Annotated in this window: 54 protein-coding genes (2 of these 54 cut by a window edge); 36 read left to right on the top strand and 18 right to left on the bottom strand. The window is 44.0% G+C overall.

Going from position 1 to position 57,671, the window contains the following annotated elements; all coding sequences use genetic code 11:
• The 6 genes from IEV61_RS15635 to IEV61_RS15610 all read right to left on the bottom strand — a co-directional run.
• On the bottom strand, window positions 1–569 hold the 5' portion of the coding sequence (locus tag IEV61_RS15635; RefSeq protein ID WP_188417977.1) for a class I SAM-dependent methyltransferase. Its footprint begins 52 nt before the window's first position; only the first 569 of its 621 coding nucleotides appear in the window; its start codon is at window positions 567–569; the stop codon falls past the left edge of the window.
• 3 nt (window positions 570–572) lie between these two features.
• A complete protein-coding gene (locus IEV61_RS15630; RefSeq protein ID WP_229747169.1) occupies window positions 573–1,448 on the bottom strand; it encodes a UbiA prenyltransferase family protein in 876 nt (291 codons plus the stop codon).
• A gap of 107 nt (window positions 1,449–1,555) precedes the next feature.
• Window positions 1,556–2,830, bottom strand: a complete 1,275-nt coding sequence (locus IEV61_RS15625; protein ID WP_188417976.1) for a metallophosphoesterase — start codon at window positions 2,828–2,830, stop codon at window positions 1,556–1,558.
• Window positions 2,831–2,934: 104 nt separating this feature from the next.
• Window positions 2,935–4,437 carry a sigma 54-interacting transcriptional regulator gene (locus IEV61_RS15620; protein WP_188417975.1) on the bottom strand — a complete coding sequence of 501 codons (1,503 nt, stop codon included), beginning with the start codon at window positions 4,435–4,437 and terminating at the stop codon, window positions 2,935–2,937.
• Window positions 4,438–4,559: 122 nt separating this feature from the next.
• Entirely contained in the window at window positions 4,560–5,657 is a 1,098-nt protein-coding gene (locus IEV61_RS15615; RefSeq protein ID WP_188417974.1) for a vWA domain-containing protein, read from the bottom strand.
• 202 nt (window positions 5,658–5,859) lie between these two features.
• Window positions 5,860–6,717, bottom strand: a complete 858-nt coding sequence (locus tag IEV61_RS15610; RefSeq protein WP_188417973.1) for a carbohydrate kinase family protein — start codon at window positions 6,715–6,717, stop codon at window positions 5,860–5,862.
• A gap of 71 nt (window positions 6,718–6,788) precedes the next feature.
• On the opposite strand from IEV61_RS15610, the gene IEV61_RS15605 reads away from it, so the two are divergent.
• Both IEV61_RS15605 and IEV61_RS15600 read left to right on the top strand, forming a co-directional pair.
• Window positions 6,789–7,208 (top strand): YybH family protein, encoded by a 420-nt coding sequence (locus IEV61_RS15605; RefSeq protein WP_188417972.1) that lies wholly within the window; start codon window positions 6,789–6,791, stop codon window positions 7,206–7,208.
• Window positions 7,209–7,254: 46 nt separating this feature from the next.
• On the top strand, window positions 7,255–7,929 hold the full coding sequence (locus IEV61_RS15600) for an endonuclease III domain-containing protein (RefSeq protein ID WP_188417971.1): 675 nt from the start codon (window positions 7,255–7,257) through the stop codon (window positions 7,927–7,929).
• A gap of 232 nt (window positions 7,930–8,161) precedes the next feature.
• Here IEV61_RS15600 and IEV61_RS15595 read toward each other — a convergent pair whose 3' ends face one another.
• The 3 genes from IEV61_RS15595 to hemW form a co-directional block, all read right to left on the bottom strand.
• Window positions 8,162–9,043, bottom strand: a complete 882-nt coding sequence (locus tag IEV61_RS15595) for a cupin-like domain-containing protein (RefSeq protein ID WP_188417970.1) — start codon at window positions 9,041–9,043, stop codon at window positions 8,162–8,164.
• Window positions 9,044–9,192: 149 nt separating this feature from the next.
• Complete coding sequence (locus IEV61_RS15590) at window positions 9,193–9,735, bottom strand: fasciclin domain-containing protein (protein ID WP_188417969.1); 543 nt, start codon at window positions 9,733–9,735, stop codon at window positions 9,193–9,195.
• A gap of 127 nt (window positions 9,736–9,862) precedes the next feature.
• Window positions 9,863–10,993: a radical SAM family heme chaperone HemW gene (gene hemW / locus IEV61_RS15585; protein WP_188417968.1), complete on the bottom strand. Its 1,131-nt coding sequence runs from the start codon at window positions 10,991–10,993 to the stop codon at window positions 9,863–9,865.
• Between the two features lie 199 nt (window positions 10,994–11,192).
• Between hemW and IEV61_RS15580 the strand changes: the two genes are divergently transcribed.
• The 6 genes from IEV61_RS15580 to porN all read left to right on the top strand — a co-directional run bounded on the left by IEV61_RS15580 (window position 11,193) and on the right by porN (window position 17,883).
• A complete protein-coding gene (locus tag IEV61_RS15580) occupies window positions 11,193–12,137 on the top strand; it encodes a DUF4271 domain-containing protein (RefSeq protein WP_188417967.1) in 945 nt (314 codons plus the stop codon).
• 27 nt (window positions 12,138–12,164) lie between these two features.
• Window positions 12,165–12,923: a uroporphyrinogen-III synthase gene (locus IEV61_RS15575; RefSeq protein WP_188417966.1), complete on the top strand. Its 759-nt coding sequence runs from the start codon at window positions 12,165–12,167 to the stop codon at window positions 12,921–12,923.
• Window positions 12,924–13,155: 232 nt separating this feature from the next.
• A complete protein-coding gene (gene porK / locus IEV61_RS15570) occupies window positions 13,156–14,466 on the top strand; it encodes a T9SS ring complex lipoprotein PorK/GldK (protein ID WP_188417965.1) in 1,311 nt (436 codons plus the stop codon).
• 57 nt (window positions 14,467–14,523) lie between these two features.
• Window positions 14,524–15,324 carry a type IX secretion system motor protein PorL/GldL gene (porL, locus tag IEV61_RS15565; RefSeq protein ID WP_188417964.1) on the top strand — a complete coding sequence of 267 codons (801 nt, stop codon included), beginning with the start codon at window positions 14,524–14,526 and terminating at the stop codon, window positions 15,322–15,324.
• A 54-nt stretch (window positions 15,325–15,378) separates the two neighbouring features.
• Entirely contained in the window at window positions 15,379–16,914 is a 1,536-nt protein-coding gene (gene porM / locus IEV61_RS15560; protein ID WP_188417963.1) for a type IX secretion system motor protein PorM/GldM, read from the top strand.
• Window positions 16,915–16,923: 9 nt separating this feature from the next.
• Complete coding sequence (gene porN / locus IEV61_RS15555) at window positions 16,924–17,883, top strand: type IX secretion system ring subunit PorN/GldN (RefSeq protein ID WP_188417962.1); 960 nt, start codon at window positions 16,924–16,926, stop codon at window positions 17,881–17,883.
• Window positions 17,884–18,036: 153 nt separating this feature from the next.
• Here porN and mfd read toward each other — a convergent pair whose 3' ends face one another.
• Complete coding sequence (mfd, locus tag IEV61_RS15550; protein ID WP_188417961.1) at window positions 18,037–21,390, bottom strand: transcription-repair coupling factor; 3,354 nt, start codon at window positions 21,388–21,390, stop codon at window positions 18,037–18,039.
• A 203-nt stretch (window positions 21,391–21,593) separates the two neighbouring features.
• Between mfd and IEV61_RS15545 the strand changes: the two genes are divergently transcribed.
• From IEV61_RS15545 to IEV61_RS15520, 6 genes are all read left to right on the top strand, one after another.
• On the top strand, window positions 21,594–22,004 hold the full coding sequence (locus IEV61_RS15545) for a DUF4199 domain-containing protein (protein ID WP_188417960.1): 411 nt from the start codon (window positions 21,594–21,596) through the stop codon (window positions 22,002–22,004).
• Complete coding sequence (locus IEV61_RS15540) at window positions 21,994–22,311, top strand: DUF2752 domain-containing protein (RefSeq protein WP_229747168.1); 318 nt, start codon at window positions 21,994–21,996, stop codon at window positions 22,309–22,311. The genes IEV61_RS15545 and IEV61_RS15540 overlap by 11 nt, the downstream gene beginning before the upstream one ends.
• Window positions 22,301–22,660 carry a TM2 domain-containing protein gene (locus IEV61_RS15535; protein WP_188417959.1) on the top strand — a complete coding sequence of 120 codons (360 nt, stop codon included), beginning with the start codon at window positions 22,301–22,303 and terminating at the stop codon, window positions 22,658–22,660. Before IEV61_RS15540 ends, IEV61_RS15535 begins: the two co-directional genes overlap by 11 nt.
• 99 nt (window positions 22,661–22,759) lie before the next feature.
• Window positions 22,760–23,857 carry a Nif3-like dinuclear metal center hexameric protein gene (locus tag IEV61_RS15530; RefSeq protein ID WP_188417958.1) on the top strand — a complete coding sequence of 366 codons (1,098 nt, stop codon included), beginning with the start codon at window positions 22,760–22,762 and terminating at the stop codon, window positions 23,855–23,857.
• Complete coding sequence (locus IEV61_RS15525) at window positions 23,857–24,603, top strand: zinc ribbon domain-containing protein (protein ID WP_188417957.1); 747 nt, start codon at window positions 23,857–23,859, stop codon at window positions 24,601–24,603. Before IEV61_RS15530 ends, IEV61_RS15525 begins: the two co-directional genes overlap by 1 nt.
• Window positions 24,604–24,653: 50 nt before the next feature.
• The gene (locus IEV61_RS15520; protein ID WP_188417956.1) at window positions 24,654–26,135 is read left to right on the top strand and encodes a TTC39/IML2 family protein; all 1,482 of its coding nucleotides are present in this window, start codon (window positions 24,654–24,656) and stop codon (window positions 26,133–26,135) included.
• Between the two features lie 7 nt (window positions 26,136–26,142).
• Here IEV61_RS15520 and IEV61_RS15515 read toward each other — a convergent pair whose 3' ends face one another.
• The gene (locus IEV61_RS15515) at window positions 26,143–26,889 is read right to left on the bottom strand and encodes a class I SAM-dependent methyltransferase (RefSeq protein ID WP_188417955.1); all 747 of its coding nucleotides are present in this window, start codon (window positions 26,887–26,889) and stop codon (window positions 26,143–26,145) included.
• 108 nt (window positions 26,890–26,997) lie between these two features.
• Entirely contained in the window at window positions 26,998–30,189 is a 3,192-nt protein-coding gene (locus IEV61_RS15510; protein ID WP_188417954.1) for a S41 family peptidase, read from the bottom strand.
• 47 nt (window positions 30,190–30,236) lie between these two features.
• Here IEV61_RS15510 and IEV61_RS15505 point away from each other — a divergent pair, with 47 nt between their 5' ends.
• Both IEV61_RS15505 and IEV61_RS15500 read left to right on the top strand, forming a co-directional pair.
• On the top strand, window positions 30,237–31,529 hold the full coding sequence (locus tag IEV61_RS15505; protein WP_188417953.1) for a glycosyltransferase: 1,293 nt from the start codon (window positions 30,237–30,239) through the stop codon (window positions 31,527–31,529).
• Complete coding sequence (locus IEV61_RS15500) at window positions 31,522–32,274, top strand: glycosyltransferase family 2 protein (protein WP_188417952.1); 753 nt, start codon at window positions 31,522–31,524, stop codon at window positions 32,272–32,274. Before IEV61_RS15505 ends, IEV61_RS15500 begins: the two co-directional genes overlap by 8 nt.
• Before the next feature lie 252 nt (window positions 32,275–32,526).
• Here the strand turns inward: IEV61_RS15500 and IEV61_RS15495 are convergent, their stop codons facing one another.
• The 3 genes from IEV61_RS15495 to IEV61_RS15485 all read right to left on the bottom strand — a co-directional run bounded on the left by IEV61_RS15495 (window position 32,527) and on the right by IEV61_RS15485 (window position 34,854).
• Window positions 32,527–33,381: a UDP-2,3-diacylglucosamine diphosphatase gene (locus IEV61_RS15495; protein ID WP_188417951.1), complete on the bottom strand. Its 855-nt coding sequence runs from the start codon at window positions 33,379–33,381 to the stop codon at window positions 32,527–32,529.
• A gap of 262 nt (window positions 33,382–33,643) precedes the next feature.
• Window positions 33,644–34,168 (bottom strand): DinB family protein, encoded by a 525-nt coding sequence (locus tag IEV61_RS15490; protein ID WP_188417950.1) that lies wholly within the window; start codon window positions 34,166–34,168, stop codon window positions 33,644–33,646.
• Window positions 34,165–34,854, bottom strand: a complete 690-nt coding sequence (locus IEV61_RS15485) for a YjjG family noncanonical pyrimidine nucleotidase (protein WP_188417949.1) — start codon at window positions 34,852–34,854, stop codon at window positions 34,165–34,167. Before IEV61_RS15485 ends, IEV61_RS15490 begins: the two co-directional genes overlap by 4 nt.
• Window positions 34,855–35,012: 158 nt before the next feature.
• Here IEV61_RS15485 and IEV61_RS15480 point away from each other — a divergent pair, with 158 nt between their 5' ends.
• Window positions 35,013–35,285 carry a hypothetical protein gene (locus IEV61_RS15480; protein WP_188417948.1) on the top strand — a complete coding sequence of 91 codons (273 nt, stop codon included), beginning with the start codon at window positions 35,013–35,015 and terminating at the stop codon, window positions 35,283–35,285.
• A 28-nt stretch (window positions 35,286–35,313) separates the two neighbouring features.
• On the opposite strand, the gene upp is transcribed toward IEV61_RS15480, so the two are convergent.
• Both upp and IEV61_RS15470 read right to left on the bottom strand, forming a co-directional pair.
• Window positions 35,314–35,958 (bottom strand): uracil phosphoribosyltransferase, encoded by a 645-nt coding sequence (gene upp / locus IEV61_RS15475; RefSeq protein ID WP_188417947.1) that lies wholly within the window; start codon window positions 35,956–35,958, stop codon window positions 35,314–35,316.
• Window positions 35,959–35,970: 12 nt separating this feature from the next.
• Entirely contained in the window at window positions 35,971–36,531 is a 561-nt protein-coding gene (locus IEV61_RS15470; RefSeq protein ID WP_188417946.1) for a hypothetical protein, read from the bottom strand.
• A gap of 185 nt (window positions 36,532–36,716) precedes the next feature.
• Here IEV61_RS15470 and uvrB point away from each other — a divergent pair, with 185 nt between their 5' ends.
• From uvrB to IEV61_RS15385, 17 genes are all read left to right on the top strand, one after another.
• The gene (gene uvrB / locus IEV61_RS15465) at window positions 36,717–38,738 is read left to right on the top strand and encodes an excinuclease ABC subunit UvrB (RefSeq protein ID WP_188417945.1); all 2,022 of its coding nucleotides are present in this window, start codon (window positions 36,717–36,719) and stop codon (window positions 38,736–38,738) included.
• A 13-nt stretch (window positions 38,739–38,751) separates the two neighbouring features.
• The gene (locus IEV61_RS15460; protein ID WP_188417944.1) at window positions 38,752–39,516 is read left to right on the top strand and encodes a GDSL-type esterase/lipase family protein; all 765 of its coding nucleotides are present in this window, start codon (window positions 38,752–38,754) and stop codon (window positions 39,514–39,516) included.
• 85 nt (window positions 39,517–39,601) lie between these two features.
• On the top strand, window positions 39,602–39,853 hold the full coding sequence (locus IEV61_RS15455) for a DUF4834 family protein (RefSeq protein WP_188417943.1): 252 nt from the start codon (window positions 39,602–39,604) through the stop codon (window positions 39,851–39,853).
• A gap of 5 nt (window positions 39,854–39,858) precedes the next feature.
• Window positions 39,859–40,173, top strand: a complete 315-nt coding sequence (locus IEV61_RS15450; protein WP_188417942.1) for a hypothetical protein — start codon at window positions 39,859–39,861, stop codon at window positions 40,171–40,173.
• A 64-nt stretch (window positions 40,174–40,237) separates the two neighbouring features.
• Window positions 40,238–42,706: a YfhO family protein gene (locus IEV61_RS15445; protein WP_188417941.1), complete on the top strand. Its 2,469-nt coding sequence runs from the start codon at window positions 40,238–40,240 to the stop codon at window positions 42,704–42,706.
• A gap of 156 nt (window positions 42,707–42,862) precedes the next feature.
• Entirely contained in the window at window positions 42,863–43,861 is a 999-nt protein-coding gene (locus IEV61_RS15440) for a glycosyltransferase family protein (protein WP_188417940.1), read from the top strand.
• Between the two features lie 45 nt (window positions 43,862–43,906).
• Window positions 43,907–44,893 carry a DUF6427 family protein gene (locus IEV61_RS15435; RefSeq protein ID WP_188417939.1) on the top strand — a complete coding sequence of 329 codons (987 nt, stop codon included), beginning with the start codon at window positions 43,907–43,909 and terminating at the stop codon, window positions 44,891–44,893.
• Between the two features lie 45 nt (window positions 44,894–44,938).
• Window positions 44,939–45,631: a phosphoribosylformylglycinamidine synthase subunit PurQ gene (purQ, locus tag IEV61_RS15430; RefSeq protein WP_188417938.1), complete on the top strand. Its 693-nt coding sequence runs from the start codon at window positions 44,939–44,941 to the stop codon at window positions 45,629–45,631.
• A gap of 1 nt (window position 45,632) precedes the next feature.
• A complete protein-coding gene (locus IEV61_RS15425) occupies window positions 45,633–46,376 on the top strand; it encodes a type III pantothenate kinase (protein ID WP_188417937.1) in 744 nt (247 codons plus the stop codon).
• On the top strand, window positions 46,369–47,694 hold the full coding sequence (gene bamG, locus IEV61_RS15420) for a BamG family beta-barrel-assembly machinery protein (RefSeq protein WP_188417936.1): 1,326 nt from the start codon (window positions 46,369–46,371) through the stop codon (window positions 47,692–47,694). The genes IEV61_RS15425 and bamG overlap by 8 nt, the downstream gene beginning before the upstream one ends.
• A complete protein-coding gene (gene lptC / locus IEV61_RS15415; RefSeq protein ID WP_188417935.1) occupies window positions 47,687–48,268 on the top strand; it encodes an LPS export ABC transporter periplasmic protein LptC in 582 nt (193 codons plus the stop codon). The genes bamG and lptC overlap by 8 nt, the downstream gene beginning before the upstream one ends.
• An 88-nt stretch (window positions 48,269–48,356) precedes the next feature.
• Complete coding sequence (locus IEV61_RS15410) at window positions 48,357–50,462, top strand: SurA N-terminal domain-containing protein (RefSeq protein ID WP_229747167.1); 2,106 nt, start codon at window positions 48,357–48,359, stop codon at window positions 50,460–50,462.
• 68 nt (window positions 50,463–50,530) lie between these two features.
• Window positions 50,531–51,046 carry a DUF2480 family protein gene (locus IEV61_RS15405; protein ID WP_188417933.1) on the top strand — a complete coding sequence of 172 codons (516 nt, stop codon included), beginning with the start codon at window positions 50,531–50,533 and terminating at the stop codon, window positions 51,044–51,046.
• 150 nt (window positions 51,047–51,196) lie between these two features.
• Window positions 51,197–51,952, top strand: a complete 756-nt coding sequence (locus IEV61_RS15400) for a DUF3108 domain-containing protein (RefSeq protein ID WP_229747166.1) — start codon at window positions 51,197–51,199, stop codon at window positions 51,950–51,952.
• Between the two features lie 8 nt (window positions 51,953–51,960).
• Entirely contained in the window at window positions 51,961–52,524 is a 564-nt protein-coding gene (locus tag IEV61_RS15395; protein ID WP_188417932.1) for a DUF3109 family protein, read from the top strand.
• Between the two features lie 170 nt (window positions 52,525–52,694).
• On the top strand, window positions 52,695–53,579 hold the full coding sequence (gene rfbA, locus IEV61_RS15390; RefSeq protein ID WP_188417931.1) for a glucose-1-phosphate thymidylyltransferase RfbA: 885 nt from the start codon (window positions 52,695–52,697) through the stop codon (window positions 53,577–53,579).
• A 152-nt stretch (window positions 53,580–53,731) separates the two neighbouring features.
• On the top strand, window positions 53,732–54,016 hold the full coding sequence (locus tag IEV61_RS15385; protein ID WP_188417930.1) for a hypothetical protein: 285 nt from the start codon (window positions 53,732–53,734) through the stop codon (window positions 54,014–54,016).
• A gap of 573 nt (window positions 54,017–54,589) precedes the next feature.
• Here IEV61_RS15385 and dxs read toward each other — a convergent pair.
• The gene (gene dxs / locus IEV61_RS15380) at window positions 54,590–56,518 is read right to left on the bottom strand and encodes a 1-deoxy-D-xylulose-5-phosphate synthase (protein ID WP_188418095.1); all 1,929 of its coding nucleotides are present in this window, start codon (window positions 56,516–56,518) and stop codon (window positions 54,590–54,592) included.
• Window positions 56,519–56,719: 201 nt separating this feature from the next.
• Here dxs and IEV61_RS15375 point away from each other — a divergent pair, with 201 nt between their 5' ends.
• Both IEV61_RS15375 and IEV61_RS15370 read left to right on the top strand, forming a co-directional pair.
• The gene (locus IEV61_RS15375; RefSeq protein WP_188417929.1) at window positions 56,720–57,538 is read left to right on the top strand and encodes a porin family protein; all 819 of its coding nucleotides are present in this window, start codon (window positions 56,720–56,722) and stop codon (window positions 57,536–57,538) included.
• A 47-nt stretch (window positions 57,539–57,585) separates the two neighbouring features.
• On the top strand, window positions 57,586–57,671 hold the start of the coding sequence (locus IEV61_RS15370) for a hypothetical protein (protein ID WP_188417928.1). Its footprint extends 1,348 nt past the window's final position; 86 of the gene's 1,434 nt are visible here — the first part of the coding sequence; it begins with the start codon at window positions 57,586–57,588; its stop codon lies off the right edge, out of view.

The following is a 57,671-nucleotide window of genomic DNA, read 5'->3' as shown; positions in this document are numbered from 1 at the left end:
TGTGCGTGTAATTTATAGCCATGTTTCTCAAACTGCATTTTAACGTTTGGTAACTTGTTTACCTTAACGGCGCCGAACAGCCTGAAGAAGGTGTACATACTTTGAAGCATCAGTTTTTGCCATAGCGGTCCGGTTAATTGGAAATCGGTGTTTAACCAGAGTGCGCCGGGTTTAAGCCGTGCGTTAATTACCATAAAAACTTTGTTCAGTATATCCTGTGGAAAGTTGTCGAACAAAAACGCGGTAATCACCACATCAAACACATGGGTAACATTTGCTTCTTCAATTCCTGCGGTAATATAGTTAATATGGTTTTGACCTGTATTCCGTTTTCTCGATAAGGCCATCATCTTGGGCGATATTTCCACATAAGTTATCTTTAAGCCTGATGGATGCAGGAGCGTAAGGCTTTCCAAAATTTGACCTGTGCCTCCACCTATAATAAGAATGTTCGATTTTGGTGGTATGCGGTCTAAAAAGAATTCCTGCGCTTTAACTTGTGCCTGCCCGAATACCAGCTTTGATAAACGTTCGTAAAACCAGGCAGTACGGTCGTAATTGGCAGCCATTGGTTAAAATAGCTTAAATAAAACCAGAACTATATATTGCAGGATAAGTACACCGTCTAAATAAAAGAAGTAATAGTACTCATCACGTTTCCAGGTAGATTTGAATATGAGCCAGCCCGTGAGGACAGCTACAAAGGCAAGCGCAAAAAAATCGCTGGTTAGCCGGTAATTCCATAGCAGCAGTAGCAGCATAATGTGGCCGGCCAGCAGCAGCTGACAAAACCAGTAAGCCCGCTGCTCGCCAAAGGCCACAGGAATGGTTTTTAAACCGGCTATACGATCCTGAAACAGATCGCGGATATCAAATGGAACGGTAAGCGCAGCAATGAACAGGAAGCGTTTACTGAATATGATCCAGATGTTGCTTTCGGGAACTATGATGTGCAGACTGTCTTGTGCTTCAAAGATAGGTAGTAAAACGCAGCTTAACGTCCATACCAGTGTTATCAAAATAGGTTTTAAACCAGGCACATTGCGCAATCCTGATTTTTGCCCTTTTTTGGTGAACAATGGCAACCCGTAACCAAAAGATAAAGCGGCCAATCCAATGAGCAGCAGTTTTGAAGAATTGGCTAAAAGGAAAAAAAGAGGTATTAAAGATAGTAGCGCAGCAATGGTAATGGTTACCATGAGCCGGTGGTAACCGAAAAACCAGCGTATACGGCGATATGAAGATTTTTGCGGCTCTTTTGGCCTGATGATAAGGATGCAGAAATTATACAGCCCCAGGGTAGAGGCAAATAGTAATGCCAATACCGAAAATATGGGTTTTACACCAATAATATGAAAAGTTACCAGCCCCTGTGCTACGGCACAAAGTGCCATAAATACATTGCTGAAAAGCAAAGCATCAAAACCGGCCCTGATAAATTTCTTCATTGATTATACAATGATAAGCAAGGCTTTTGATTTTGAGTTGAATAGTGTGAATTTATGAAGAACTAAAGCATCATACCACCCCAAATGCTTAACAAGCAGTTAATTTTTTAACTTAACTTGGGGTCAGTTCCTGATTTTAGTTCAAAAATAGTGATCTCGGGTAGTATACCAACCCTACCGGGATAGCCTAAAAAGCCGTAACCTACGTTTACATACAATTGCTGCTGCTCTTGCCTGTATAAGCCAGCCCACTCTTTATATACAAACTGGATAGGGCTCCACTGAAAATGCTCGGTTTGCACGCCAAACTGCATGCCGTGGGTATGGCCCGAAAACATGGCATCTATTTGCGGGTAATGCGGCAAAACCTGTGCCCGCCAGTGTGAAGGATCGTGCGAAAGCAATAATTTAACAGGAAGGTCGTCGGTGTTTTTTACCGCTTCATCCATGCGGCCATATTTAGGGAAACGGCTCAATGCCCCCCAATTTTCAACCCCTAAAATACCTATTTCTTCGCCACCCACTTTAAGCCGGCGGTTGGTGTTCATTAATAAGTCCCAGCCCATATTTTTATGGGTGGCTTTCAAAGCGTCGAGGTTCTTTTTCTTAGAAGCCGCATCGGGCCACCAGGCGTAGTCGCCATAATCGTGATTACCTAATACCGAGTAGACGCCCAAAGGAGCTTTCACCTTAGCAAAAATATCCTGGTAGCCATTCATTTCGTTACTTAGGGTATTTACTAAGTCGCCGGTAAAAAATATCAGGTCGGGCTTTTCGGCCATCAGCATTTCTACACCACCTAATACAGCTTTCTTGTTGTAAAAGCTGCCCGAGTGAATATCAGAAAGCTGTCCAAGCTTTAATCCGTCGAAGGCTTTAGGGAGGTTAGCCAGATACAGGGTACGCCGCCTAATGCGGTAATCATAAACGCCGTTAATAATGCCATAGCTAAGTCCGGCCAAAGGCAAGGCGCCGGCAATTAGCCCGGCTTTAAGCAGGAATTCGGAACGGGAAATATCTGTAGGCTTGGTTTGGCTGGCCGGGTACTCGGGCTCAGGTTTATGGCGCTTACGTGCCCACCATAAAGCCAAGCGGCGTACATCATCTACCAAAATAAAGGGCAGGAAACATACTTTGCAAAAGAGCAGTAAAAAGAATAGCAGTAGAACTGCCCCTTTAAAACCAACGCTGAATTTAATATAAATACTGGCTATTAACCCAGCAGTTAGCAAGCCCGATACTACACAGTAAGCTAACAGGAAAAACTTGCCCTGTATAAAGCGCCACTTTTTTAAACCCTCGCGCAGGCCATTAATAATATAAAAATCGGCCAGTAAGAGGCCGATGCATATCAAAAATATAGTAGGGGCTTGTCCCTCCATAGTAATTATAGTAGCCCCTCCCCGGCCCTCCCCAGGAGGGAGGGGGTTTATACTTATTCTTCAAAAAGCCCTCCCTCCCGGGGAGGGTTGGGAGGGGCTTTTATTTAATATCTATCGTCGCCTAAATCCTCATCTTCATCCGGCTGCATGTTAAACAAGCTGTCGAACATGTCGGAGAAGGCAAAGCCATTATCCAGGAAGCCTTTATTCAATTGAGAGAACTCGGCCAAACCGTGTAGCACGAACTCCATCAGTAACAACTGCTGTGCTTCGCTTACGCCGGGGTGCAGTTGTTTAACCAATGCTTTTAAGCCGCTAACGGAGTTTAATACTTTTTTATACTCAGCCAATGGCAATTCGTCCAATACCGCTAAAGAATTACCAGCTGCAAACCAACCGGTTATCTCGCTGTATGGGTTAGCTTTCTTGCTTTTCTTAGCCTTTTCCGGGTCTGGGAAAAACTGCAGCATCATAGTTTTGATGGCTTTACCGATGAGGATATTAGCCACCTTTGCCGGGCCTTCCAGTTCTCCTTCGTAAACTAACTCAATTTTACCTGTAATGGCCGGGATTACTCCTAAGAAATCGGATATACGTACCGATGTGGTTTTCTCGCCATTGATCAACATCCTGCGCTCGGCATTGCTGATCAGGTTTTCGTATGCCGATATGGTTAAACGGGCAGATACACCTGATTTTTTATCGATATACTCCGAATTACGCGCTTCAAAAGCAATTTGCTCTACCATGTCTTTCACCAGGCTGTCGGCTTCTACATTTTTACGTTGCTCAGGTGTAAGCAAAGCTTCCTGCTGGGTTATTTGACGCGAAATTTCAACCGTACGAGGGTAGTGGGTTAAAATCTGGCTTTCGATACGGTCTTTCAGCGGTGTAACGATAGAACCACGGTTGGTGTAATCTTCAGGATTTGCCGTAAATACAAATTGAAGGTCTAAAGGCAAACGCAGTTTGAAACCACGAATCTGGATGTCTTTTTCTTGCAAAATGTTAAATAATGATACCTGTATACGGGCCTGTAAATCGGGTAATTCGTTAATAACGAATATACCACGGTGTGCACGTGGAATCAACCCAAAGTGGATCACACGCTCATCGCTATAAGTTAGTTTTAAGGTAGCTGCTTTGATAGGATCAACATCGCCAATTAAATCGGCTACGGTAACATCAGGGGTTGCCAGTTTTTCGGTATAACGTTCAGAACGGTGAACCCATGCAATAGGTGTATCGTCGCCCTTGGCTTCTACCTCACTATGGCCAAACCAGGATATTGGTGCCAATGGATCGTCAAATAACTCGGAACCGGCAATATAGGGTACATACTCGTCCAGTAAATTTACCATTAAGCGGGCTATACGTGTTTTAGCCTGACCACGCAACCCTAACAATAAGATGTTATGGCGCGACAGGATAGCGGTTTGCAGATCAGGAATTACCGTATCTTCAAAACCAATGATACCTTCAAAGCCACCTTCTTTTTTTTGAAGTTGCGCTATCAGGTTTTCTCTTAATTCTTCTTTAACCGAGCGACTGCGGTAATTGGTTTTTTTTAATTCGCCGAGTGTTTTTATATCTAATAAAGTGCTCATAGCCCCTCCCAACCCTCCCCGGGAGGGAGGGCATTGGTTTAATTTTTTAATATTAATATGTTGTCTTTGTATCAGTAATGCTCATCTAAAGCCCTCCCTCCCGGGGAGGGTTTGGGAGGGGCTTACCTTACCGTCTTTCTTCTATTCTTAATATAATCCTCAAATATGTATTCACCCAAACCGGTTAGCGAACTGTAAAATGCGCGACCACCGTTAGTTTCGGTAAACTTGCGCACAAACTGTTGCAGGTACGGGTCGCGGGCAATCATAAATGTGGTAATGGGTATTTTTAACCGTTTGCATTGGGCCGCCATATTTAGGGTTTTGTTTACCACTTTTCGATCTAAGCCAATACTGTTTTTATAATACTTGGTGCCTTCTTTTAAACAAGTTGGCTTACCATCGGTAATCATAAATATTTGCTTGTTGTGCGTTTTACGGCGACGAAGCAAATCGGTAGCCAGTTCTAAACCGGCGTAAGTGTTAGTATGGTAAGGGCCCACTTGTAAGTAAGGCAAATCTTGAAGCGTAATTGGCCATGCATCATTCCCAAATACCACAATGTCCAAAGTGTCTTTAGGGTATTTGGTGCGGATAAGTTCGGCCAGCGCCATGGCTACTTTTTTAGCGGGGGTAATGCGGTCTTCTCCATACAAGATCATGGAGTGCGAAATATCGATCATGAGAACGGTAGAGGTGAGGGTTTTGTAATCCATTTCCTCCACTTCCAAATCGCGCTCGGTCATCATAAAATCGCCGATGCCATGATTTACCTGGGCATTGTGGATAGATTGGGTCATGTCTATCTGATCCAAACTATCGCCAAACTCAAACTCCCGGCGCTCTGAGTTCTTTTCATCACCCTGGCCCGATTGCGGCGAGCGGTGGTTTCCCTTACCCGATTTCTTCAGTTTACCAAAGATCTCTTCAAGGGCCGATTGCCGGATGCTTTGCTCGGTTTTAGCCGTAATATCGAAATTCCCTTTTTCGTTATCCTCGGTTAAATAGCCTTTTTGCTTCAACTCGTCAATAAAATCACCCATGCCATAATCGTCATTGGTAATATTATATTGCTTGTCCAATTCGTTCAGCCACGATAAGGCTTCGCCTGCATCGCCCGCTGTATAATTGAGCAGTTCTAAAAATAATTTCAACAACTCCTCAAACCCGCCCTTCGGAACTTCATTGGGCGAGTATTTGGAAAACTCAAAACCACGCATGGTTATACCTTTCTTTTGAAATAAATTAACGGAAATTTATTGGTTAAAGTTTGTTGCCTAAACCGTAATTGAAGGAATTTATGGAATTAACAGAATGAAATGACAAAGAGAGAAGAAAGAGCTAAGAGACAAGAACCAAGAGAAGAGGTTTGTTTTATTACTGCCTGCTTATTGCTTGGCTCTTGGTTCTAATATCTTGCCTCTATTTTGCCATGGGCTCAGGATTAGCTCCCCTTTGGCTGGCTACGTAAGCACCAATTTTACACGCCCTTTCTAAAATAACACCTATGGGTAACTTGCTTAGTAAACCATTTACCAGCGTTGCCAAAAATGCATCGCCCGCGCCTACGGTATCTACCACTTGTACCTTGAAACCCGGATGCTCGTAAAATTTATCATCATGCCAAATTATGGCGCCATCTTCGCCACGGGTTACGCAGATGGTTTTGGTATGGTACTTTTTCTGGAACTCAATGATCTTGTCTTTTAACGATGTGCTGCTGCTTCGGATGAGCAGATCGGCCTCTTCCTCATTCATCTTGACAACGTTAGAAATTGCAGCCAGCGTTTCAATAATATCAGAGTTATAATGCGGATGGCGCAGGTTTACATCAAATACCCGCAAAGGTACTTTTACCTCGGTAAGCAGGTTGAGCAGTGTAGCACGGCTGGCTTGCTCGCGGCAGGCCAAACTGCCAAATACAATAGCGCTTGCTTGTTTGGCTTCTTCAATCAGGTCATCTTTTAATTTAATATTATCCCAAGAAACAGGTTTTGGAATAACGTAGGTGGCCTGCTGTTTTTCGTCAAGTTGAACGGTTACCTGGCAGGTAGGTAACGATCTGTCTGTTTGTATTAGCGACGATGCCAGTTTGTTCCCGGTTAAATAGGTCTGTAATTCGCGGCCAAGCGCATCGTTGCCTATGCGGCTAACCAATGATGCAGATACGCCTTGTTGTATTAATTGCCGGGCTACGTTGAGCGGGGCGCCGCCAACTTGCTTGCCATCGGCAAAGGTATCCCACAAAACTTCGCCATAGCATAACACCTGGTTGCTCATATTTTAACTTATCAGTATATGTTGCTGCAAAGCTAAAAGTTTTATGTGGCTAATTTGTGTACTTTTAAGTCATGAAGAAGTTAATAATTGCATTTTTCTTAATAATATGTGGCTTTCTTTGCAAAGCACAAGATAAAAAGGCCATTTTAAACCTTTTGGAAACGCAACGCCTGGCTTGGAACCATGGCGACCTTGAAGCTTACATGCAGGGTTACTGGCACTCCGATTCGTTATTGTTTGTAGGTAAAAGCGGCCCTAAGTATGGCTGGCAAACCACACTGGATAATTATAAGAAAGGTTACCCCGATAAAGCTGCCATGGGCCAACTGGGTTTTGATATTTTAAAAATTGAATTGCTGGACAAGACCAACGCTTTTGTTTTAGGCGCATGGCACCTGCAAAGGGATAAAGATGCGCCTGGCGGTTATTTTACACTTTTGCTGCGCAAGATTAAAGGCGAATGGAAAGTGGTGGCCGATCATTCATCATAATTGATAGACCGTTTAAACATTGGGTTTAATAAGCGGTTATAGATGAATGCAGGCATCAGCTAAAACGCCTTATGATATTAAAGAGATGCTTAGCCGCATTGCCCGCCTGATGGAGCAATACCCCAAGGCGGCTATGGTTCAATTATATAACGAAGGCTACACCTCCATGTTTGAGCAATTGCTGGCCTGTATCATTTCTATCCGCACGTTAGATGAAGTGTCCATACCGGTATCGCAGCGGTTGTTTGGTAAGGCCCGTACACCCGAACAAATATTAAAATTATCGCCACAAGAACTGGAAGGTTTGCTATACGGATCATCTTACAACGGACAAAAAGCCTTTACCATGTTGGGTATTGCCCAAACTGTAATTGAACAGTATGATGGTAACATACCTGCAAATTATGAACAACTAACCGCACTGAAAGGTGTAGGCCCTAAATGTGCCAATCTTACTTTAGGCATTGCCGCCAAGATACCTGCCGTTAGTGTTGATAGCCATGTGCACCGGGTAGTAAACCGCTGGGGCTACGTGCAAACCAAAACACCGGAGAAGAGCTTGCTGGCGCTTGAAAAGCAAGTGCCTAAAGATAGGTGGATAGACATTAACCGCTTGTTGATGCCCTTTGGCAAATATCATTGTACCGCCAATATGCCCAAATGCTCAACCTGCCCTGTTTTTGAATATTGCGAGCAAATTGGGGTGGAAAAGCACAGGTAGGGTCCGAAGTCCGAAGTCCGAAGTCCGAAGTCCGAAGTCCGAAGTCCGAAGTCCGAAGTCCGAAGTCCGAAGTAAATTGCTTAACAAGTTACGAAAAATAAAAACCACTTAGGTGAAAAGTAACTTCCTTTAACTCACAACTCACAACTCACAACTCACAACTCACAACTCACAACTCACAACTCACAACTCACAACTCACAACTCACAACTCACAACTCACAACTCACAACTCACTTCGGCTCGCCCGCTACTAACGCTTTGTTAGCCCGTTTAACCGCCAGCTCTTCTTTCCAATCCATGTAACGCTTTTTGTACCTCTTTTTCAGGATGCTATCAAAATTGCGCTGAATGGTGAGATTGTATAAGCTTTTGGCTTTAATACCCCATGATTTATCCCAGGCGCGCAGCGATATGGAGAATGAACCGTCAAGGTATTTCATCCAATGCCAAAAGCCTGTTGGCATAAACAGGGTTTCACCATGTTCTAAGATGGTCTCCTGTCCTTCAACACCGTCAAGGGCGGGGTACTTTGCAAAATCGGGATTTTCAATATCGTAATCTTCTAACGCATAAGTGGCAAAAGGAATGCAATAGAGGCGCTCGCTCCATTTTTGGTCGAATAGGATTACATGTTTGCGGCCATGAAAATGGGTGTGGAATATGTGCGCTAAATCTATATCGTAATGCAGAAACGTTACCGAACCTGCACCACCAAAAAACATGTTAGGGTACTTATCTAAAAAACCACCCATTAAATCGGTAGGCGATCGGTAATCTTCTAATAGGGCAGGAGCATGTTTAATGGGGTCGAAAAGGAAAATACGCAGATCGGTAGGTTCTTTTTGAATCAAATCAATATAATCGCCAAACTTCATCTCGGCTGCAGAAGCATTGATGGCTTTGCTCGGGTCGGCTTTTGAACTATCGTAAAGCGGCACAATTTGATCGCCCACTACTTCTTTTAAGTATTCAAAAGTCCATTTTTGTAAGGCAGGCCAAGTTTCGGTAGCCTTACGGATAACCAGCGGCTTGCGCGGCTTCAAATAATTATTGATGAAATCCTCTTTAGTAATTGTATCAACCCTATCAATCGGCGATAATTTTAAACCCATATTTTCACGACAAATTAACATACAAAACTAACCAATTTTAAACAGGGTGGCCAATAACTTTATTTCATAAGCAATTCTGTTTAAAAACAGCAAAGCCCGGCGCTCTTGGCAGCCGGGCTTTTATACTTAAGTTTAAAAATGTGCAGAGCTTAGTTAGGCATGAGCACGGTGTTCACCACATGGATAACCCCATTTTTTTGGAATACATCGGCAATAGTTACCCAAGATTTTCCGCCTTTTTCGTCAACCAGGTAAACCTTTTTACCATCTAACATGGCGGTTAAAGTGCCACCGCTAACGGTTTTTAATTCGGCTTTACCACCGCCTGCTTTAATTTTAGCTACCAGGTCGGCAGCGCTAACGCGGCCTGATACTACGTGGTAGGTTAAAATTTTGGTTAACATGGCTTTGTTCTCAGGTTTTAGCAACGTTGGAACAGTACCTTCGGGCAGTTTATTAAAAGCCTCATTAGTGGGAGCAAATACAGTAAACGGACCTGTCGATTTTAAAGTTTCTACCAGGCCTGCTTCTTTAACAGCAGCAACTAATGTGGTATGGTCTTTAGAGTTTACAGCATTGTCTACAATATCTTTGGTTGGGTACATTGGGGCACCACCCACCATTACGGTTTGTGCGTTAGTTGCGGTTGCCATAGCTACTAAAGCAAAAGCCGCGATAAATAATTTTTTCATGATAGTTAGTGTTATTTGGTAGCAATTACGGTAAACGCTTGTGCTTGGTTTTCACCATGAGCTAATAAAGCACAATTAGCGCTTTTGGGAGTACGAAAAGTGTAAATTGTTGTAAATGAGTAGATAACTATTCTTCTTCGAAAAAAAGTTCAGCGGCAATGTGATCGGCGTATAGTTTACCAGCTTGGGTAAGCGCGAGCGTTCGCCCTTGTTGGTCAAGCCAATTGCTGGTTAAAAACTGCCGGGCATTTTTGAGCATAATAGGAGAGGAGCCCGAAGCGATAACCTCCAATTTGTCTAAATTCAACCCCCAGATGGTGCGAATTGAGGTCATAATATATTCGTTTAACCGGTTGATGGTGCTCAGTTGCTCTACCTCGGCAGGGATTACATTTAATGCCAGTGCTTTTAAATACCGGGCATTGTTAGCCACGTTCCATTGCCTGGCCTGGCCGTTAAAGGCGTGTGCAGAGGGGCCAATACCTAAATAGGGTACCCCCATCCAATAATTAGAATTGTGGCGCGAATAGTGGCCGGGTTTGCCAAAATTTGAAATCTCATAATGGTCAAATCCCTGTTGCTGCATGCGCTCCATTAAACGGGTAAACTGCTCGGCGCTTTGCTGGTCGTTAACCGGTGGCGTTTGCTTTTTTTTAATGAAGGCCGCCAATGCCGTCCGCGGTTCAACCGTCATAGAGTAAGCCGAAATATGCGGTACTTCAAGATCGAACATCGTACTCATGTTATGCTCCCACTTTTCGTGCGTAAGTAGCGGATACCCGTAAATTAAATCGGTGGTAATGTTGTTAAAACCCGCATCCTGCACTCGTTTAACCGAAGTTTCGGCCTCGTTGCTGCGGTGCGCACGGTTCATCCATTGTAAATCTTCATCAAAAAAAGACTGGATACCAATGCTAAAGCGGTTAACCGGCGTTTGGCGCAGGTCTTGAACTTTCTGCGAGGTTAAATCGTCGGGGTTCGCTTCCAATGTAATTTCAGCATTACTGCTTATGGGGTGATGTTGCGCAATAGTATCGAGCAAAAAAGTGATTTCTCCGGCTTCGAGCAATGAGGGGGTACCGCCACCAAAGTAAATGGTTTCAATGTTAGCTCCGTTTAAATAATGTTTTTGCAGGGCTATTTCTTTAGCCAGCGCCTGTACAAGATCTGGCCGGTACTGCTGCGATGTACTGAAATGAAAATCGCAGTAATGGCAGGCTTGTTTGCAAAAAGGAATATGAATGTAAATGCCGGCCATGTTGATGCAAAGATACGGCTGATGATTCAATAATGAAATTGGCAAGCTTCGACGTACTGTCATATTGCCAACCCACAATAAGTCATGATTATAATTAGATTACCAAAATGTTATACTTATTTAATTCGGGTGGGTTTTATATCTTTGCATAGTGCTGCGTACTGTTATATTCATGCTTTTTTTATTTGGTTTAAGCTGTATGGAGGGGTATTCCCAAACCGCAGACTCTAACTCGTTTGTTCAGCCCGATTCGGTACCACGTCACCGCTACTATCAGCCGCCATCGGCCGCACAAACCGTGCTCGATTCTGTGGCCAATGCACTGGCTAACCGCCAATATTTCATCGGCGATTCATTAGCTAAAATTTACGTGAAAGCTCCCGACGCCCTCAGGCATAACCAGTTTTTAGACAGTATGTATAAAAGCCAGGTTTACCGCGAGTATGGCTTTTACAAGCAGCCGGGTAGGTTTAAAAGTTTAATGAGCGAAGGCAGCACCCGTCGCACGCGCGACCAATGGGTTATTGCCATCATCGCTATTTTGCTGGTATATATGGCTTTGCTTAACCGGGCCATGAGCAAGGATATTAAAAACGTACTGCAGTCATTTTATAATAACCGCATTCTCTCCCAAGTAAGTAAAGAAGAAAATCTCCTCAATTCATGGACTTTCCTGGGCTTGTTTGTGCTGTTCGGGTTTACCTTTGGCTTATTTTTATACCAGCTTACGGCATATTATGAGGTATTTTACAGTATAAGCGGGATACAGCTATTTGGCTCATTTGCTTTTCTGATTATTGCGTTATTTGCCGTTAAGCTGCTCATTTTAAAATTTTTAGGATTTGTTTTCAACGCTAACCGGTTGGTGGGGGAGTATATTTCTATTTTATACCTAACCTACTTTAATATCACATTTGTGTTTTTACCGGTATCGTTATGTTTTAGCTTGCTAGCCGCGCAATACATACCCTTTATTTTAGGCTTGGCATTGCTGCTTGTGGTGGTGATTTTTGTATGGCAATATTTGCGCAGTAGCGTAAATATTATTTCGAGCATAAGATTTCATAAATTTTATTTATTTACCTATCTTTGTGCCCTCGAAATTTGCCCCGTTTTAATACTAATTAAGGCGCTGAACAATTAGAAACTTAGGTAGTTAGAAAGATTTACTTTGGAAGATAGAAAGAAAAAGGTTAAGAGTATATTGGTTACTTTACCCAAACCTGAGAACGATAAAAATCCGTATGCTGAACTGGCTAAGAAGGCTAACCTGAAAATTGATTTTAGGTCTTTTATTCATGTGGAAGGTGTGCCTGCTAAAGACTTTCGTAAAGAAAGAATTAATCTTGCCGATTTTACCGCCGTGATCTTTACCAGCCGTAACTCTGCCGATCATTTTTTCCGTATTTGCGAAGAAATGCGTTTTGAGGTGCCTGTGGATATGAAGTATTTCTGCCTTTCAGAAACTATTGCTCTTTACCTTCAAAAGTATATTCAGTACCGTAAGCGCAAAATTTTCTTTGGCAAGCAAACCGCTGCCGACCTTGCTGAGGTTTTGAAAAAACACTCGAGCGAAAAATTCTTATACCCATGTTCTGACGTAGCCGCCGAAGAAACGCAGAAGTTTCTGACCGAAAACGGTTACAACTTTACGCCTGCAGTGCTTTTCCGCACTGTGTGCAGCGACCTGAGCGATTTGGCCGAGGTGTTTTACGATGTCATTGCTTTCTTCAGTCCATCGAGCATTCTGTCACTTTACCAAAACTTCCCCAACTTTCAGCAAAATAATACCCGCATTGCCGCTTTTGGTGCAACTACGCACAAAGCTGTTTTAGATGCAGGTTTAATTTTGGATATTCCGGCCCCTACACCAGGTGCACCATCAATGACTATGGCCATTGAGCAGTACATTAAACAAGCCAATAAGTAAATTTCTTTTTTGCGTTAATCCCGAAACAATAGCAGTATTTTTCACGTATAAAGCCTGTACTACTTGATAATTTATTGTTATTTAGTATTTTACGCTGGTGTACGCATAAACGCTATGCGTTGTAATTGCCACGAAAAATTTTATGCCATTGTGTAATAATATTTCGGGAAGATTACAGCGTGCAATATTATATTAGACGACGGAAAATTATGATAGAATTGATACAACAAGCATGAATACACGTTACTTTCTTTTGTTATTGTTAGTTGGAGGGATTTGGAGTGGTTGTAATACAAGCGACAGGGGCGAAGTGCTTGGCGTACGCAATAGGCCGTTCAGGGCAGAATTGCCCGCAGGCATGGTGTATATTCCCGGTGGCTCGTTCTTAATGGGTCAAACCGACCAGGACGTAACCTTTGCACAAATAGCACAAACCAAACAGGTTACGGTTTCTCCATTCTTTATGGATCAAACCGAAACCACAAATAGTCAGTATCATCAGTTTATTAATTGGGTGCGCGATTCTATTGCCATCACCAATTACCTTAACGATGATAAATACTACGTTAAACCGCGCGATCCTAATGCCACCAGTCGCAAGTACATCAATTGGGAATATGTAAAAAAGAACCCTATCTGGCGCAGTAACGGAAAGGGAAAAGCGCAAAGCGCCAATGCAGGTAAGCTTGATGGTATGTACTACCAGGGCGATGACCGTGTATTTGACCGTAACGAGGTTGACGTAAGCCAACTGAAGTACAATTACGCAGCCATGCAGTTACGCACCGCATCAGATCAGCGTTTTGATAAAACTAAAAAGCGGTCTGATTTTATCTACCGCGATACTGTGCCCGTTTATCCTGACACACTGGTTTGGTTGAACGATTTCTCGTATGCAGCTAACGAACCCATGGTAGAAGGTTACTTCTCACATCCGTCTTTTCAAAATTACCCGGTAGTGGGCGTTACCTGGCGTCAGGCACGTGCATACAGCATCTGGCGCTCACGTTATAACGATGCTTATAAAGATAAATTAAAACAGCCTCACCGTTTGCCTTACAGCTTACCTACCGAGGCCGAATTTGAATATGCCGCACGAGGTGGCCGTATTGGTACCGATTATCCATGGGGTGGTCCGTACATCAAAAATGCTAAAGGCTGCTTACTGGCTAACTTTAAACCTGGTCGTGGTAACTACACCGACGATGGCGGCGCTTACACCGTAAATGTGCGTTCGTACTTCCCTAACGATTATGGCTTGTTTAACATGGCCGGTAACGTATCGGAGTGGACGCTGTCTGCCTTTGATGAATCGGCTTCTACTTTCGTTCACGATATGTCGCCTACGTTTAATTACGATGCTAAAGCAACCGACCCGGAAGTACTTAAACGTAAAGTAGTGCGCGGCGGCTCGTGGAAAGATATTGGCTACTTTTTACAGAACTCTACCCGTGGTTATGAATTTCAGGACACCGCTAAATCATTTATCGGTTTCCGCCTGGTATCGCATTTCGTAGGACGCGATTTTCGCGACAAACGATAACAAACAATCAAACTCTCAAATAAACATAACATCTAACACTACAAAAACAAATTAATTATGGCTGGCAAGAAAAAATCAAAGTTCGGTATCGGTAACATTATCTCCATAGGTGCGAGTGTGGTTATTATCGGTTTGTTATTTAAAATTCAACATTTTCCTTATGCCTCGGTGCTGATTACCGTTGGTTTATTAACCGAAGCCTTTCTATTTCTTATATTAGGTTTACAACCTGAAACTACCGAGGTTGACTGGACTAAAGCTTACCCTGAACTGGCCGACGATTATGTAGGCGAACCGGTAAAAAGAGTAACTGCACCGGTACAAGCCAATACTGGCCACACTGCTGCTTTAGACAAAATGCTGGCTGATGCCAAAATAAGCCCCGAGCTTATCGGTAACCTGGGCGATGGTTTAAGAACCTTCAGCGATAAAGTATCTACCATTTCAAAAGTGGCTGATGCCGGTGCGGCAACTACCGAATTTGCCAACAAAGTAAAAGCCGCAGGCGCAAGCTACGATCACCTTAGCGTTTCTTTCGAAAAAGCTTCGGCTAACCTTAACGAAATGGCTAACTCTAACATCGATTCAAAAGCTTACCACGATCAGGTAAACAGCCTGGCTAAAAATTTATCGGCCTTAAACGCTGTTTACGAACTGGAATTACAAGATTCAAGTGCTCACTTAAAATCAATGAACAAGTTCTACCAGAACCTTTCATTAACCATGAATAACTTCAACGAGTCTTTAGAAGATTCTAAAGCGTTTAAAGAAGAAGTTGGCCGCTTAGCTAAAAACTTAGGTTCATTAAACGCAATTTATGGCAACATGTTAACTGCCATGAACCAACCACGTGCTTAATTAATTTAACTAATTAACTTTTTCACAATTAATTTAAATTAACTAAAAAGACACATGGCTGGAGGTAAAGAAACCCCAAGGCAGCGGATGATTGGCATCCTCTACCTGGTACTATTAGGTTTGGTGGCGCTAAACGTGCCCGATAACCTGTTAAATGCATTCAAGAATATAAGTAATAGTTTGGTGGCATCTAAATCGAACGTTCAAACCGGTATCGATAACACTTATGATGCTTTTGAAAAAACCAAACTTAAAGAGCAACCTGAAAGGGCAAAGCCTATTTACGATAAGGCTAAACAGGCAAGTACCATTGCTAAACAACTTGATGACTACATTGAGAGCTTAAAAGCAATACTTACCGAAAAAGCAGGCGGTATAGACGAAGCTACCGATGATTATAAAAAACGTGATGATCTTGATATTTCATCAGAAGTAATGATCAACGGTAAAAAAGCGGCAGAGCTTCGTGCTAAAATTGACGAAACACGCGAAAAGTTATTGGCCCTGCTCGATCCTAAAGAAAGAGCCGCTACCAAACTTTCCTTATCTGCAGATGCTCCAAAAAGCAAAACAGGTAATACAAGCTTAAGCTGGGAACAAGCGTATTTTGGTGATGGTATACCTATGGGTGCTGCCATGACCTCTTTGAACAAAGTACAGGCCGATGCCAAGAATGCCGAATCGGAAGTGGTTAAAAAGATCTTGGGTAAAGTAGACCAGGCGGTAGTTAACCTTGATAAGTTTGCAGCGGTTGCCGTGGCACCAAGTAGCTACATTATTGCAGGCCAGCCTTACAAAGCCGAAGTTTTCTTAACAGCTTCAGATTCTAAATCTAACCCGGAAATTATGGTAAACGGTTCGCGTTTACAGGTAGCCGAAGGCCGTGGTACTTACTCTACTGGTACCAGCGGCGAAGGTGTACGTACCTGGGTTGGTACCATCCGTGTAAGACAAAACGACGGTACTATGAAAGAATACAAAACTGCGCCTCAACAGTACCAGGTGGCTAAACCATCGGCTACGGTTGCTGCCGAAAAAATGAACGTATTGTACATTGGCGTATCTAATCCATTATCAGTATCGGCTCCGGGCATCCCTAAAGATAAGTTAAGGGTAAGCATGAGCGGTGGTTCTATCAGCGGTTCAAACGGTTCTTTTACCGCCCGTGTTAGTTCTCCGGGTACCGTTAACATCACTGTTTCGGGCGAGGCTTCTCCGGGTAAAACACAAACGCTGGGTTCTACGCAGTTCCGTGTTAAACGTATCCCCGATCCTAAAGCAGTATTTGGTGGTAAAAGCGGTGGCAGCAGTGCTACAGCAAATTTAAAGGCTCAAGATAGGTTATTTGCCAAGCTTGATAACTTTGAGTTTGATGCTAAGTTTAACGTAACCCGTTTTAGCCTGGTTGTTCAGCGCCCGCGTCAGGATCCTATTTTGGTATCTACCAGCGGTGGCGAATTATCTGGCCAAATGCGTGCTGCCATGGCTGCCATTACACCAGGTACTGTAGTTGCATTTACCAACATTATAGCTGTTGGTCCTGATGGTTCTCAAAGAGGACTTGATGATATTGTATTCAGAGCAAATTAATAAACACATATGAGACGGAAGATTTTTGTGGTGGGGCTATTGAGTTTAATTTGTTTGGGCACTTATGCTCAAAAAAGAGGTACAACGCGCAAGCGTACCACCACGGCAAACCGTAGAGCGGCTGCCGCGCAAAATAATGTGGCTAATACCACTTTTAATGCGCAACCGGTGGTTGATACAGCTAAAAAAGCCAAACCTTTTGAGCGTCCTATGGATGGCTACTTTAAAAAGGCCAACATATTAAGTGCCCGCGTAACTCCTTATGCTAACCTGCGCGAAGCTGACGTTATTTATGCCAAACGTGTTTGGCGCGAAATTGATTTGCGTGAAAAAATGAACCAGTACCTGGCCTCGCCAAAATCGCGTTTAATTGACGTGCTGATGGAAGCCGTAGAAGCTGGCGAGTTAACTGCATACGACCCTAATCCAAGTAAAGATGACCCAAGCGGTGACGGCTTTGCCGTGCCGCTAACGCCTGGTAAAGCAAAGGCCCGTTTAGCTGATAGTAGCGTGGTTGATAAATTTGACGCCAATGGCGATAAAATTGGTTCTTCCATGCAGGCTGGTGAGTTTAACCCAGACAGTGTAATCCGATTTCGTTTGAAGGAAGATTGGGTATTTGATAAGCAACGCTCGGTATTTGAGCCACGTATTATTGGTATTGCTCCTTTAATGAAACTTAAAGTGGCCGGCATTGATGCTGATTACCAGCCGGTATTTTGGGTATATTTCCCCGAAGCACGCCAGGTATTGGCCACGAAAGAAGCCGTAAGCCGTAATAACGATGCCACCGGCTTAAGTTTCGACGACGTGTTTATGAAGCGCTTGTTTGCCAGTGTGGTAGTTAAGGTTTCAAACCCTAAAGACGAGCGTATAAAGGATTACGCCCAAGGTATAGACAAGCTTTACGAATCTGAAAAGGTCAAAAAATCTTTGTTAGATTGGGAGCTGGGTTTATGGCAATATTAATACATCAATCATAGCAGTCCTATCAAGCTGTTCTATATTTTAACAAGAAGCCCCGACTTTACAGTTGGGGCTTTCTTGTTTTTATGAGTTAAAATAAAGGTTAAATAGTTTAAATGACCACAAAGCTAATTACCCTAAATACGCTTCAAATAATTAAGCTGGGACACCTACGCCGATTTCGCTTAAAATATCTACCGCCTGCACTACACTGGTTACACCCTCTACGCTAATACGCAAGGTATTCTTCACCTCTTTCATATTCACCCGGCGTGGGTTGTTCTTTACAAAGTTGAGCACCTGCATAAACGCCTGCGATTCGAAGTAGGCCGATTGCTGGTTGGTAATGAAATAACCACGCAATACGTTCTTCTTCAACGATATTTTTTCAAAACCTATCGCTTTGCCCAGCCATTGCAGGCGCAGCGTGTCGAACAAATCGTTCACCTGGCGCGGGATAGGGCCAAAGCGGTCTGTCAATTGTTTTTCAAAGGCTATGAGTTGGGTTTCGTTTTCCAGCTTGGAGAGCTCTGCATATAGGTTGTAACGCTCAGTTAAGCTGGTTACATACTCGTTAGGGATCAATATCTCCAAGTCGGTATCTATCTGCGTAAAACTGATGAACGGCCGTGGCTTTTCATCCTGAAAAACTTCTTTAAATTCTTCGTCCTTCAGCTCCTGTATGGCTTCGTCCAAAATCTTATGATACATCTCGAAACCTATCTCGGCAATAAAGCCGCTTTGTTCAGCACCTAACAGGTTACCACTACCACGGATGTCCAGATCGCGCATGGCTACGTTAAAGCCGCTGCCTAAATCGCTGAATTCTTCAATGGCGCTCAGTCTTTTGCGGGCTTCCGAAGTCAGGGTAGACAGCGGAGGACTCAGCAGATAACAAAATGCTTTTTTATTACTCCGGCCTACGCGTCCGCGCATTTGGTGCAAATCGCTCAGGCCAAACATGTGGGCGTGGTTAATAATGATGGTATTGGCATTCGGAATATCCAAACCAGCTTCGATAATGGTGGTAGCCACCAGTACATCGTACTCATGGTTCACAAACTTCAGCATTACATCTTCCAGGTCATCGCCTTCCAGCTGACCGTGGGCTATACCTATACGTGCTTTAGGCACCAGTTTTCGTATCATGCCGCCTAATTGCATCAGGTCGGCTACACGGTTATGGATGAAAAAGATCTGTCCACCGCGTTCAATCTCGTATTCTACAGCGTCTTTAATGAGCGTGTCGTTAAATACATGCAACTCGGTAACCACCGGCTGGCGGTTAGGCGGCGGGGTAGATATAATGGAAAGATCGCGCGCACCCATCAAGGAGAAATGCAGGGTACGGGGTATTGGGGTGGCGGTCAGCGTGAGGGTGTCTACATCAGCCCGCATAGCTTTCAGCTTTTCTTTAGTGGCTACGCCAAACTTTTGCTCCTCATCAATTATCATGAGGCCCAAGTCTTTAAACTTCACATCCTTGCTTACCAGGCGGTGCGTGCCAATGATGATATCCAGTTTACCCTCGGCCAGTTTGGCCAGGCTGTCTTTAATTTGTTTGTTGGTTTTAAAACGGTTAATGAAGTCAACATTACAAGGGAAGCCCTTTAATCGGTCGGTAAAGGTTTTGTAGTGCTGGGCTGCCAAAATGGTGGTAGGCACCAGTACGGCTACCTGCTTGCTATCGGCAACGGCTTTAAACGCTGCACGGATGGCCACCTCTGTTTTGCCAAAACCTACGTCGCCGCAAATGAGCCGGTCCATAGGGTGCGGGGCCTCCATGTCTTTCTTGAAGTCGTTGGTGGCCTTTTCCTGGTCGGGCGTATCTTCGTAAATGAAGCTGGCCTCTAGTTCGGTTTGTAAATAGCTGTCGGGCGAAAAAGCGTTACCCTCTTTAGTTTTACGGATAGCGTAAAGCTTGATCAGGTCGCGGGCGATGTCTTTAACTTTTTTTTTTGTAGTCTTTTTTAACCGCTCCCAGGTGTCGGTACCCAGTTTATTCATTTTAGGAACCGAACCCTCTTTGCCGCTAAATTTAGAGATGCGGTTAAGCGAGTTAATGTTCACATACAACAAATCGTTATCGGCATAAATAAGCCGAATCATTTCCTGTATTTTGCCGCTTACTTCTACTTTTTCCAAGCCGGCATACTTGCCAATACCGTGGTCGATATGGGTTACGTAATCGCCTGGTTTAAGCTCGCGTAGTTCTTTCAGTGTTATAGCCTGAGTGCGCTGGTAACCCTTACGCAGTTTGTATTTATAGTAGCGGTCAAATATTTGGTGGTCAGTGTAGCAGGCCAGTTTCTGTTCCCGGTCAATAAAACCTTCGCGAATGGAAACATTAACCGGCGTAAATTTTACCGTTTTATCAAGATCCTCAAAAATGGCATACAGGCGTTCTACCTGTTTTGGGCTATCAGTAAAGATCAGGTTCTCAATATGCTCAGCCTCGTTATTCTTGATGTTATGAATAAGCAGCTGAAAATCTTTGTTGAAAGAGGGCTGCGGACGGATATCAAAGTTAATGCTATGGTCGGCCGTGTAAAAAAACTGCTTGCCAAACTCAATTACTGCAAAATCGTGCAGTTGGTCGGCAATCATTTTCTCATCAGTAAAAGCATATTTAGGGTCTATCCAATCGGGGTTCTGGTTCTTTTCATCGGCCGATAGCGCTTTCCATAGCTGGGTTGCTTTTTTATTGCCCTCCTGAATAACATCAAGCGTAAACTGTACATCGCGTATCCAAACCTGGGTATCGCGTTCTACATACTCTAATATGGAGATGTTATTTTCAGTCAGAAACTTAGATTGTACGTTAGGCACAATGGTCACCGATTTAACCCTTTCGGCCGATAGCTGGCTCTCAATTTCGAACGTACGAATGGATTCTATATGGTCGCCAAAAAACTCTACGCGGTAAGGTAGATCATGCGAAAAAGAGAAAATATCAACAATACCCCCACGCACCGAAAACTGGCCGGGCGAGTAAACAAAATCTACCCGTTCAAAGTCATACTCTACTAAAAACTCGTTGATGAAATCAATGCTCAGTTTGTTGTTTACTGATATTTCGAGCGTGTTTTTTTCTAACGAGGAGCGGTCAATCACCTTTTCGGCAACGGCCTCAGGGTAGGTAACAATGATCTGTCCATACTCGGTAGAGTGGTTCAATTCATTCAATACCTCAGCGCGGGCCAGCACGTTGCTGCTATCGGGCTGGGTAAACTCAAACGCTTTGCGGTAACTCGATGGGAATAACAAAACCTCTTTACCGGTAAGGTTTTCAATATCGGCCTGAAAGTAGCTGGCCTCCTCGCGGTCGGGTAAAATAAAAAGCTGGTGCTTGTGCTGTAAAAAGTACAAAGCTACCGCAATGGCAGCATCGCTCGAACCAACTAGTCCGCGCAATTGCACCCTTGGGTTTTTGGAACTGTTCAATGCCTGAGCAAGCGTGGTTAAACGCTGATCGGCCTTATATCTTTCTAAAATATCGCGAATATTCAAAACAGTGCAAAGATAAGCAAAAAAGATGCCGTGAGGTGAGAGTAAAGAGTACAGTGTCAAGAATACAGACGATGGCAGGTCAATATGACTTATTCTGTACTCTTAACTCTGTATTCTTGATTCCGTTCTAAAACAAATCGACTGCAATATTCCTTTTACCCTATATAACGATACTAATTATACCAACTTAAACAAGAAATACAATGAAAAACGCACTTGCATCCGGAATAATCATAGGTATTTTAAGCGGCTTATGGCTGTTTATAATGCGTTGGGCCGGTTATACTACTTTTAACGATCAGGTTGCACCTATCGAATACGTTTCAATTATCATCCCAGTATTAGGCTTGTTTTTGGGGCTAAAAAGCTACCGCGACCACGACCTTGGCGGTAAAATGGGCTTCCTCGAAGGCTTAATTCAAAGCTTTAAAATATTACTGGTAGGCGGAGCCATAGCTGCTTTCGGCGGATTTATCTACGTGAATTACGTAGAGGTAGAACACAACACCCGCGATTTTTCGGGCCGTTTATTTGGTGCTTTGCTTATTGGTGTGTTATCTTCACTGGCTGCAACCTTGTTATTAATGAACAAGTCGAACCATAGTGTTGATTAAAATCTTAAAGAAAAATATTGAACTCATATTTTGGCTAACGGCATTGCTGTCGTTAGCCATTTTCAATCCTGCTTCCCAAATCCATTTTTCACTTTGTGTTTTTAAACTGTTGGGCGTTACGTGGTGCCCGGGTTGCGGAATAGGCCATGCCATCAGCTGGCTTTTACATGGAAATTTACATGCCTCTTTTAAAGCACACTGGTTGGGCCTACCGGCACTGGCCATTATTTTTTACAGGATTTATAGCCTCATCTTAATGCAAATGTTTACTTTTAGGGAACTTAACCTAAAAGACCATGGAGTTTAATTATTACGCCACGTTTTCGGGAATCACACCCGAAGAGATGGCCTACCTTCAACAAGCTACCGCCAACATGAGCGAGGCGCAACACCGCAATTTTTTAATGATCTATAGCGGCAAACGGAAATCTGCACAGGATATACTTATATTTACATTGCTGGGTTTTATTGGTATTGCAGGCATACAACGCTTTATTATAGGCCAGGTGGGCATGGGTATTATCTATTTTTTAACCGGTGGATTTTGTTTCATAGGCACTATTGTAGATCTGATTAACCACAAAGGCCTGGCCGATGATTATAATCGCCAAATGATTTACGAGAGTGTTAATATTGCTAAGATGAGCAGTATGTAAACCCCTCCTAATCCTCCCTGGTAGGTAGGACTTAAAATTTAATAATAATTTAAAGATATTCAAAAAGCCCTCCCTCTCGGGGAGGGTGGGGAGGGGTTGATGAAACTTAACGAACTAACTACTTACCTGGAAAGTATAGCACCGCTGGCTTACCAGGAAGATTACGATAATTCGGGCCTCATAGTAGGCAACGGCAACCAGGAAATTACCCAGGGGCTCATCTCTTTAGATTGTACCGAAGCTGTGGTTGATGAAGCTATCCGTACAGGGTGTCAGGTCATTATATCGCATCATCCTATCGTTTTTAAAGGTTTGAAAAAGTTTAACGGCAAAACCTATGTAGAACGCGTGGTAGAAAAAGCCATCAGGCACAATATTGCCCTGTATGCTATTCACACCAATTTAGATAGCGTAATGGATGGGGTAAACGCCCGCATTTGCCAGGTATTGGGATTGAAAAATCCGCGCATACTCTCTGCCAAAAACGGCATCCTTAAAAAGCTGGTTACCTACGTCCCTTTAAGCCATGCGGCTGCTGTGCGCGATGCCTTGTTTAAAGCTGGCGCCGGTAACATTGGCGATTACAGTGAATGCAGCTTTAACGCCGAAGGTATGGGTACTTTCAAGGCAGGGCAGGATACCAACCCCTATGTGGGACAGCCCGGCGAGCAGCACCACGAAGCCGAAACACGTATTGAAACCATTTATCCGGCTCACCTGGAAAGTAAGATATTGATGGCTTTGTTCCTCAATCACCCTTACGAGGAAGTGGCTTACGACTTATACACTTTAACCAACCAGTACCAGCAGGTAGGCGCGGGCATGATAGGGGAGTTAGAGATGCCCTTGAGCGAAACCGACTTTTTGGGAAGTGTTAAAGCTAACTTAAAAGCAGCGGTTATACGCCACACCCAACTTACAGGCAAACCTGTAAAAAAAGTGGCTGTTTGTGGTGGCTCAGGCGGCTTCTTGTTAAAGCAGGCTATAGCTGCTGGTGCCGATGTTTTTGTAACGGCCGATTACAAGTACCACGAGTTTTTTGATGCCGAAGATAAAATTGTAATTGCCGATGTGGGACATTTTGAAAGTGAGCAATTTACCCAGCACTTATTGTATGAAATAATACAGAAAAAATTTAGTAACTTTGCCGTCCGTTTAACAGAAATTAATACAAACCCCATAAAATATTTTATTTGATGGAACAAACCATAGAACAGAAGCTGAAAGCTTTATTTGACCTGCAAACAATTCACACTAAAATAGACAAAATTCGCCAGATAAGAGGAGAGTTGCCTATGGAAGTGGCTGATTTGGAGGATGATGTAGCCGGCCTCGAAACCCGCATCCAAAAAATAAAAAATGAACTGGATGATTTAGAGGATGATATTGTAACCCGCAAAAACCTGATCCGTGATGCACAGGCCAATATCAAAAAATACGAAACTCAGCTTAACGAGGTAAAAAACAACCGTGAGTATGATGCAATTTCGAAAGAAATTGAAATTCAGGGTTTAGATATCCAGGTGAGTGAGAAAAAGATACGTGAGTTTGGTTTTGAGATCTCTTCAAAAACCCAGATCTACGAAAAGGCACTTGCCGATTTAGAAGGTCGTAAAAATGACCTGGACGCCAAGAAAGCCGAGTTAGGTACTATTACCGCCGAAACTGAAAAAGAAGAAAGCGAATTGAATGCCCAGGCCGAAAAAGCTATCCCAACTATTGAAGAACGTTTGCTAATTGCTTACAACCGCTTGCGTAAAAACGCTAAGAACGGTTTGGCCGTAGTAACTATTCAGCGCGATTCTTGCTCTGGTTGCTTTAACCAAATTCCGCCTCAGCGCCAGTCAGACATCCGTCAGCGTAAAAAAATTATCGTTTGCGAGCACTGCGGCCGTATTTTGGTTGACGAGCAAATGGGTGTTGAAGAAGAGCAAACTGCATAATCAACTTTAATAAAAATGATATAAGGCGCCTAAAAGGCGCCTTTTTTGTAATGACAAAATATTTTCTTCCGTTAAGTATTCTTCTGCTCATTAGCTTTAAAGCCAGTGCTAATTTTGACGTGAACGCCAATTGTATACAGGCGTATAAAAATATCCTCAGCTTTAAGCTTTCGGCCGCACGCCAGCAAATTGACCGCGAAAAGGCCACCCATCCGCAAAATGGTTATGCCCTATTGCTCGATAATTATTACGATTACTTTTGGATGTTAAGCACCGAAAGTAAAAGTGATTACGACCGCCTTAAAGGAAACAAAGCCGATAGGTTAGATAAGCTGGAGGATGAAGATAAAGCATCGCCCTATTACAACTTTGCGCTGGCGCAGGTACAATTACAATGGGCCTTGCTCAACAGCCGCTTTGGCGATAATACCACCGCAGGTTTTGCCATTAATAGAGCCTACCGTTTGTTAAACGATAACCAGAAAAAGTTCCCCGCGTTTTTGCCCGATGATATTCCTTTAGGGGTAGTGACCGTAGCTTTAGGCGCCTTGCCCGATGGCACGCTGAAAAGTGTATTAAACGTTTTTGGTATTAAGGGCAATATTAGTAACGGTATAAATTTGTTGCAAAGCGTAACCGCCCGTTTGCCGCAATCTGCCTATGCCATGTATTACGACGAGGCGGTATTTTATACCACCTACCTGCAAGCCGATGTGGTTAACGACCCGCAGGCTTATACCAAGATGCAGCAATATACTGCCCGTATGGATAACGGTAGCTTGCTCAAAAGCTATATACAAGGTTATATAGCGCTACGTACAGGGCACAGCACCGAGGCTATAAAATATTTTGATAAACGCCCCGAAGGTAATGAATACCAACCTTACCCATACCTCGATTACCTCACCGGCCTTGCCAAAATGAATATTTTGGATAATACGGCCAACAATTATTTTAACAAGTTTTTGCAAACCAATAAAGGGGTAAACTTTATTAAAGATACTTACCTGCACCTGGCCTGGGATGCCCTGCTGGATGGAAACATTAAGCGGTATGAAGCCTTTGCCCAATTAGCCAAAACCAAAGGGTACATTTATAACGAAAAAGATAAGCGCGCATTAACCGAAATTGCTGATCCGCAATATAACCCAAACCTGCTGCGTGCCCGCCTTTGGTTTGACGGAGGCTTGTATGAAAAGGCCCTGGCGTTATTGAAAGATAAAAACGCTGATAATTACTCCACCGTACACGACAAAGCCGAGTACTATTACCGCCTTGGCCGGGTATATGATGCCTTGCAGCGAGATAGTAACGCTTTGGTTACCTATCAGCAGGCTATTAACACAGGCAAAGGTACCTCGTATTATTTTGCGCCCATGTCGGCCTTAAAGATGGGTAACTTGTATGAGCAGCGTAAAGATAGCAACCATGCGATCAGTTATTATAATATGGCCATTGGCTTTAAAAACCATCAGCAGGAAAACAGCATCGAGCAAAAAGCTAAAGAAGGTTTAAAGCGTTTAAAGCAGTAAAGCTACATTACTTTGTTGCCTGCAAAACAATGTAAGGCGATAGTGCCTTACTTTCCATCGGCACCGCTTTAGTAAACACTTTACCGGCAAACCATAAGGCTTTTAAGAAACCTCTGGTAAAGCCGCTTTGCTGTTTCATGTTTTCCAGCCAGAGCGAAAAATGACCGTAGTAATAAGCTTCAACCTGTTGTAAGCCCAGTTCTTTACAATAAGCGGCAAGCTGTGCGGGGTTCATGCTGTCGATATTGTGCTTATTATAATTATCCATATCATAGGTGCGCTGCACCCAGCCGTTAAGGCCTGTAAAATTGGGTAGTGTAATAAAGAGCGTGCCGCCAGGTTTTAAAAATTGCAGGTGGCGGGCAATAATATCTTTGGTATCCTGAAAGTGCTCTATCAATCCGCAAGATAATACAAGGTCGTATTGCTGCAGTGGCTCATGTTTAAATAGGTCGCCCTCTATAACTTTTACATCGCCGGTGGTAAGCTGGTTAGCGGCTAATACCTCGGTTAGTACGGGTTGGTGCACATAAAAGTCGAACAGGGTGGTGTCCAGCCCGAAATACTTCTTTAAAAAAATGGCATAATAGCCCGGGAAGCCACCTAATTCAATAGCTGTTTTAATATTCTTATTGGCCAGCAGCTTTTTAAACAACTGGTGAAAAGTGTAATTAACCGGTACAGCAAAAGCCAGGTCGGTTTTAGATTCCCAGTAATTAGCCCAAAATTTTCGGTCGGTGAGTTCGTTGCTCATTAGCTTGCAAAGAAAATAAAAATAAAATAAAGCCCCTCCTAAATACTCCCCGGGAGGGAGGACTTTTTTAATCTTCATACAAGCCTCCCTCCCGGGGAGGGGTGGGGCTTATTTCAATTGCTTCATAATTTCCTGTATGGCTTTATCCAGTTGTGGGTCTTGGTTGTTCACCCGGTCAGTAAAGCTGGTTTTGATATAGATGTCGGGTTTCACACCTTCTTTTTCAATGTCTTTACCATCTAAGGTATAACAGCCCCAGGCTGGTATGCGGTAGCTCGAGCCATCTACCAGGCCTTTAGCGCTCGTGAAAATGATCCAGCGGTAAGTTTCGGTGCCAATAATTTTGCCTAAGCCTAAAGCTTTAAAGCCTTGGGCGGTCATTTCGCCATCGCTCAGGGTTTGCTCGTTTACCAACAAAATAATAGGTTTAGCCGCCGGTGCAAAGTTAGGTTGCGGCGTACGCTCGCCTCCGCGGTATTGCCATTGCAGGTAAGGTCGCTGCGATAGAAATTTCAATACATCATCGTGTACGTTGCCGCCCGTATTATATCGTAAATCAAGAATGAGGGCATCTTTCTTATACGCATCATCCACCATATCTTCCAGGAAGGTTTCTAACGCACCTGTCGACATGTCTTTCATGTGTGCGTAAGCAATGCGGTTCTTGCTTTTTTGGGTTACTTCTTTGCGATTATTATCTATCCATTCATCGTACAAATTGGTTTTGAAACGGGCCGCAGCTTCGGGATGGATTTTTACTGTAACTACCGTACCCTGGCGGTCGAAAGTTAGTTCTATCTCTTCATCCAGCGAGGGTTTGGTAAAGTAATAGTTACGGTCCTGTTTCTCATCAACGGTTACACCGTTTACGGCTTTGAGCCTGTCGCCGGCTTTTAAGTTAACTCCGGTACGGTCGGCATTGCTCATATTAAGTACTCGTACTACGCGGTACGGGTCGTTATCGTCAAACACAATACCGGTTTCCATCGTTCGGTAGCGCAGGTTGGTACGCTCTTCCATACCCGAGGTATTGAAGCCCATATGCGACGAATTTAATTCGCCCAGCATATCTTCTAGCAGTAAACGCAGGTCGGCACGGTTGTTTAGGTAAGGCAGGTAGGTGGCGTAAACATCATGTATCTTGTTCCAATCGGCGCCATGAAAATTGCCGTCGTAATAGTTTTCTTCCAAGCCGGCCCAAGCCTCGTCAAACATCTGCTTAAACTCACTTTCGAGGTTGCGGTTAAAACGGTAGCTTAATTCAACCTTATCTATCTTATTCTGGTCTAAATTTAACTTATACAAGTTACCGTTGCTGCCCAGCAGATAATACTTATCGCCGCCGTTTAAAATATCGTAACCAAAAATATCGGCACCGGCCAGTTTTTCGGTTTTAGCACTCTCAAAGTTTTCGAGGGTGGTACGGTAAACGGCGGGTTTGCCTTCATTTTGGGCAGAGAGGTAATAAACCAAGGTTTTATCGCCTTTTTGTATCACATAGGGCGAATTTTGGCTACTAAAATCAGGACTGATGCGTTCCAGCCTTTTCATAATGTCGCTGGTGTTGATCACCATAACGGCAGGAGCCTTCGGTACAGGTTGTTCAGATATTGGCTTTTTGGCCGCACCTTTCTTTGATTTGCCTTTATCCGTCACCGCAGGTGCATCCGGCTTTTTCTCTTCCTTAAACAGGTCACGAAATTTATCCAAACGGAAAGCCTCATCAAACTTTTGCAGCGGCATGCGGTAAATATGCGCATCCTTTGAGCCATACGGGTATTCGGGCTGCGTGCGCGACGAGGTAAAGTATAGATACTTGCCATCGGGCGACCAGTAAGGTTCTGACTCGGTGACACCGGTGTTGGTTAAGTTAATGGTTTTGCCGCCTTGCACATCGTAAACAAAAATATCCTGCTCAAAGTTGCGGTGCGCCGTGTAAGCCACATACTCGCTATTAGGCGAAAAGTGAGGTTGCGAATTTTGAAATCCCCAGATCTCATCTTTGGCAATGGTCTTGCTGGCCAATGATTTTAAATCGATGATACGTACTTCATCACGGCCGCTCAGGTACACACCCTGGGTACGGGCTTTGTTCATGCTGAGTAAACGGTTGCTGCGTTTATCGGCAGTGAGTTGCTTGGGTTTCGCAGTGCCATCGGCAGGGATTGTGTACCAGTTGGTGTAACCGCCTAAAGTTTGGGTGTAAATTACGGTGCGGTTATTGGCCAAAAACTTAGCCTCGGTAACACGTTCGCCGCTGTTGCGCTCAATTTTGCGAACAAACTTACCATCGGCATCGCTTACAAATAATTCGCCGCGCGATACCATGACCAATTTCTTACCATCGGCAGAAAGATCGGCCGATTCTATTTTGCCGGCAATGTCAAACTCTTGGTCTTTGGGCAGTACATTGTTGCGTGCCAGTCCAAAACTTAGCTTTTGCGTTTGCTTGGTAGCTACATCGTAAACGTGCAGCTGGTAGTCTTTTTCAAATACCACCTTGCGGCCATCGGCACTTACAAAAGGGCGCTTAATAGAGGTGGGGAATTGCGTTAGTGCGGTTTTTTTACCGTTGACGAAGGTATAGAGATTGTATTCGCCGTTGGCTTCGTCAGAAATGAAGTAGATATTACCCTTGCTGTCTATGGTTGCGCCGTAATCCTTGCCAATCCACTTAGTGTACTGTTTGTAGGCTTTGGTTTTGGGGTTGTACGATTGTATGTCGGGGTTGTAATCGCCTTTGTAGTGCTTACGCTGCGGAAAACGGTAACTTTCCCAGGTGTTGCCAAAAAACAGTTCGCCGGTTTGCGGGTGTGGTACCACGCCGTGTATGGTGTTAAAATAATTATCAAACACGCGTACAGGGGTGCCGCCGGTACGTGGAACATTGTAAGCTGCAAAGCTATTATACCGGCCCGAAGTGAAATAAATAGATTTGCTGTCCCAACTCCAACTGTCAACCTCGTCGCCCGACTCGTGGTAGGTAAGCTGTTTGATTTCACCACCAGCCATGGGCATTACATAAACATCGCTGTTGCCAAACTGGTTAGACGAAAACGCCAGCCATTGCCCATCAGGAGATACCCGCGGATTGGTTTCATTACCTTGCATGGCCGTTAAGCGCATGGCCGACTGTCCTTTGAGATCAGCTTTCCACAGGTCGCCTTCGTAGCTAAAAATCACTGTGTTGCCATCTGGCGTTAAGGTAGGATAGGCGGTAAAGTAGCTGGCCGGTTGTTGAGCATACAACCAGCATGGAAGGGCAGAGAGTAAAAAAAATGCAGCGTAAATTTTTTTCATATGATGGTTTTAACAGATTGCTGTGCTATAAAATGTATTTTTGAAACATGCTAAATGTAGTGCACATAAACACTTATGATGGTAACGGCGGTGCCGGCAGGGCTTGCCTGCGGCTAAACAACGCATTGCTTGCCGAAAATATTAATTCCAAAGTAATTGTGCACTATAAGTTTGGCAAAAACCCGTCGGTGTTAACGTTTAACAGTACGGCAATTCAAAAAGCCTATACGGCAGCTACCATTGTGGTAGAGCGTTTGCTGGCCAAACGTTTACTCAAACCCATGAAACGCACACCGTTTTCGTTTACATGGTTTGGCCGGTCGGTAATTCATCACCCCGATGTAAAGGCGGCCGACGTGATACACCTGCACTGGGTAAACCATAGCTTTTTAAATCCTGCTCATTTGGCCGAGTTAGCCAAGTTGAATAAACCTATTGTGTGGACCTTTCATGACAGCAATGCCTTTACTGGCGGCTGTCATGTACGTTATACCTGCGATCATTTTTTGCGCCAGTGCGGCCATTGCCCACTATTGAAGAAAGCCGATGCCGACGATGCTTCACACAAAATATGGGCACAAAAACACGAGGCTTACCAGCAGTTGAAGTTTAATATAGTAGCTCCCAGCAGTTGGATGCTGAGCTCCGTGCTGATGAGTAGTTTGATGCAGGATAAGCCTGCCTTACAGGTACCTAACACCCTTGAAACTGATATTTTTAAACCAACTGATAAAGCACAAGCTAAAAAGCAATTAGGTTTGCCCGAAGATAAATTCATTTTCCTGACCGGCTTTATGCCATCGCGTAAGGATATGCACAAGGGAACAAGCTATTTGCTGGAAAGCTTAGAGCTCTTGAAAGAAAGATTAGGCGTAAACGCGCAACAGGTAGAACTGGTGGTTTTTGGTAACCGCAACGCGAAGGATGTGCCCGATTTTTCTTTCAAAACCAGTTTTTTAGGTACTATTAATGATGATGCTAAACTGGCCATGTGCTATGCCGCTGCCGATGCTTTTTTGATTCCATCGCTCGAAGATAATTTGCCTTATACCGTAATGGAAAGTCTCTCTTGCGGTACGCCTGTGGTGGCCTTTACCACTGGTGGCATACCCGATATGGTGCAGCACCTGCAAAACGGTTACCTGGCCGAATACCGTTCTGCTAAAAGCTTTGCCGATGGTATGGAGTGGGCCATTAACCACGAAAATGCTACCGCCTTGCAACAGCAGGCCCGCCAAACGGTGATGGATAAATTTGCCGAGCCTGTAATTGCCCAAAAGCATATACAATTATATAACCAGTTAGTGGAAAAAGCGCAGCCGGGAGGGGTCAATGTTTAAGCCCAAGTTGAGTGTAATTACCATAGTGTACAATAACGTGCGCCATATTGAGCGTACCATGTTATCGGTCATCAATCAAACTTACAGCAACATTGAGTACATTTTAGTTGATGGATTTTCTACCGATGGTACGCTGGAGATTGTGCAGCAATACACTAGCCAGATAGAAACCCTTATTAGCGAAAAGGATAAAGGCATTTACGATGCCATGAACAAAGGGCTGGCTGCAGCCACCGGCGATTACGTGATCTTTATGAACTCAGGCGATGAGTTTTATGCACCCGATACCGTAGCGCAGGTTTTTTCCACAGTCGCTGATGCCGACATTTACTATGGCGAAACCGAAATGATTGATGAGGTAGGTAACAGCTTAGGGCAGCGCCGCCATAAAGCACCCACACAGTTTACCTGGCGCCATTTTAAATATGGCATGAGTGTTAGCCACCAGGCCATTTACATTAAGCGCTCGCTAACGCAGCCTTATGACACGCAGTATGAACTAAGCGCCGATATTGACTGGATATTGCACGCCGCCAAAAAGGCTGAAAAGATCGTGAACGTGCACAGGTATGTTGCCAAATATTTGGTGGGAGGCATGTCTAAACAAAGGCATCAGCAAAGTTTGAAAGAGCGCTTTGCCATTATGCGCAAGCATTACGGGTTGTTACCTACGGTGTTTAACCATGCGGTTATTGCTTTTAATTTGGGTTGGTACTGGTTGTTAAATAGGCGGACTAACGATTAAATACACAAGAATCTTCATTGCGATGTACAAAGCAATCTCAGTATAAGCTTGTGCATTTTGAACTTTGTTTAGTGCTGTTAAAGTTACTTCGTCTCGCTCTTGGCCGCGAGAGGCCCATTACTTTTTGTCTTGATACAAAAAGTAACAAAAAAATCAAGCCATCGCAATCCCTGCCTTTGCCCACAAGGCCAGCTCCCGGCCGGGTGCGCTGGCAGCCCTGCGCTTTCTGGGAGTTGCTTTAGGCATGAAATTTTAATGCGTTTCCACTTTAAATTTCTCTAACAGTACTTTTATGTCCAGGCTATTATTCAAATCTTCGGTGTCTGCTTTATCTTCTTCGTCGGGTTCGCTGGCAAAGTCGGCGGGGTTATATTTGAAGATGCTCCAGTTGCCTTTGTGGTATTCAAGAGCGGTGAGGCTTTCTACCCAATCGCCAGAGTTAAGGTAGAGTACCGAGCCGGGGGCATCGGTAGCCTTAATGGTGCGGATATCGGCGTGGTGGATGTGGCCGCAAATTACATAGTCGTACTGCTTATCTACCGCTAAATCGGCCGCGGTTTGTTCAAAGTGGTTAATGAATTTTACCGCATCTTTAAACTTGCCTTTTATCTTTTGCGAGAAACTCATTTTTTGCCTGCCCAGTGTCGTAAGGAACCAGTTAACCATACTGTTCAGGATAATTAATGTATCGTAACCTACGGCACCTAATTTGGCCAGCCATTTAGAGTGCTGCATGGTAACATCGAATACATCGCCGTGAAAAATCCAGGCTTTTTTATCATCAACGTCTAAAACCAGTTTATTAAGGAGTTGAAATTTGCCCAGGTTAAAATCGGCAAACTTGCGCAGCATTTCGTCGTGGTTGCCGGTAAGATAATAAACCGGAATGCCTTCGGTCACAAATTTGAGCAGTCGGCGCACCACCTTCATGTGCGATTCGGGCCAGTACGATTTGCTGAATTGCCAGATGTCGATAATATCGCCGTTAAGAATTACTTGTTTGGGGCGGATGCTTTTGAGGTAGCGTAGCAGCTCCTTAGCCTGGCAGCCATAAGTGCCCAGGTGCACATCAGAGATCACTACAATATTAACGTCGCGTTTGGCCATTACGGGTTTTTAAACGTAAAGCGTTATCAGGGCACCTGCGGGCAGGTACGTCAAAATAAAGGTTAACTCAACGTAGTTGCAGGGTTTATTCGTCTTCATCATCTTCCTTTACACTCAGCTCGTAAGGGCTTAGGTAAAAGGCGGCGAGTAACAAAAGTAAACCAGTAACTATCAGGTATGGAAACTCGATATTCATAATAACAGGATAAAAGTCAGGTATTTAAATTACTTCACTGTTAAGACTCTGTTAAATGTACGATAGTTACTTATGTGGAAAACTTTTTTGAATGTTGCTTAACTGCTTTAAATGATGGCGGGTATGCATACGGATAAATTTGATCCATTGCGCAGCCGTAAGCATGCCCAGGCCGGGATGTGCTACTTTGCTATCTTCGGGTGCATGCCCTGCCAGGTGTGCAATTTCGTCTACCCGTTTGCGTAGTTTTATAATAAGATTACGCGCATCCTCTTTAGATATTTTCTTGGTAATAGCGTCCAGAGCTGCAGGTGCTTTCCGTTTACCGGGTGGAAACTGCCCCAGTAAAAACACGATCATTCCTTTCAGGTTTAGCCCCTTACTAGTAATAACCCCTGTTTTTCGGCAGCACTTTTCGGCCGCTATAGACGAACCCAGGTTAGCCTGCATAATATGCGAATACACCTCGGCATAACTCCAGCCACCTATCGGCGGTGTTTCGGTAAACTGCTCGTCGGGTATCTCATCCAACCATTGGCGATACTCATCGAGCGCGGAATTGATCTTTTGGTGTTCTTCGGCTATATTCATAACAAGCGTGTTAATTCGTCCAAACTATGTACTTGCACCGGCACATCATTCGGTTTGGGTGCATGAAGTGGGTTGAAATAGATAGCATCCATACCAAAATTTAATGCGCCATAAATATCGGCTTCCAGGCTGTCGCCTATCATGATGCTTTCTTCTTTGGTGGCCCCGGCCAGTTTGAGGGCGTGGTCAAATATACCTTGACGTGGTTTGTTAACCCCTACTTCTTCCGAAATGATGATATGCTGAAAGTATTTGAGCAGTCCCGAACCGGCAAGCTTCACATCCTGCGATTCGCGGAACCCGTTCGAGATCAGGTGCAGCGTATATTTATTTTGCAGGTAGGTCAGTGTTTCGTGCGCATGCGGGAAAAGATTGGTTTTAGTAGGACACAGCTTTACATAGGCATCTTCAAAGGCTACCGGCATAGCGTCGGGCGGCAGGCCTAAATCGGTAAAGGTTTTGCTGAAGCGGGTTTGGCGTAGCGTTTCCTTGTCAATTTTACCCAGGTGATAATCGGCCCATAGGGCATGGTTGTTACGGGTGTAAGTAGCAATAAATTCTGCAGCCGATGATAGTCCTAAAGTTTCTAAGTTGTGCAATACGAACAACTCGTGTAAAGCTTCTTCGGCATTGCGGTCAAAATCCCAAATGGTATGGTCGAGGTCGAAGAAGATATGTTTTTTCATTTCAGGAGGTATGGTGTTCGCTTTCGGAGTTAATGATACAAAAATTGTTATTTCGGCTCACACTCAGAAATAATTATTCATCGGCAAAATAGCGAACCCAATTTTAGTAAACCCTTATTCCGCTTAAACGTTTCACATGATACATATCATCCATCATTATGAAACTATTTCAAAACGCAATAACCAAACTTACAGGAGCTAAAGCCATTGGTGCCGAAGCTATTGGTGCAAGGGTCATAGGTGCATCGGCAGTTGGTGCCTCGGTGCTGGGTGCTTTTGCATTGGGTGCCATAGCAGTTGGCGCTATCGCTATAGGCGTAGTAGCCATAGGCCGGGTGGGTATCAAACGTATAGTTATTAAAGAGCTGAAAGGGGGTACACTTACGGTAGATAAGTTATTGGTAAAGCAAAAGGGAGAAGCGCAAGTTTAATCACCCTTCCCGGTTTAACAATCGAGGACTATACCTTCTCTCCAAACGCTAAATCGCCTGCATCGCCCAAGCCGGGTACAATGTAAGATTTGGTGGTCATTTCTTCATCAACGGCGCCAATCCATAAACTGGCCATCGGCAGGTTGGCGCGTACATGCTCTACACCCTCGGTGCTGGCAATTACGGCGGCTATGTGCAAGGCTTTCAGCTGGTACTGGCCCATTAGTTCTTTACATACTTGCACCAGGCTTTGCCCGGTGGCCAGCATAGGGTCGCATATGATGAGCGTTTTGCCGTCCAGGTCGGGTGTGGAAATGTGTTCTAACTGAATTATGAAAGTGCCGTTCTTTTTTACCTTACGGTAAGCCGTTACAAAAGCCGATGGCGCTTGGTCAAACACGTTCATGAATCCCTGGTGAAACGGAAGTCCGGCCCGCAGTATGGTGCATAATACCGGCTGTTCAGCCATTATATTTACCTGTGCTACGCCTAAAGGTGTTTGCACCTCTACCGCTTCGTAATTTAGGCCTTTGCTTATTTCATAGGCCAGCACTTCGCCAATGCGTTCCAAATTACGCCTGAAACGCATACGGTCGAGCTGTAATTGAGCATCGCGCAGCTCAGCCAGGTACTGGTTGCATACGGTGTTGGTTTCGTTTAAGATGAAAAGCATATGGATAGTGAGTTAGTTCGATAAATAATTTCCGTCAAAGTCCCAATGGTATTTTCTGTATTCAAAATCAGTTACAAATATACCTTCATCGGTAATTCTGAAATCCTGTTTGCTATCTAATGTTAAAAATATATCCGCGCCTCCCTGACTCCATACAATTTGGCCATTAGGACTTACTCGCGATACTTCCATTTCACCATGTATTATATAATCGCTTTTATACTTAAATATTTGAAAACAAGTCGCCATGTCGGCTTGAGTGTTCCAATGCAATGTTAACTCCGGAATAGATAAGCAAAATAATGTGTCGCAACAGCACATCACTAATCTGTCTTCATCATAAACAAAAGAAGTTTCACTAACACGCGTACCGCCTCCTGTTGCACCAACCAACACCTTCTTCAATAATGTATCATACTCGTAAACTTCGATAGCAATCATTGAGGTGGGGCGGTACTCCGTATCAAAGAAGTAAACGGTATCATATTGCTCTGCATTGTCAGTTGACCATGGTTTATAAGTCGAATTATCTTTTAGCTTTACATGGTAAGTTTGTGTGTTGAAACTATGCATTCAATTGGCTTATTGTCTTTGTAAATATAGAATAATCGACTACGTTTTAATCATAGTTATGTATTCATTTTAAGAATGGCAAACTATAATTATATTAAAAACGTTTTTATCATATTTATGGCAATGCTATCAAATTTAGTATTTTTCATTAAAGGGGTTGCTGTTTTTTCGTATCTTTATACTACATGGATTTTAAGATCAATTCTAATTATATACCATCCGGCGATCAGCCTGAAGCCATTAAACAGTTAGTTACCGGCTTAGAAAGTGAGCAATACCAAACGCTGCTGGGTGTAACCGGCTCGGGTAAAACTTTTACCATTGCCAATGTTATTGAACAAACGCAGCGCCCTACTTTAATATTAAGCCATAACAAAACCTTGGCGGCGCAGCTTTATGGCGAGTTCAAGCAGTTCTTCCCCGAAAATGCGGTGAACTACTTTGTGTCATACTACGATTATTACCAGCCGGAGGCGTTTATTCCCTCCTCAAATACTTATATAGAAAAAGATCTGCAGATCAACGAGGAGATAGAGAAGCTGCGTTTGCGTACTACCTCGGCATTAATGTCGGGCCGCAGAGATGTAATTGTGGTGTCGTCTATTTCCTGCATTTATGGTATGGGTAACCCTGAAGATTTTACCAACTCCATTTTCAAGTTTGCCGTTGGTACCCGCATTAGTCGTAATGCCTTTTTGCACCGACTGGTCGAAATTTTGTATGCCCGCACTACGGCCGATTTTAAACGTGGTACTTTCCGTGTGAAAGGCGATACGGTGGATATTTATCCGGCGTATCTCGATTATGCTTACCGTATCTCTTTTTATGGCGATGATATTGAGGAACTAAGCAGTTTTGACCCGCAAACCGGTAAAACGGTGGAGAAAATGCCAAGCATGGTGTTGTTTCCGGCTACGCTGTATGTGGCACCGCGCGACAGGTTTACCAACAGCATTTGGGCCATTCAGGAAGAACTGGAAATGCGCAAGCAGCAGTTTATCGACGAAAAACGTTTCCTGGAAGCCAAGCGCCTCGAAGAACGAGTGAACTACGATTTGGAAATGATGCGCGAACTGGGTTACTGCTCGGGTATCGAAAACTATTCTCGCTTTTTTGACGGCCGTAAGCCGGGTATGCGCCCCTTTTGTTTGCTGGATTATTTTCAGGATGATTACCTCATGGTGATCGACGAAAGTCACGTGACCGTGCCACAAGTGCGGGCTATGTATGGCGGTGATAGATCGCGCAAGATCTCGCTGGTAGAATATGGTTTCCGCTTGCCTGCGGCGATGGATAACCGTCCGTTAAACTTTGAAGAATTTGAACGGCTGGCCCCGCAAACCATTTATGTGAGCGCCACCCCCGGCGATTTTGAATTGGAAAAATCGGGTGGGGTAGTGGTAGAGCAGGTAATACGCCCTACGGGATTGTTAGACCCGCTGATTGAAATTCGCCCTATTATTAACCAGGTGGATGATTTGCTGGATGAGGTAGACAAGACCATTAAAATGGGCGACCGCATTTTGGTAACCACGCTCACCAAGCGCATGAGCGAGGAGTTGGCCAAATACATGGACCGCCTGGGCATCAAATGCCGCTACATTCACTCGGAAGTAAAAACTTTAGAACGGGTTGAGATTTTACGTGGCCTGCGTTTAGGTGAGTTTGATGTATTGATAGGAATCAACTTATTGCGCGAAGGTTTGGATTTACCGGAGGTATCGCTGGTAGCTATTTTAGATGCTGACAAAGAAGGTTTCCTGCGTTCGGAACGCTCGCTGATACAAACCATTGGCCGCGCCGCCCGTAACGACAGGGGCCGGGTAATTATGTATGCCGATACCATTACCGAAAGTATGCGCGTAACCATGGAAGAAACCGACCGTCGCCGTGAAAAACAGATCGCTTATAATCTGGAGCATGGTATTACGCCAAAAACGGTAGGCAAATCGCGTGAGGCTATTTTAGAGCAAACCTCTGTTATGGACTTCAAAGGGGGGACACAAAAGGCTTACGTAGAAGATGCAGAAATTACCCTGGCTGCCGACCCTATTGTGCAATACATGACCAAGCCGGAACTAAAGAAATCTATTGAAAATACCAAGAAAGAAATGATGGCTGCAGCAAAAGACATGGACTTCCTCGCAGCCGCCAAGTTGCGTGACGAAATGTTTGCCCTCGAAAAAATGATGACCGAAAAGTTTTAATATTGCAGGTGCTATGAATAAATTATTGGCTTACCCTGCAATAGTGCTCTTACTGCTTTTAAGCTCTTTTGGTTTTGATAAGCAGGAGAATATCAACATTGTGTTTATTGGCGACAGCATTACTCATGGCACTATGGCTAAAGACCAGTCGCCGGTTATTTACGCGGGCAATTACTTGAATGAGAAGCAGCTGTTTAAAAAAATTCAGGTTGCTAACCAGGGTGTAAGCGGCTTTACCACGGTCGATTTTTTACCGGCTACCCATAAGGCTTACCCTAAAGTAAAAGCCGCTGCCAATGAATTTTATAGTGATAGTACAGCTCAGCTGGTTTTCTCAATAATGCTGGGTACTAATGATAGCGCGATTAAAGGCCCCACAGGTTCGCCGGTTAGTGCGGCAAATTACCGCGCCAACTTAACCACCATTGCTGATAGCTTGCTCGCCGCCTACCCCTCCAGCAAAATTGTGCTCAATTACCCCATTTGGTATAGCAACAACACGCACAACAGCGGTGCTGCTTATATGGAAGAAGGGCAGTTGAGGCTAAAATCTTACTGGCCCGAAATCGATGCCGTGGTGAAAGCATTTAAAAGGAGCCACCCGCGTCATGTTTTCAAAGGCGACCGAAAAGCATATCAGTATTTTGAAGAACATTATAAGACGGACCTCAAGCCCGAGAAAGGCTTAGACGGTGTTTTTTATCTGCACCCTAATAAGCCTGGAGATATGGCTTTGGGCACATATTGGGCAAAGGCCATCAGCAAGGCTATTAAGTGATTTTACACCCTGCTAACAAGGGCAATTATCATAACCAAACATTTTATCCGTTATAAACTTATATTTGTAGTCAAATTTTCATCAAATGTTATTAATACGTTTTCTGATCATCACCGTTTGTGTACTATGGCTTATACGCACTTTGGCGCGTATATTTTTGCCTATGCTTTTTCAGAGCATGGTAAACAAAGCTACGCAGCAGCACAACCAACCATACCAGCAGCAACCACCAAGGCAAGCCGAGGGTAAGGTAAAAGTTGATTTTGTACCCCCCGGCCCCAAAAATACCATCCCAGATAATGAAGGTGATTTTGTTGACTACGAGGAAGTAAAATAAGTGCTATGAAACCGCCCGAAAATTTATTCAGAGATCGTAATTACAGCCAGCAATCGCTGGTATCGTTAATTACCGCCAACTATATCGTTTTTGCCATAGCTGTGCAGGCCTCAGTAAATTGCCAGCGTGTGCATTGGTTTTTATGGATAGTACTGGCAGGTTTGGCCGTTTATAATTATTTCACCATTAAGCGCAACATCGATGAGTTTAGCGAAAAAAGAACGCAGATCATCTACGGATTAAGCATGTTGGGCTTAGCCCTACTCTATTATTTGCTGGGCGTTGTGGGCTTGCATTGCAACTTGGGTAAACCCGTGTAAACTAATCGTTTCTATTATCGCTCATTTTTATATTTTTGGGGAATAATTTTTTCCCTACAGATAAATGAGTAACTGGTTTAAGCGCAATGGCATTCACTTTGCCATCTTCGGATTTTTTTTAGCGATTTGTTTCGTTTATTTCTCCCCTGTATTTCAAGGTAAAGCGCTCTTCCAAAGCGATGTGCTGCAGGCCCAGGGTATGCAGAAAGAAATTATGGACGTAAAGGAGCAAACCGGTAAAGCCCCTTTATGGACCAATAGCATGTTTGGCGGTATGCCCGCTTATCAAATTTGGGTGCCTTACCCTAACAATATCACTACTTACGTTATTTCGGCTTTAAAAGCTGTTTTTCCTAACCCGGTAGATACGGTACTATTGTACCTGATGGGTGCTTACTTCCTGTTTTGCGTATTAAAATTAAACCCCTGGCTGGCCGCAGCTGGCGCTATTGCCTACTCATTTTCATCCTATAACTTTATTATTATTGATGCAGGGCACGCCAACCAGGCGTTGGCTATCGCGTTTTTTGCACCTATTGTGGCCAGCATCCTGCTAACGCTCAGGGGAAAATACCTGCTGGGGTCGGCCTTAACGGCGCTGTTCCTCGCTATGGAGATCAGGTGCAATCACATCCAAATGACTTATTACCTCATGCTGGCCATCTTTATTTTGGTGGGTATTGAGTTATACCATGCCATTAAAGCTAAAAATTTATCCGCGTTTTTAAAACCGGTAGGTTACCTGGCGCTTTCAACATTGCTGGCGGTTGCTGTTAATGCAGCCATGCTATGGACAAGTTATGAGTATGGTAACGAGTCTATCCGTGGTAAATCAAACTTAACTCAGCACACCACGCAGCCCTCAAATGGTTTGGATAAAGAATACGCTTACCAGTATAGCCAGGGTGTAGCCGAGTGCTTAACCTTTTTGGTGCCCAACATTTACGGTGGTAACAGCAGCGGTCCAAAAGACGCTGATTCTAAAGTGGTAAAACTATTAAGTGAAAAGGTAGACCCAACCCAGGCAGCCGGCGTAGCGCAGCAGTTCCCTTTGTATTGGGGCGATAAGCCTATCATTGGTGGGCCGTGGTATTTTGGTGCTGCTATTTGCTTCCTGTTTGTCTTAGGCTTACTCATTGTAAAAAGCCGCTTAAAATGGTGGTTACTGGGTGCTACGTTACTGAGTATCTTCTTATCGTTTGGCCGCAATCTGCCTTTTTTGTCAGATCTGTTCTTTCATTACTTCCCGCTGTACAACAAGTTCCGTACGGTAGAATCTATATTGGTGGTTGCCGCCTTATGTTTCCCGGTACTGGGTTTTATGGCTATCCAGGAAATCATCACCGCCACCGATAAAGCGTTTGTACTAAGCCGCGTTAAAATTGCTTTCTACATCACCGGCGGTTTAACCCTGCTGATGATTGTATTGCCTGATGCCTTGTTGAGCTTTAAAGCCGATAATCACCAGGAATTTGTAGGTCAGTTAACGCAAATGACCGGCGGCGATAACTCTTTTGCCAACGCCATTGCCAACGCCCTGGTGCAAGACCGTGTTTCTATTGCACGTGCCGATGCTATCCGTTCGTTCATATTTATTGCCCTTGCCTTCGGCTTGCTTTGGGCGCTTATCAAGCAAAAGATCAACGTTACCGTAGCCTCTTTAGCGTTCTTGCTTATAACCCTGGTAGATATGTGGGGTGTTGATAAACGTTACCTTAAAGATGAAAACTTTGTGGCCAAAGAAGATCTGAAAGGCCAGTTCAGGGAGCGCGAGGTTGATACCTTTATCAAACGCGATACCGACCCTGATTTCCGCGTATTGGATATGACCGGTAATCCGTTCACCAACGCCTATACTTCATACTTCCACAAAAGCATTGGTGGTTACCATGCGGCAAAGTTGAAGCGCTATCAGGAATTGATCGAGAACCAGTTTACCAAGAGCATGAACCAGGATGTGCTTGATATGCTGAACACCAAGTATATTATCACTACCGACGAAAAAAATCAAAGCGCAAAAATGTCGGCCAATGTTACAGCCTGCGGCCATGCCTGGTTTGTAAAGAGTATAAAGTATGCGAAGAACGCCGATGAGGAAATGCTGGCGATCAGCAGTTTCGATCCAAAGAACGAAGCCATTGTTGATGAGAGTTACAAAAACCTGATCGATAACAAACCCCGTTCTATTGACCAGGCTGCTACCATTAAGCTGGTAAGCTACAATCCTGATCATTTAGTTTATGAAAGTGGTTCGCAATCTAACCAAACGGCTGTGTTTTCGGAGATTTACTATGATAAAGGCTGGAAGATGCTGATCGACGGTGTGGAAAAACCATATTTCCGTGCCGACTATGTATTGCGTGCTGCGGAAATACCGGTAGGTAACCATAAAATCGAATTTGTTTTCCATCCAACTTCGTACTACACCGGCGAAGGTATATCCTTAGCCAGTTCAATATTACTGGTGTTAGTACTGGGTGGTGCAGTGTATGCCGAAAATAAAAAAGGTACAACGCTCCAAAAGAAAGCGTAAGCGCTGCTTGTAATTGAATATTTGAAGGGATAAAGCTCACGGCTTATCCCTTTTTGTTTAACGCTCATTTTCGAGCACAACTAATTATTTATGGGCGGCTAAGTGCATTAATGCAAAACCCGTTTATATTTGCAAGGCAACTTCTGCTCAAATCAAATGAAAATACTATTTGGCATACAGGGAACGGGTAATGGCCATATAAGCCGCGCCCGCGAAATTGTACCGCTTTTGCAGCAATACGGCGAGCTTGATTTGCTGGTGAGCGGTACCGAGGCCGAAGTAGCACTTTCACAACCCCTGAAGCACCAGTTTCATGGCTTTAGCTTTGTGTTTGGTAAAAGGGGAGGAGTAGATAAATGGGCTACTTACAAGCGCATGAACTTATGGCAGCTCTGGCGCGATGTGCACAATTTGCCCCTGAGCCAATACGACCTCATCATTAATGATTTTGAGCCCGTAAGTGCCTGGGCCTGCAGGGTGCAAAAAATACCATCGGTATCCTTGAGTCACCAATGTTCCTTTGTGTCGCCCAATACGCCGCGGCCTAAGCGGTGGAATTACGCCGAGTGGTTGTTTAAATATTATTCGCCTACCACCCATCATGTGGGTTTCCACTTTGACAGGTATGACGATTTTATACATACCCCCGTTATCCGCAGCGAAATACGTAGTTTGCAGCCTACCAATGCCGGCCACTATACCGTGTATTTACCTGCCTATGATGATAAAACCCTGGTTAAGTATTTAAGTCAGACTACTAATGTGCCCTGGCATATATTTTCTAAAAGGCAAAAAACACCTTATCAAACCGGTAACATACATATTTATCCCATAGATAACCTGCGTTTTAACGAAAGCATGGCATCTTGCGAGGGCCTGCTCACCGGCGGAGGTTTTGAAGGCCCCGCCGAGGCCATGTATCTGCAAAAAAAGGTAATGATGGTACCCATGACGGGTCAGTACGAGCAGCAATGTAACGCCCTTGCAGCATCAAAATTGGGAGTGCCGGTAATCAATGCCATTAATGCACATGCTATACTCCACATCAACAACTGGATAGAAAGCAATCACCGGGTAAAGGTAGATTTCCCGGACGAAACCGCGCAGATCGTAGAAAAGTTGGTAAAGCAATATACCCGTCCGCAGGCTGTTTAACCTTAAACATTTTCTGTAATATTGCCCCCTGAAACCAAGGCAAGCATGATCGACATTTTCCGGAGGTTTAATCCGCTGAATATTATATGGCTGGCTGTCCTGTTATTTATATTACGGGCAGGCTATGTACTATTTGCACCTTCGGCTATTCCGCTGCAATTAACCGAGCCTTTCGTGAGCCTGTTGTTCCCTGCACTCAATGTAGGCGCCCTTTCGCCCGAGATGAGCGTATTTTTGGCAGGGGTAGTAGTGCTGTTGCAAGCAGTGTTGATCAATTACCTCATCAATCATTATAATTTATTAGGGCGGCCCAGCTTTTTGCCCGCTTTAATGTATGTGGTGCTTTCGGGCTTGTTTACCCAATTTTTGGTATTGAGTGCACCTTTGCTGTGTAACTTCATTATTATCTGGCTGCTGTTTAAACTCTTTGAACTCTATAAAACCGAAGATTCTAAATCTTTAGCATTTGATGCCGGTATGCTGGTAGCCACCGGTTCGCTCATTTACCTGCCATGCACCTATTTAATTTTGGCGGTTTGGGTAGCGTTTATTATTCTACGCCCTTTCGACTGGCGCGAGTGGGCGGCCAGCTTAATTGGTTATATTACCGTATTCTTTTTTATCGGCGTAATTTATTATCTGAACGACAGGCTTCCTTACCTGCACCAGATATGGCTGCCCTTAGGCTCTAATTTTGCCATGCCACAGGTATTGGATAAATACGATTTCTTGCTGCTAATTCCTGTGTTCATCATTCTGCTGCTGGGTACCTTTAAACTCCAGGAAAACTTCTTTAAAAGTTACGTGCTTATTCGTAAGGCATTTCAGTTGTTATTTTTTATCGTGTTAATTGCTGCTGCGTCTTTTTACGTGCGGCCGCAATTTGGGTTGAGTCATTTTCTATTGTGCGCAGTGCCTGTTGCTATATTTTTTGCTTACTACTTTTTGTACGCGGCCAAGCGCTGGATGTACGAAACACTGTTTTTTTTGCTCATAGCCAGCATAATTTACTTCCAGTTTAACAATTTTTAACTTTTACATTCGTTCAGGTTCAACCTGTTATATTAGCTTTGTATCATGAAATTTGGTGTAGTTATATTCCCCGGTTCTAATTGCGACGAAGATATCATCTACGTTCTTGAAAAAATTATGGGTCAGGAGGTGGTTCGCCTCTGGCATAAAGACCATGATTTAAAAGGTGTTGATATGGTAATTCTTCCGGGTGGTTTCTCTTTTGGTGATTATTTGCGCTCGGGTGCTATTGCCCGTTTCTCGCCTATTATGCAGGAGGTTATTCAGTTTGCAGCCAAAGGCGGATACGTGATGGGTATCTGTAACGGTTTCCAGATACTGGCCGAAGCCGGTTTGGTTCCGGGAGCCTTATTGCACAACAAACAGCGTAAGTTTATTTGCCGTAACACCTACCTGGTACCACAAACGCAAAACTCACTGCTTACTTCGCAAATTGACGAGCAAAAGGTATTAAAGATCCCTATAGCCCATGGTGAGGGTAACTACTTTGCCGATGCCGATACCCTGCAATCATTAAAAGATAACGACCAGATTTTGTTCCGTTATAGCGACGAGGCCGGTAACATTACCGACGAAGCTAACCCTAACGGATCGTTAGAGAACATTGCCGGTGTATGTAACATTAAGCGCAATGTATTTGCCATGATGCCACACCCTGAGCGTGCCGCAGATACTTTGCTGGCAAATGAAGACGGACTGGCCATCTTTGAATCGATACTGAATATGGCTAAAGCCTGAGATGGCCAGGCTGGTTATTGATATTGGTAATACATCGGTCAAAATAGCGGTATTTGATGGCCCTAATTTGATTGAAGCAGGACAGCTTGACACTTTGGATGAAAGCTTACCGCAACAGTTGATCACCAAATATCAAATTACCGATGGTGTATTCTCCAGCGTAAACAGGCAGTCGGAGGGCTGGCTTGGCCCTTTGGCAGAGCAAATAACCTTAACCCGGTTTGAGCGTACTATGGCCGGTAGCCTGCAAAACCACTACCGCACCCCGCAAACGCTGGGGCTCGACAGGCTGGCAGGCATTTTAGGTGCCCGGCACCTATACCCGCAAAGCAATAATTTGGTTGTTGATGCCGGTACCTGTATTACCTATGATGGTGTAGATGCCGGTGCAAATTATTACGGCGGCAGTATATCGCCCGGGTTAAATATGCGTTATAAAGCTTTGCAATATTATACATCCGCGCTGCCATTGGTAACGGCCGATGCGGGCTTCAATAACTTCTACGGCTATGATACCGCTACGGCCATACGGTCGGGCGTGCAAAACGGGGTTTTATACGAGGTGCAGGGCTTTATACAAAATTATATACAAGAGGGTATTTACCCTAATATCATACTTACCGGCGGCGATAGTGTTTTTTTGGATACTGTGCTGAAAAATAGCATCTTTGCCGGCTATATAAAAACGGAACCCCACCTGGTTCTGATAGGATTAAACGCAGCTATACAAGAGCATAATGATTAAACATATAAGATCAGGACTTACTTTTTTACTTTCCGTATTTGCTTTGGGTGCCATGGCGCAGTCTACGGCAACCACCAGCTCTCCGTATTCACAGTATGGTCTTGGTACTTTAAACACCAGCTTGCTGCCGCAAACCCGTGCCATGGGTGGCATATCAACAGCCATTAACAAAATAAGCGGTTACAACACTATTAATCTGCTTAACCCGGCTTCTTACAGTACTATAAGCTTAACCACTATTGATATAGGCGTTTATGGTAACGTATCCACCTTAAAACAAGGCAACACAAAGGGCGAACCTAACGGCAATTTCAGGCTCAGTCACTTTAACTTTGCAGCGCCGGTAACCAAACATTCGGCCATAAGTTTTGGTTTGGTGCCTTACACAGAACTGGGATATAACTATCGCCAAACCGCAGCCAACTTTGGTTCGGGCAGCCCGGCAGATACCAACGCGGTGAGTTACATCTACAGCGGCGACGGTGGTCTTTCTAAAGCTTACGCCGGTTATGGTTTCGGTATTGGCAAGCACTTATCAATAGGCGGTAACGTATCTTACATCTTTGGTAACCTGCGTAAATTCCGTTCTACCGAGGTCGCTGCATTACAAGGTGGTTTCTTAAACTCACGCAACGAGCAAAGTAACGGCGTAGGCGGTATCAATTTTGATTACGGCGCGCAGCTTAGCTTTGACCTTGCCGAATCTAAACACCTGGTGTTCGGATACTCAGGTTCTGCAGGCAACAGCTTGAACTCTAAAATAAGCAACGTAATAAGCCAGTACACCACCTCATCCACTGATGGTAGTGATAATGCCGCATTAGATACCTTGTCTAACCAGGTGATCAGCAATGGAAAGATCAAGCTTCCGATGATGAACAGGGTAGGTATCTCTTTACAAAAAGATGGTAAATACCTCATCGGTGCTGATTACAGCCGCAGCAACTGGGCCGATCTGACCATTGGCGGAGTTAACCAAAATCTGCAAAATAGTGAAAGCTATAGCCTGGGTGGTCAGTTTACGCCAAACAACAACGCTATACACAGCTACCTTGCGTTAATAGATTACCGCTTGGGTGTACGTTACGATAAAACCAACATCAGGCTTAACAATACCGATATTAAGCAATACAGCGTTAGCGCAGGTTTGGGTTTGCCATTACCTCGTAACGGAAGTGCTTTCTATAAAATAAACCTTGCTGCCGAGTATGGTGTGCGCGGTACGCTGAGCAATAGCCTGATCAAAGAAAACATTATTTCATTTCATATAGGCTTTACGCTGAATGATACCTGGTTCCAAAAATATAAGTTTGATTAAACCTGTATTTAATGCCTTGCGCATTCAATGGCAGTTGCTGGTTGTTTTAGCCGGCGTGGCCATGCTGAGTGCCTGCGAAAACGACCTGAAAGCCATTCAAAAAATATCGTCGCAAGAGGTAAGCAAGCCTATTAACCGCACTACCGGGCTCGACGTGGTAATGAGCGAGGATGCTTTAGTGAAGGTGCATCTAACCTCACCGCTAATGATAGAATATCTCGACAAAAACTTTAAAGAGATGCCCAAAGGCTTGAAAGTGGTGGAGTACGATTCGCTTATGAAAGAATCGAGCGTGCTTACTGCCGATTATGGCATTCAACGCTCCAACGAAAATATTATAGAACTGCGCAAAAATGTAGTGGCCGTTAATGCCAAGGGCGAAACCTTTAAGTCTGACGAGTTGATCATGGATATGGTGAAGAAGGAATATCACTCTGATAAACCTGTGCAGGTAACCTTTGCCGACGGTACTTTTTTAAGCGGCACCAACTTCAAAAGCGACCAGGCCATGTCGCACTGGACCATGGGAAATACCACCGGGCAAATTCCAGTTAATCAAAACCTTGGACAATAAATTTTGTTTCACAGAATTTTACGAAAAAGTGTATCTTGCGCCCTCTTTTAAAAGAAGTTAAAATTATTTATAGGTTTTTATGGGTATAATGAGTTTTTTGCGCGAACGCATGGGCACCATCCTGGTGGCCATTATTGGTTTGGCGCTTTTTGCTTTTATTGCAGGCGAAGTAATAACGTACGGTAAATCGTTCATGGGTGGCGATCGCAATACGCTGGGTGAGGTAGCAGGCGAAAAGATCGCTTACGATGATTACATGAAAACGGTGAAACAAGGCACCGAAAACTTCATGCAGCAATCGGGTCAAACTTCTTTAACCCCGCAAATAACAGAATATGTACAGGAAAATGCCTGGAACCAGTCTATCAGTACCGTTATCCTGAACAAGGAGATGGATAAGGTAGCTGTTGCCGTTGGTGCCGACGAAATTCAATCGATGATCAGCGGACCAAATCCTGATCCTCAAATTGTACAATACTTTGGCGATCCTAAAACAGGTAAGCTGGATATGGTAAGGTTGAACGGCTTTTTGCGCGAATTGCAAAACGCTAAACCAACCGACGATCGCTTAATTCAATGGACTGCCTTTATGGAGCCTAAAATTGAGCAGCGCCGCCGCGAAAAATACTTTGCTTTAGTGCACAATGGTTTATACGTAAACTCTTTGGAAGCTAAAGACAGCTACGAAGCAAAAGGCAAACTGGCTAAATTTACTTACGTGCAATTGCCATACAGCTCTATCCCCGATAATAAGGTTACTTTAACCGATGATGATTATCAAACTTATTACAATGAGCACAAAGCAATGTTCAAAAACCAACAGGAACTGCGCAACTTTGAGTACGTAAGCTTTAACGCGTCGCCGTCTAAAGAAGATACCGCGATGATCAAGGAGCAAATGGTGAAATTGATTCCTGCTTTAAGAAGCAGCACTAACGATTCTTTGTTTGTACAGATCAACTCTGAAACTAAAGCTCCTTTGGTTTATCAGCGTAAAGGCCAGTTAGAGCCTCAGTTAGATTCGGTAATGTTTACCGCCGCTCCTGGTTTTGTATACGGTCCTTATGTAAGCAACGGAAGCTATAAAGTAGCCAAGCTGGTTGATAGCCGCGTAGGTCCTGATTCGGTTCATGCCCGTCATATTTTAATTAATCCTGCCACAGCAGGCGGTGTTGATAAAGCGATGGCTAAAGCTGATTCCATTAAGAAACTGATCGAAGGCGGTCGTCCGTTTGCCGAGTTCGCTAAAAACTTTTCAGAAGACAAGCAATCAGGCGAAAAAGGTGGCGATTTGGGTACGTTTGCCCGTGGTGCCATGGTGCCAGCATTTGAGGAGGTTGCCTTTAACGGTAAGCCCGGCGATATGAAGATCGTTACCTCACAATTTGGTGTTCACTTAATCAACGTCATCAGCCAAAAAGGTTCATCTAAAGTAGCTAAAGTGGCCATTGTTGATAAGCCTTTAACGGCCAGCGGCAAAACCTCATCTGCTGCTTATGCCAAAGCACAAGCATTTTTGGGTAACGTAAACAAAGATAATTTTGCACAGGAAGCTAAAAAAGCAGGCTTACCTGTAAAACAAGCTAACGATGTTAATGGTGTAGCCTCGGCACTGCCAGGGTTAGATAACGCACGTGAGCTGGTTAAATGGGCTTTCACTAAAGCCGAAAAAGGCGACCTGGTTGACCAGGTATATGCCTTGGGCGACCAATATGTAATTGCTCACCTTACCAAGATTAAGCCCGAAGGTGAATTAGCTTTAGAAGATGTTAAAGAGCAAATTAAGCCCCAGGTATTAACTCAGGTAAAAGCTAAACAACTGCACAGCAAACTGGAAGGTGCTGTTAACGGTGCATCGAGCATACAGCAGGTAGCACAAAAAGCAGGTGCACAAGCAGTACCGGTAGAAAACATTGTATTTGCCAACCCGGTTATTCCTGGTTTATCAATAGAGTACAAGGTAATTGGTACCGTGTTTGGTATGCAGCCTAAAAAGATTTCTAAGCCTGTTGATGGTGCTAACGGTGTTTACGTAGTATCGTTAGATAGCTTTATTAACCCGCCTGCATTAACCAATACAGTGCGTGAGAAACAGCAAATTAGCCAGACCTTATTGCAACAAGCAGATAACCGTTTGTTTGATGCATTGAAAGATAAGGCTAATGTAAAAGATTACCGCGCCAAATTCTTATAAGAAAATTTAAAGTAATTTTACATCCGGAAATAACGTTATGTTATTCCGGATTTTTTATTTTAAGAGCCATGGATATTCAGGAAACGTTTGTAAATAAAGTAGCACAAAGCGGTTTAATAACCTTAGACCCGGCCAGCTTTTATCCGCAGGGCGAGCGGGTGGTTTACGATATTAAGGATAACCTGTTTATGGGCCTCATGTTGCGCGAAAAGGATTTTCGCGAGTTTGTGAAAACCCATGACTGGGCGCAGTACGAAGGCAAGAACGTAGCGGTGACCTGCACTGCCGATGCCATTGTACCGGCCTGGGCCTATATGCTGCTGGCCAACCGACTGGCACCTTACGCCAAAGAAGTGGTGTTTGGTAACGAAGAAGTATTGGAAACCGTTTTGTTCGAAAAATCTATAGCCAAAGCCGACTTTGAACAATACCGCGACCAGCGTATTGTACTCAAAGGTTGCGGCGATGTTGCGGTACCCACATCGGCCTACGTAGAACTTACCAAGCGCTTAACACCTGTTGCTAAAAGTTTAATGTTTGGCGAGCCTTGCTCAACTGTGCCTATTTATAAGAGAAAAGATTAACAGCCCATGCCAGCTAAAAAACATGTCATTGCGAGCGATAGCGTGGCAATCTCGTTACGTATGTTAAACCTATACTATGATGTGCAGTCATTTGTAGGTTATCATACCATGTTTTTTATGCTTACAAGATGTCGTGCTCTTTTATTTTCAGTGAGTTTAAGCTTATTTTATGCTTCTGCCCAAGCTCAAGAACCTATCAAAATTGCCGAACCAACCTTTAAAGCGGGAGAAGAGCTTAGTTACCGCCTTAAATATGGCTGGTTTACCGGTGCCGAGGCACATTTGCGTGTAGCCGATACCGACACTAAATTTGAAGGCCGCCCGGCATGGCACATCATTGCCGATGGAAAAACCGCCGGTACTTTTGATGTTTTTTATAAAGTGCGTAACCGGTACGAAACTTATATTGACCGCAGCACCCTGCTGCCTTACCTTTACACAGAAGACCGGCACGAAGGTAAATACAAGCATACCGACAGGGTGGAGTTTAATCACCAAACCCATAAAATAAAAGCCAACAGCGGCGAATACCCGTTTACCGGTAAAGTGTTCGATTTTCCTTCGGCCTATTACTTTGCCCGTTGCCTGGATGTATCTAAATTGAAGATAGGCGATAAGTTTGAACTGCGCTATTTTTTGGATGACGCTATACAATCATTGGGCATTACCTACATGGGTAAAGAAAAGGCCGAATGCTCTTTAGGTACATTTAATTGCCTTAAGTTTAACCCTACTATTATACCCGGCCGCATTTTTAAAAAGAACAGTAAGCTTTACCTTTGGGTAACTGACGACGAGAACCGCATACCTGTGAAAGCCAACGTTGAACTGATAGTGGGCAGTGTAAAAATGGATTTGACAAGTGCTAAAGGATTAAAATATCCTTTAAACCCTATAAAGAAATAATTTATTAAATGATAGAAGTTGGAAGTGTACTGGTACACGAAGATGTTGTTAACGAAAACTTTGTATGTAACCTTAACAAGTGTAAAGGTGCCTGCTGCCTCGAAGGCGATTCGGGAGCGCCTTTAGCTGCTGATGAGTTGGACATACTGAAGGAGATTTATCCCAAAGTAAAACCATACATGACCGCCAAAGGTATTGCCACCATTGAGCGCGAGGGTACACACGTAACCGATTTTGAAGACGATTACACCACGCCGTGCGTAGATACCAACAAAGAATGCGCCTATGTAACCTGGGAAAACGGCATTACTAAATGCGCTATTGAAAAAGCCTGGGAGCAGGGTGCCGTTAACTGGCGCAAGCCCATTTCGTGCCACTTATATCCTATCCGTATCACTAACTACCCCGAGTTTGACGTGCTGCATTACGACCGCTGGAATATATGCAGCCCTGCCTGCAGCTTTGGCTCCGAGCTTAAGGTGCATGTACATGAGTTTTTAAAAGAACCCCTTACCCGCAAGTATGGTGCAGAGTGGTACCAGGAACTGGAAGATAAATTGGCAGGTATTTAAAAAAGGTTTTCTATATTAGGAGGGTATAAAATATAGTGCCATAGCGAGGAAACCTTCTCATTGCTTAACCTAACACGTGTCATGCTGAACTTGTCGAAGCATTCGCCGTTTGGTTAAGCCTTCGACAAGCTCAGGCTGACATAAGAACAAAAAATTTAAACCATAATACTGTGAAAGGAATAATACTCGCCGGTGGTTCAGGAACCAGGCTGCATCCATTAACATTAGCAGTAAGCAAGCAATTAATGCCTGTTTATGATAAGCCAATGATCTATTACCCGCTGTCGGTTTTATTGCTGGCCGGTATCAAAGAAATTTTGATCATTTCTACCCCGCACGATATGCCTCAGTTTAAAAAACTGCTGGGCGATGGTTCGCGCATTGGTTGCCGTTTTGAGTACGCTATACAGGAAGAACCCAACGGGCTGGCGCAGGCCTTTGTAATTGGTGCCGATTTTATTGGAACCGATAAAGTTGCCCTCATTTTAGGGGATAATATATTTTATGGCGATGGCCTTTCGCGCCTGTTGCAACAAAGCAGCGAGCCTGAAGGCGGTATGGTGTTTGCCTACCAGGTAGCCGACCCTGAACGTTATGGCGTGGTTGAGTTTGATCAAAATCAAAATGCTATTTCTCTTGAAGAAAAGCCCACGGAACCAAAATCTGATTATGCCGTACCGGGATTGTATTTTTACGATAACGATGTGGTAGAGATCGCTAAGAACATCAAGCCTTCGCCGCGCGGAGAGTATGAAATAACCGATGTAAATATTGAATACCTTAAACGTGGTAAATTGAAAGTGGCTATACTAAGCCGTGGTACGGCCTGGCTCGACACAGGGACGTTTACCTCTCTAATGCAGGCCGGACAGTTTGTGCAGGTAATTGAAGAGCGTCAGGGCATTAAAATAGCTTGTATAGAAGAAATTGCTTACCGCATGTGCTTCATAGATGCTGCCAAGTTGGAAGAAATAGCAGCGCCACTGGTAAAAAGTGGTTACGGCCAGTACCTGATGAAGATCTTGAGCAGAAAGAAAAGTTCACTGTTAGACTAAAGGAGATTACTTTTTTACGAGTAGCTAGAGAAAGAAACAAAGCCCTTCGCTCAAAAGAGTGAAAGGCTTTGTTGTTTATGATCATTCCTTGAATAGGGTAGGTAAATAGAATTGAGTTTGAGGTATTATGAAGAAATGTTATCATTGTGCCTATGTCTGCAAATGATATCAAAAGTGCCATCGCTCAAATTGTAAAAGGCCAGTCGAAGCAATTGCTCGTACCCGACCTGGATGTTAACACAGGTGATTTGGAAATTACAACAAGAGACTTTATCCGCGAAGCCTTTCAGGAAAATGGTATTGAAGTAGAATTTAGCGGCAAGGGAGCTTTTGAAAAAGGCGTAGTAATTGATATAGACGAAGAAGTAATGCAGCAACTCGACTTAAACCCCGATGTATTGAGATTTGGGCAGACGGTGGTAAGGGTAGGCGTTTAACCAACTTTTGTCAGTCTGAGCCTGTCGAAGACTTAGCCAAGCGGCGAATGTTTCGACAAGCTCAACATGACAAAAATATTGTTGGGGGTGGTGTCAGTCTGAGCCTGTCGAAGACCTAACCAAGCGGCGAATGTTTCGACAAGCTCAACATGACAAAGGTGTTGTTTTATGTGTCAGTTTGAGCCTGTCGAAGACTTAACCAAGGGGCGAATGTTTCGACAAGCTCAACATGACAAAGATGTTGTTGGTGGATGGTGCCAGTCAGAGCCTGTCGAAGACCTAACCAAGCGGCGAATGTTTCGACAAGCTCAACATGACAAAGGTGTTGTTTTATGTGTCAGTCTGAGCCTGTCGAAGACCTAACCAAGCGGCGAATGTTTCGACAAGCTCAACATGACAAAAATATTGTTGGGGGTGGTGTCAGTCTGAGCCTGTCGAAGACCTAACCAAGGGGCGAATGTTTCGACAAGCTCAACATGACAAATATGTTGTTGGTGGATGGTGTCAGTCTGAGCCCGTCGAAGACCTATCAAGCAGCTAATGCAGCGTAAATTCCTAACTCTATATTCTCCCTCAAGAAGCTATAATATGCCTGTTTTGCGTAATGCCCATGTTTTTTACGGTGCGTATAATGCTGGCAGCATCAAAACCACATTCGGCCCATAGTTCGGGCTGTTCGCCGTGTTCAATTACCGCATCAGGGATACCCAGGCGTGTTACTTCGGCGTTGTATTTATGGTCGGCCATGAACTCTAATACGGCGCTTCCGGCACCGCCTTCCAGGCAGCCGTCTTCCACGGTAATTACCTTGCTGTATTTGGTAAACACTTCGTGAAGCATAGCCTCATCCAAAGGTTTTACAAAACGCAGATCGTAGTGGGCAGGGTACAAGCCTTCGTTGTTTAGTTCGGCAGTGGCTTTTACCACTTCGTTTCCTATGGCACCAATAGATAAAATAGCCAGTTCTTCACCGTCACTTATTTTACGGCCTTTACCTACCGTCAGGGCTTTCATGGGGCGTTGCCAATCTACCATTACACCGTTACCACGCGGGTAGCGTATTACAAACGGACCGGCGTTTTCCAGCTGGGCAGTATACATCAGGTTACGCAGTTCTTCCTCATTCATGGGAGCCGAAACTACCAGGTTAGGAATGCAACGCATATACGCCAGGTCATAGGCACCGTGATGCGTGGGTCCGTCAACACCGGCAAAACCGGCACGGTCAAGGCACATTACCACATTCAGTTTTTGAATAGCCACATCATGCACTACCTGGTCAAAGGCACGCTGCATAAAGCTGGAATAAATGTTACAGAACGGCACCAAACCCTGGGTGGCCAATCCAGCAGAAAAAGTAACGGCATGCTGCTCGGCAATACCCACGTCAAAAGCACGATCGGGCATAGCCTTCATCATGAGGTTTAACGAACAACCTGAAGGCATGGCCGGTGTAATACCCATGATCTTGGGGTTTTGCTCGGCCAGTTCAATAATGGTATGGCCAAACACATCCTGGTATTTAGGCGGCTGTGGTTTATCGTAGTAAGTTTTCTTGATCTCGCCGGTAATTTTGTCGAACAAACCGGGAGCATGCCACTTGGTCTGGTCTTTTTCGGCAAGGGCATAGCCTTTACCTTTTACCGTAACGCAATGCAAAAGCTTAGGGCCAGGAATATCGCGCAGATCGCGCAACACTTTGGCTAAATGCTTTACATCATGACCATCAATGGGGCCAAAATATCTGAATTTTAAAGCCTCAAAAAAGTTACTTTGTTTAAGCAAAGTGCCTTTAATGCTTTTTTCTAACTTTTTGGCATATTTTAAGGCATCTGGCCCAATTGCCGATATTTTAGACAGCACATAACCAATATCGGCCCTAAAGCTGTTATAAGGTTTTGATGTGGTTATATCGGCAAAATATTCTTTCAATGCACCCACGTTAGGGTCTATCGACATGTTATTGTCGTTCAAGATCACCAGCAGATTACTGTTGGCAATACCGGCATGGTTCAACGCTTCAAAAGCCATACCCGAACCCATGGCACCATCACCAATAACGGCCACGTGCTGGCGGTCTTTCTCGCCTTTATAATGCGAAGCAACAGCCATACCCAGCGCAGCAGAAATTGAAGTAGAGGAGTGACCCACGCCAAACGTATCGTACTCGCTTTCGGTACGTTTAGGGAAGCCGCTAAGGCCCTTGTACATACGGTTGGTGTGAAAATTGTCGCGGCGGCCGGTTAGTATTTTGTGTCCGTAAGCCTGGTGGCCAACGTCCCACACTAATTGATCGTACGGAGTGTTTAAAACGTAATGCAGGGCTACGGTAAGCTCTACCACGCCCAGGCTGGCGCCAAAGTGGCCGCCATTTACCGATACCACATCAATAATATACTGACGCAGCTGCTGCGATATCTGCTCAAGATCATCTTCGCTAAATTGCTTTAAATCAGATGGTGAGTTTATTTTTTGGAGTAAATCGCCGGCGGGTACTTGCATTGACATTAATACGGATAATGAACTTACAAAGTAAGCTATTTTAGTTGATATTTATTGACAATCTTTTCTATGCTTTGTTTTTAATAAAGGGACGGTGATAACATGTTTAATTAATATCAATGTAATTAAAAAGTTACTTGACTAAAATTAAGTTTATTAAGTAGATACAGTATTTTAGCTGGCTACTAATCTTATCACATAATGTACTTCCGCCCTATTAAAACGTCACTTAGCGGTGAAGTTTTTAAAAATAGCTATGCCGTTACGCTGGCGCTATTATTTGCTATTCTTTTCGCTACGCCGTTAAAGGCGCAAACTCCCGTAAAAAAGACAAGATCTGAAAACGAGATTTCTGGTAATTCAACTAAGTTTGAAATAGGCTTAGCAGGTGGTTTGTCTTTAAATAAATTTAGCGAAGGCCAGCCACAAACCGGTCAAAATACTGGCTACACGGGTGGTTTGTCAGTTAATTATGCGCTATATAAAGGGTTTAGCTTACAATTGGAAGCTAATTATTTACAACAAGGCGGGCAAATGATCAGGTTTAAAGATGATACCCGGTTAGGCTTACCCGAAACATTTGAGTCGAAGAATGTTAAAAACAGTTCTTACAAACTCAATAGCTTAGAGATCCCACTCTTAGTTAATTATACCTTCAACATTAAGCAAAGCTGGAAACCTACCTTGTACGCAGGTGCAAGTTATGCTTACGCTTTCAATGTGACAGAAAACTATCAGAAAACCGGTGATCTGCTTCCAGGAGAAGATATTATATCTACAGTTAAAGGCTCGCAAAGTGCAGAAGGCCTATTTAAAAGCTCAAGATATAACTGGATAGCAGGTGCTAATGTAAAATTACCTCTTACATTAAAATTTAAATTACTGTTAGATTTCAGATACTTAGCGGGAATAACTCCGGCAAGAGAAAACTACTCGTACATGGAAAAAGTTGGTTTCGGTAGCGATATCAGAACAAACTCTTTTGTTTCTAAAGTTGGTGTCATCATGTCTATCAACTAATCTACCTTAATTACCTTCCGTATTTAAAATAAATCACACATATAAATATGAATTCTAAACTTACTCTTATCCTAATTATAGCGTCTGCTATTGCTATTACAGGCTGTTCTAAAGATTCTTTTAACGAGAAAGA

This window comes from Mucilaginibacter galii, from assembly GCF_014635825.1.
GTDB lineage: Bacteria > Bacteroidota > Bacteroidia > Sphingobacteriales > Sphingobacteriaceae > Mucilaginibacter > Mucilaginibacter galii.
Note: the sequence above shows the minus strand (reverse complement) of the source record. Positions and strands in the feature narration are given on the sequence as shown.

What these genes read in the sequence shown, in the direction of transcription:
- upp (WP_188417947.1), bottom strand. Translation starts at nt 35,958, where the DNA reads ATGCTTTTCATCTTAAACGAAACCAACACCGTATGCAACCAGTACCTG.
- hemW (WP_188417968.1), bottom strand. Translation starts at nt 10,993, where the DNA reads ATGGCCGGCATTTACATTCATATTCCTTTTTGCAAACAAGCCTGCCAT.
- IEV61_RS15445 (WP_188417941.1), top strand. Translation starts at nt 40,238, where the DNA reads ATGAGTAACTGGTTTAAGCGCAATGGCATTCACTTTGCCATCTTCGGA.
- IEV61_RS15495 (WP_188417951.1), bottom strand. Translation starts at nt 33,381, where the DNA reads ATGGCCAAACGCGACGTTAATATTGTAGTGATCTCTGATGTGCACCTG.
- uvrB (WP_188417945.1), top strand. Translation starts at nt 36,717, where the DNA reads ATGGATTTTAAGATCAATTCTAATTATATACCATCCGGCGATCAGCCT.
- IEV61_RS15490 (WP_188417950.1), bottom strand. Translation starts at nt 34,168, where the DNA reads ATGAATATAGCCGAAGAACACCAAAAGATCAATTCCGCGCTCGATGAG.
- IEV61_RS15505 (WP_188417953.1), top strand. Translation starts at nt 30,237, where the DNA reads ATGCTAAATGTAGTGCACATAAACACTTATGATGGTAACGGCGGTGCC.
- IEV61_RS15450 (WP_188417942.1), top strand. Translation starts at nt 39,859, where the DNA reads ATGAAACCGCCCGAAAATTTATTCAGAGATCGTAATTACAGCCAGCAA.
- IEV61_RS15545 (WP_188417960.1), top strand. Translation starts at nt 21,594, where the DNA reads ATGAAAAACGCACTTGCATCCGGAATAATCATAGGTATTTTAAGCGGC.
- IEV61_RS15480 (WP_188417948.1), top strand. Translation starts at nt 35,013, where the DNA reads ATGAAACTATTTCAAAACGCAATAACCAAACTTACAGGAGCTAAAGCC.
- IEV61_RS15520 (WP_188417956.1), top strand. Translation starts at nt 24,654, where the DNA reads ATGACAAAATATTTTCTTCCGTTAAGTATTCTTCTGCTCATTAGCTTT.
- IEV61_RS15535 (WP_188417959.1), top strand. Translation starts at nt 22,301, where the DNA reads ATGGAGTTTAATTATTACGCCACGTTTTCGGGAATCACACCCGAAGAG.
- dxs (WP_188418095.1), bottom strand. Translation starts at nt 56,518, where the DNA reads ATGCAAGTACCCGCCGGCGATTTACTCCAAAAAATAAACTCACCATCT.
- IEV61_RS15395 (WP_188417932.1), top strand. Translation starts at nt 51,961, where the DNA reads ATGATAGAAGTTGGAAGTGTACTGGTACACGAAGATGTTGTTAACGAA.
- IEV61_RS15460 (WP_188417944.1), top strand. Translation starts at nt 38,752, where the DNA reads ATGAATAAATTATTGGCTTACCCTGCAATAGTGCTCTTACTGCTTTTA.
- IEV61_RS15440 (WP_188417940.1), top strand. Translation starts at nt 42,863, where the DNA reads ATGAAAATACTATTTGGCATACAGGGAACGGGTAATGGCCATATAAGC.
- IEV61_RS15470 (WP_188417946.1), bottom strand. Translation starts at nt 36,531, where the DNA reads ATGCATAGTTTCAACACACAAACTTACCATGTAAAGCTAAAAGATAAT.
- IEV61_RS15485 (WP_188417949.1), bottom strand. Translation starts at nt 34,854, where the DNA reads ATGAAAAAACATATCTTCTTCGACCTCGACCATACCATTTGGGATTTT.
- porK (WP_188417965.1), top strand. Translation starts at nt 13,156, where the DNA reads ATGAATACACGTTACTTTCTTTTGTTATTGTTAGTTGGAGGGATTTGG.
- IEV61_RS15425 (WP_188417937.1), top strand. Translation starts at nt 45,633, where the DNA reads ATGGCCAGGCTGGTTATTGATATTGGTAATACATCGGTCAAAATAGCG.
- IEV61_RS15510 (WP_188417954.1), bottom strand. Translation starts at nt 30,189, where the DNA reads ATGAAAAAAATTTACGCTGCATTTTTTTTACTCTCTGCCCTTCCATGC.
- IEV61_RS15500 (WP_188417952.1), top strand. Translation starts at nt 31,522, where the DNA reads ATGTTTAAGCCCAAGTTGAGTGTAATTACCATAGTGTACAATAACGTG.
- purQ (WP_188417938.1), top strand. Translation starts at nt 44,939, where the DNA reads ATGAAATTTGGTGTAGTTATATTCCCCGGTTCTAATTGCGACGAAGAT.
- IEV61_RS15595 (WP_188417970.1), bottom strand. Translation starts at nt 9,043, where the DNA reads ATGGGTTTAAAATTATCGCCGATTGATAGGGTTGATACAATTACTAAA.
- IEV61_RS15455 (WP_188417943.1), top strand. Translation starts at nt 39,602, where the DNA reads ATGTTATTAATACGTTTTCTGATCATCACCGTTTGTGTACTATGGCTT.
- IEV61_RS15530 (WP_188417958.1), top strand. Translation starts at nt 22,760, where the DNA reads ATGAAACTTAACGAACTAACTACTTACCTGGAAAGTATAGCACCGCTG.
- IEV61_RS15600 (WP_188417971.1), top strand. Translation starts at nt 7,255, where the DNA reads ATGCAGGCATCAGCTAAAACGCCTTATGATATTAAAGAGATGCTTAGC.
- IEV61_RS15385 (WP_188417930.1), top strand. Translation starts at nt 53,732, where the DNA reads ATGTCTGCAAATGATATCAAAAGTGCCATCGCTCAAATTGTAAAAGGC.
- bamG (WP_188417936.1), top strand. Translation starts at nt 46,369, where the DNA reads ATGATTAAACATATAAGATCAGGACTTACTTTTTTACTTTCCGTATTT.
- porM (WP_188417963.1), top strand. Translation starts at nt 15,379, where the DNA reads ATGGCTGGAGGTAAAGAAACCCCAAGGCAGCGGATGATTGGCATCCTC.
- IEV61_RS15605 (WP_188417972.1), top strand. Translation starts at nt 6,789, where the DNA reads ATGAAGAAGTTAATAATTGCATTTTTCTTAATAATATGTGGCTTTCTT.
- IEV61_RS15630 (WP_229747169.1), bottom strand. Translation starts at nt 1,448, where the DNA reads ATGAAGAAATTTATCAGGGCCGGTTTTGATGCTTTGCTTTTCAGCAAT.
- IEV61_RS15615 (WP_188417974.1), bottom strand. Translation starts at nt 5,657, where the DNA reads ATGCGTGGTTTTGAGTTTTCCAAATACTCGCCCAATGAAGTTCCGAAG.
- porL (WP_188417964.1), top strand. Translation starts at nt 14,524, where the DNA reads ATGGCTGGCAAGAAAAAATCAAAGTTCGGTATCGGTAACATTATCTCC.
- IEV61_RS15410 (WP_229747167.1), top strand. Translation starts at nt 48,357, where the DNA reads ATGAGTTTTTTGCGCGAACGCATGGGCACCATCCTGGTGGCCATTATT.
- IEV61_RS15375 (WP_188417929.1), top strand. Translation starts at nt 56,720, where the DNA reads ATGTACTTCCGCCCTATTAAAACGTCACTTAGCGGTGAAGTTTTTAAA.
- IEV61_RS15590 (WP_188417969.1), bottom strand. Translation starts at nt 9,735, where the DNA reads ATGAAAAAATTATTTATCGCGGCTTTTGCTTTAGTAGCTATGGCAACC.
- IEV61_RS15580 (WP_188417967.1), top strand. Translation starts at nt 11,193, where the DNA reads ATGGAGGGGTATTCCCAAACCGCAGACTCTAACTCGTTTGTTCAGCCC.
- IEV61_RS15625 (WP_188417976.1), bottom strand. Translation starts at nt 2,830, where the DNA reads ATGGAGGGACAAGCCCCTACTATATTTTTGATATGCATCGGCCTCTTA.
- IEV61_RS15620 (WP_188417975.1), bottom strand. Translation starts at nt 4,437, where the DNA reads ATGAGCACTTTATTAGATATAAAAACACTCGGCGAATTAAAAAAAACC.
- IEV61_RS15435 (WP_188417939.1), top strand. Translation starts at nt 43,907, where the DNA reads ATGATCGACATTTTCCGGAGGTTTAATCCGCTGAATATTATATGGCTG.
- porN (WP_188417962.1), top strand. Translation starts at nt 16,924, where the DNA reads ATGAGACGGAAGATTTTTGTGGTGGGGCTATTGAGTTTAATTTGTTTG.
- IEV61_RS15515 (WP_188417955.1), bottom strand. Translation starts at nt 26,889, where the DNA reads ATGAGCAACGAACTCACCGACCGAAAATTTTGGGCTAATTACTGGGAA.
- IEV61_RS15525 (WP_188417957.1), top strand. Translation starts at nt 23,857, where the DNA reads ATGGAACAAACCATAGAACAGAAGCTGAAAGCTTTATTTGACCTGCAA.
- IEV61_RS15610 (WP_188417973.1), bottom strand. Translation starts at nt 6,717, where the DNA reads ATGAGCAACCAGGTGTTATGCTATGGCGAAGTTTTGTGGGATACCTTT.
- IEV61_RS15405 (WP_188417933.1), top strand. Translation starts at nt 50,531, where the DNA reads ATGGATATTCAGGAAACGTTTGTAAATAAAGTAGCACAAAGCGGTTTA.